The sequence below is a fragment of the Azospira sp. APE16 genome (assembly GCF_047901315.1).
Taxonomy (GTDB): Bacteria; Pseudomonadota; Gammaproteobacteria; order Burkholderiales; family Rhodocyclaceae; genus Azospira; species Azospira oryzae.
On the sequence record NZ_CP179682.1, the window covers coordinates 1,384,078 to 1,439,031 of the forward strand.

The 54,954-nt window shown below is 65.5% G+C and carries 54 protein-coding genes and 1 tRNA gene (2 of these 55 cut by a window edge); 29 read left to right on the plus strand and 26 right to left on the minus strand.

Translation table 11 applies throughout. The annotated features are described in order from the left end of the window. On the minus strand, positions 1 to 478 hold the 5' portion of the coding sequence (locus tag ACLSSQ_RS06750; protein WP_416244123.1) for a LysR substrate-binding domain-containing protein. It extends 422 nt beyond the left edge of the window; only the first 478 of its 900 coding nucleotides appear in the window; its start codon is at positions 476 to 478; the stop codon falls past the left edge of the window. A gap of 108 nt (positions 479 to 586) precedes the next feature. Between ACLSSQ_RS06750 and ACLSSQ_RS06755 the strand changes: the two genes are divergently transcribed. After that, positions 587 to 1,516 (plus strand): AEC family transporter, encoded by a 930-nt coding sequence (locus ACLSSQ_RS06755; protein ID WP_416244124.1) that lies wholly within the window; start codon positions 587 to 589, stop codon positions 1,514 to 1,516. Between the two features lie 7 nt (positions 1,517 to 1,523). On the opposite strand, the gene ACLSSQ_RS06760 is transcribed toward ACLSSQ_RS06755, so the two are convergent. The 3 genes from ACLSSQ_RS06760 to ada are packed head-to-tail and all read right to left on the minus strand — an operon-like array spanning position 1,524 to position 4,395. Beyond that, complete coding sequence (locus tag ACLSSQ_RS06760) at positions 1,524 to 2,504, minus strand: DNA-3-methyladenine glycosylase 2 (RefSeq protein WP_205229881.1); 981 nt, start codon at positions 2,502 to 2,504, stop codon at positions 1,524 to 1,526. After that, positions 2,501 to 3,163, minus strand: a complete 663-nt coding sequence (gene alkB, locus ACLSSQ_RS06765) for a DNA oxidative demethylase AlkB (protein ID WP_416244125.1) — start codon at positions 3,161 to 3,163, stop codon at positions 2,501 to 2,503. The genes ACLSSQ_RS06760 and alkB overlap by 4 nt, the downstream gene beginning before the upstream one ends. Continuing rightward, positions 3,160 to 4,395 carry a bifunctional DNA-binding transcriptional regulator/O6-methylguanine-DNA methyltransferase Ada gene (gene ada, locus ACLSSQ_RS06770; protein WP_416244126.1) on the minus strand — a complete coding sequence of 412 codons (1,236 nt, stop codon included), beginning with the start codon at positions 4,393 to 4,395 and terminating at the stop codon, positions 3,160 to 3,162. The genes alkB and ada overlap by 4 nt, the downstream gene beginning before the upstream one ends. A 196-nt stretch (positions 4,396 to 4,591) precedes the next feature. Between ada and ACLSSQ_RS06775 the strand changes: the two genes are divergently transcribed. The 3 genes from ACLSSQ_RS06775 (at position 4,592) to ACLSSQ_RS06785 (ending at position 7,248) form a co-directional block, all read left to right on the plus strand. Next, entirely contained in the window at positions 4,592 to 5,911 is a 1,320-nt protein-coding gene (locus tag ACLSSQ_RS06775) for an FAD-dependent oxidoreductase (RefSeq protein WP_416244127.1), read from the plus strand. 121 nt (positions 5,912 to 6,032) lie between these two features. Next, positions 6,033 to 6,509: a DUF2726 domain-containing protein gene (locus ACLSSQ_RS06780; RefSeq protein ID WP_416244128.1), complete on the plus strand. Its 477-nt coding sequence runs from the start codon at positions 6,033 to 6,035 to the stop codon at positions 6,507 to 6,509. Positions 6,510 to 6,591: 82 nt separating this feature from the next. After that, a complete protein-coding gene (locus ACLSSQ_RS06785) occupies positions 6,592 to 7,248 on the plus strand; it encodes an HD domain-containing protein (RefSeq protein ID WP_416244129.1) in 657 nt (218 codons plus the stop codon). Between the two features lie 136 nt (positions 7,249 to 7,384). Here the strand turns inward: ACLSSQ_RS06785 and ACLSSQ_RS06790 are convergent, their stop codons facing one another. The 9 genes from ACLSSQ_RS06790 to ACLSSQ_RS06830 form a co-directional block, all read right to left on the minus strand. Beyond that, positions 7,385 to 7,711, minus strand: coding sequence for a hypothetical protein (locus ACLSSQ_RS06790; RefSeq protein ID WP_416244130.1), 327 nt, complete (start codon positions 7,709 to 7,711; stop codon positions 7,385 to 7,387). Between the two features lie 306 nt (positions 7,712 to 8,017). After that, entirely contained in the window at positions 8,018 to 9,856 is a 1,839-nt protein-coding gene (recQ, locus tag ACLSSQ_RS06795) for a DNA helicase RecQ (protein ID WP_416244131.1), read from the minus strand. A 146-nt stretch (positions 9,857 to 10,002) separates the two neighbouring features. Then, positions 10,003 to 10,968 carry a TerC family protein gene (locus ACLSSQ_RS06800; protein WP_014238105.1) on the minus strand — a complete coding sequence of 322 codons (966 nt, stop codon included), beginning with the start codon at positions 10,966 to 10,968 and terminating at the stop codon, positions 10,003 to 10,005. 9 nt (positions 10,969 to 10,977) lie between these two features. Then, the gene (locus tag ACLSSQ_RS06805) at positions 10,978 to 11,256 is read right to left on the minus strand and encodes a hypothetical protein (RefSeq protein WP_416244132.1); all 279 of its coding nucleotides are present in this window, start codon (positions 11,254 to 11,256) and stop codon (positions 10,978 to 10,980) included. 286 nt (positions 11,257 to 11,542) lie between these two features. Continuing rightward, positions 11,543 to 12,301 (minus strand): UDP-2,3-diacylglucosamine diphosphatase, encoded by a 759-nt coding sequence (locus ACLSSQ_RS06810; protein ID WP_152088937.1) that lies wholly within the window; start codon positions 12,299 to 12,301, stop codon positions 11,543 to 11,545. 48 nt (positions 12,302 to 12,349) lie between these two features. Then, complete coding sequence (locus ACLSSQ_RS06815) at positions 12,350 to 12,841, minus strand: peptidylprolyl isomerase (protein WP_416244133.1); 492 nt, start codon at positions 12,839 to 12,841, stop codon at positions 12,350 to 12,352. A 110-nt stretch (positions 12,842 to 12,951) separates the two neighbouring features. Beyond that, entirely contained in the window at positions 12,952 to 13,527 is a 576-nt protein-coding gene (locus ACLSSQ_RS06820; protein ID WP_130458778.1) for a peptidylprolyl isomerase, read from the minus strand. After that, a complete protein-coding gene (locus ACLSSQ_RS06825; protein ID WP_416244134.1) occupies positions 13,527 to 14,822 on the minus strand; it encodes a L,D-transpeptidase family protein in 1,296 nt (431 codons plus the stop codon). Before ACLSSQ_RS06825 ends, ACLSSQ_RS06820 begins: the two co-directional genes overlap by 1 nt. Further along, positions 14,822 to 15,985 (minus strand): tetratricopeptide repeat protein, encoded by a 1,164-nt coding sequence (locus tag ACLSSQ_RS06830; protein WP_416244135.1) that lies wholly within the window; start codon positions 15,983 to 15,985, stop codon positions 14,822 to 14,824. The genes ACLSSQ_RS06825 and ACLSSQ_RS06830 overlap by 1 nt, the downstream gene beginning before the upstream one ends. 274 nt (positions 15,986 to 16,259) lie before the next feature. On the opposite strand from ACLSSQ_RS06830, the gene cysS reads away from it, so the two are divergent. Next, a complete protein-coding gene (cysS, locus tag ACLSSQ_RS06835; RefSeq protein ID WP_416244136.1) occupies positions 16,260 to 17,636 on the plus strand; it encodes a cysteine--tRNA ligase in 1,377 nt (458 codons plus the stop codon). A 98-nt stretch (positions 17,637 to 17,734) separates the two neighbouring features. Here cysS and ACLSSQ_RS06840 read toward each other — a convergent pair whose 3' ends face one another. From ACLSSQ_RS06840 to grpE, 4 genes are all read right to left on the minus strand, one after another. Beyond that, complete coding sequence (locus tag ACLSSQ_RS06840; protein ID WP_014238097.1) at positions 17,735 to 18,880, minus strand: ABC transporter substrate-binding protein; 1,146 nt, start codon at positions 18,878 to 18,880, stop codon at positions 17,735 to 17,737. Positions 18,881 to 19,019: 139 nt separating this feature from the next. Continuing rightward, positions 19,020 to 20,159 (minus strand): molecular chaperone DnaJ, encoded by a 1,140-nt coding sequence (dnaJ, locus tag ACLSSQ_RS06845; protein ID WP_014238096.1) that lies wholly within the window; start codon positions 20,157 to 20,159, stop codon positions 19,020 to 19,022. A 98-nt stretch (positions 20,160 to 20,257) separates the two neighbouring features. Continuing rightward, positions 20,258 to 22,189: a molecular chaperone DnaK gene (gene dnaK / locus ACLSSQ_RS06850; protein WP_416244137.1), complete on the minus strand. Its 1,932-nt coding sequence runs from the start codon at positions 22,187 to 22,189 to the stop codon at positions 20,258 to 20,260. 141 nt (positions 22,190 to 22,330) lie between these two features. Then, positions 22,331 to 22,888, minus strand: a complete 558-nt coding sequence (grpE, locus tag ACLSSQ_RS06855) for a nucleotide exchange factor GrpE (protein ID WP_014238094.1) — start codon at positions 22,886 to 22,888, stop codon at positions 22,331 to 22,333. 145 nt (positions 22,889 to 23,033) lie between these two features. On the opposite strand from grpE, the gene ACLSSQ_RS06860 reads away from it, so the two are divergent. Further along, on the plus strand, positions 23,034 to 24,431 hold the full coding sequence (locus ACLSSQ_RS06860; RefSeq protein ID WP_014238093.1) for a protein kinase domain-containing protein: 1,398 nt from the start codon (positions 23,034 to 23,036) through the stop codon (positions 24,429 to 24,431). A gap of 88 nt (positions 24,432 to 24,519) precedes the next feature. Here ACLSSQ_RS06860 and ACLSSQ_RS06865 read toward each other — a convergent pair whose 3' ends face one another. The 5 genes from ACLSSQ_RS06865 to hrcA form a co-directional block, all read right to left on the minus strand. Continuing rightward, positions 24,520 to 26,139, minus strand: a complete 1,620-nt coding sequence (locus tag ACLSSQ_RS06865) for a methyl-accepting chemotaxis protein (protein ID WP_014238092.1) — start codon at positions 26,137 to 26,139, stop codon at positions 24,520 to 24,522. Positions 26,140 to 26,180: 41 nt separating this feature from the next. Further along, positions 26,181 to 27,248 carry an FG-GAP repeat domain-containing protein gene (locus ACLSSQ_RS06870; protein ID WP_416244138.1) on the minus strand — a complete coding sequence of 356 codons (1,068 nt, stop codon included), beginning with the start codon at positions 27,246 to 27,248 and terminating at the stop codon, positions 26,181 to 26,183. A gap of 65 nt (positions 27,249 to 27,313) precedes the next feature. Further along, on the minus strand, positions 27,314 to 27,757 hold the full coding sequence (trxC, locus tag ACLSSQ_RS06875; RefSeq protein ID WP_416244139.1) for a thioredoxin TrxC: 444 nt from the start codon (positions 27,755 to 27,757) through the stop codon (positions 27,314 to 27,316). Positions 27,758 to 27,818: 61 nt separating this feature from the next. Then, positions 27,819 to 28,922, minus strand: coding sequence for a ferrochelatase (hemH, locus tag ACLSSQ_RS06880; protein WP_416244140.1), 1,104 nt, complete (start codon positions 28,920 to 28,922; stop codon positions 27,819 to 27,821). Next, positions 28,922 to 29,950, minus strand: a complete 1,029-nt coding sequence (gene hrcA, locus ACLSSQ_RS06885) for a heat-inducible transcriptional repressor HrcA (protein ID WP_130458770.1) — start codon at positions 29,948 to 29,950, stop codon at positions 28,922 to 28,924. Before hrcA ends, hemH begins: the two co-directional genes overlap by 1 nt. 128 nt (positions 29,951 to 30,078) lie before the next feature. On the opposite strand from hrcA, the gene ACLSSQ_RS06890 reads away from it, so the two are divergent. The 3 genes from ACLSSQ_RS06890 (at position 30,079) to ACLSSQ_RS06900 (ending at position 33,502) form a co-directional block, all read left to right on the plus strand. After that, positions 30,079 to 30,957: an NAD kinase gene (locus ACLSSQ_RS06890; RefSeq protein ID WP_014238087.1), complete on the plus strand. Its 879-nt coding sequence runs from the start codon at positions 30,079 to 30,081 to the stop codon at positions 30,955 to 30,957. Positions 30,958 to 30,960: 3 nt separating this feature from the next. Beyond that, positions 30,961 to 32,616, plus strand: coding sequence for a DNA repair protein RecN (gene recN / locus ACLSSQ_RS06895; RefSeq protein WP_416244141.1), 1,656 nt, complete (start codon positions 30,961 to 30,963; stop codon positions 32,614 to 32,616). A 97-nt stretch (positions 32,617 to 32,713) separates the two neighbouring features. Further along, entirely contained in the window at positions 32,714 to 33,502 is a 789-nt protein-coding gene (locus ACLSSQ_RS06900) for a putative metalloprotease CJM1_0395 family protein (RefSeq protein WP_416244142.1), read from the plus strand. Here the strand turns inward: ACLSSQ_RS06900 and ACLSSQ_RS06905 are convergent. Genes ACLSSQ_RS06905 through fur form a run of 3 tightly spaced genes read right to left on the minus strand, consistent with a single transcriptional unit; the run spans position 33,433 to position 35,432 of the window. Continuing rightward, entirely contained in the window at positions 33,433 to 34,284 is an 852-nt protein-coding gene (locus ACLSSQ_RS06905; protein ID WP_416244143.1) for a substrate-binding periplasmic protein, read from the minus strand. The genes ACLSSQ_RS06900 and ACLSSQ_RS06905 overlap by 70 nt on opposite strands. Before the next feature lie 58 nt (positions 34,285 to 34,342). Then, positions 34,343 to 34,909: a TMEM165/GDT1 family protein gene (locus ACLSSQ_RS06910; protein ID WP_416244144.1), complete on the minus strand. Its 567-nt coding sequence runs from the start codon at positions 34,907 to 34,909 to the stop codon at positions 34,343 to 34,345. A 52-nt stretch (positions 34,910 to 34,961) separates the two neighbouring features. Next, complete coding sequence (fur, locus tag ACLSSQ_RS06915) at positions 34,962 to 35,432, minus strand: ferric iron uptake transcriptional regulator (protein WP_014238082.1); 471 nt, start codon at positions 35,430 to 35,432, stop codon at positions 34,962 to 34,964. A gap of 94 nt (positions 35,433 to 35,526) precedes the next feature. On the opposite strand from fur, the gene ACLSSQ_RS06920 reads away from it, so the two are divergent. From ACLSSQ_RS06920 to ACLSSQ_RS06945, 6 genes are all read left to right on the plus strand, one after another. Continuing rightward, positions 35,527 to 36,057, plus strand: a complete 531-nt coding sequence (locus ACLSSQ_RS06920; RefSeq protein WP_130459285.1) for an outer membrane protein assembly factor BamE — start codon at positions 35,527 to 35,529, stop codon at positions 36,055 to 36,057. A 3-nt stretch (positions 36,058 to 36,060) separates the two neighbouring features. Further along, positions 36,061 to 36,867, plus strand: coding sequence for a 4-hydroxy-tetrahydrodipicolinate reductase (gene dapB, locus ACLSSQ_RS06925; RefSeq protein ID WP_014238080.1), 807 nt, complete (start codon positions 36,061 to 36,063; stop codon positions 36,865 to 36,867). A gap of 247 nt (positions 36,868 to 37,114) precedes the next feature. Beyond that, complete coding sequence (gene carA / locus ACLSSQ_RS06930; protein ID WP_416244145.1) at positions 37,115 to 38,263, plus strand: glutamine-hydrolyzing carbamoyl-phosphate synthase small subunit; 1,149 nt, start codon at positions 37,115 to 37,117, stop codon at positions 38,261 to 38,263. A gap of 3 nt (positions 38,264 to 38,266) precedes the next feature. Then, positions 38,267 to 41,473: a carbamoyl-phosphate synthase large subunit gene (gene carB / locus ACLSSQ_RS06935; RefSeq protein ID WP_014238078.1), complete on the plus strand. Its 3,207-nt coding sequence runs from the start codon at positions 38,267 to 38,269 to the stop codon at positions 41,471 to 41,473. 69 nt (positions 41,474 to 41,542) lie between these two features. Next, positions 41,543 to 42,019, plus strand: a complete 477-nt coding sequence (gene greA / locus ACLSSQ_RS06940) for a transcription elongation factor GreA (RefSeq protein ID WP_014238077.1) — start codon at positions 41,543 to 41,545, stop codon at positions 42,017 to 42,019. Positions 42,020 to 42,115: 96 nt separating this feature from the next. Continuing rightward, positions 42,116 to 42,607, plus strand: coding sequence for a DUF4149 domain-containing protein (locus ACLSSQ_RS06945; protein ID WP_416244146.1), 492 nt, complete (start codon positions 42,116 to 42,118; stop codon positions 42,605 to 42,607). 16 nt (positions 42,608 to 42,623) lie between these two features. On the opposite strand, the gene yhbY is transcribed toward ACLSSQ_RS06945, so the two are convergent. Continuing rightward, on the minus strand, positions 42,624 to 42,980 hold the full coding sequence (gene yhbY, locus ACLSSQ_RS06950) for a ribosome assembly RNA-binding protein YhbY (RefSeq protein ID WP_014238075.1): 357 nt from the start codon (positions 42,978 to 42,980) through the stop codon (positions 42,624 to 42,626). A gap of 35 nt (positions 42,981 to 43,015) precedes the next feature. Between yhbY and rlmE the strand changes: the two genes are divergently transcribed. The 14 genes from rlmE to ACLSSQ_RS07020 form a co-directional block, all read left to right on the plus strand. Beyond that, the gene (rlmE, locus tag ACLSSQ_RS06955) at positions 43,016 to 43,648 is read left to right on the plus strand and encodes a 23S rRNA (uridine(2552)-2'-O)-methyltransferase RlmE (RefSeq protein WP_014238074.1); all 633 of its coding nucleotides are present in this window, start codon (positions 43,016 to 43,018) and stop codon (positions 43,646 to 43,648) included. A gap of 91 nt (positions 43,649 to 43,739) precedes the next feature. Beyond that, entirely contained in the window at positions 43,740 to 45,623 is a 1,884-nt protein-coding gene (gene ftsH, locus ACLSSQ_RS06960) for an ATP-dependent zinc metalloprotease FtsH (protein ID WP_014238073.1), read from the plus strand. Positions 45,624 to 45,702: 79 nt separating this feature from the next. Further along, on the plus strand, positions 45,703 to 46,527 hold the full coding sequence (gene folP, locus ACLSSQ_RS06965) for a dihydropteroate synthase (protein WP_416244147.1): 825 nt from the start codon (positions 45,703 to 45,705) through the stop codon (positions 46,525 to 46,527). A 24-nt stretch (positions 46,528 to 46,551) separates the two neighbouring features. Continuing rightward, on the plus strand, positions 46,552 to 47,907 hold the full coding sequence (gene glmM / locus ACLSSQ_RS06970) for a phosphoglucosamine mutase (RefSeq protein ID WP_416244148.1): 1,356 nt from the start codon (positions 46,552 to 46,554) through the stop codon (positions 47,905 to 47,907). Positions 47,908 to 48,145: 238 nt separating this feature from the next. Continuing rightward, positions 48,146 to 49,138 carry a PstS family phosphate ABC transporter substrate-binding protein gene (locus ACLSSQ_RS06975; RefSeq protein WP_014238070.1) on the plus strand — a complete coding sequence of 331 codons (993 nt, stop codon included), beginning with the start codon at positions 48,146 to 48,148 and terminating at the stop codon, positions 49,136 to 49,138. Between the two features lie 123 nt (positions 49,139 to 49,261). Beyond that, on the plus strand, positions 49,262 to 50,185 hold the full coding sequence (pstC, locus tag ACLSSQ_RS06980) for a phosphate ABC transporter permease subunit PstC (protein ID WP_050804318.1): 924 nt from the start codon (positions 49,262 to 49,264) through the stop codon (positions 50,183 to 50,185). A 2-nt stretch (positions 50,186 to 50,187) separates the two neighbouring features. Further along, positions 50,188 to 51,126 (plus strand): phosphate ABC transporter permease PstA, encoded by a 939-nt coding sequence (gene pstA / locus ACLSSQ_RS06985; protein ID WP_130458759.1) that lies wholly within the window; start codon positions 50,188 to 50,190, stop codon positions 51,124 to 51,126. Between the two features lie 69 nt (positions 51,127 to 51,195). Further along, positions 51,196 to 51,972: a phosphate ABC transporter ATP-binding protein PstB gene (gene pstB / locus ACLSSQ_RS06990; protein ID WP_014238067.1), complete on the plus strand. Its 777-nt coding sequence runs from the start codon at positions 51,196 to 51,198 to the stop codon at positions 51,970 to 51,972. Positions 51,973 to 52,167: 195 nt separating this feature from the next. Beyond that, positions 52,168 to 52,926, plus strand: a complete 759-nt coding sequence (gene tpiA, locus ACLSSQ_RS06995; protein WP_416244149.1) for a triose-phosphate isomerase — start codon at positions 52,168 to 52,170, stop codon at positions 52,924 to 52,926. Between the two features lie 12 nt (positions 52,927 to 52,938). After that, positions 52,939 to 53,328, plus strand: a complete 390-nt coding sequence (gene secG, locus ACLSSQ_RS07000) for a preprotein translocase subunit SecG (RefSeq protein WP_130458757.1) — start codon at positions 52,939 to 52,941, stop codon at positions 53,326 to 53,328. A gap of 65 nt (positions 53,329 to 53,393) precedes the next feature. After that, positions 53,394 to 53,478: transfer RNA gene (locus tag ACLSSQ_RS07005), tRNA-Leu, on the plus strand. Positions 53,479 to 53,548: 70 nt separating this feature from the next. Then, on the plus strand, positions 53,549 to 53,923 hold the full coding sequence (locus ACLSSQ_RS07010; protein ID WP_014238065.1) for an NADH-quinone oxidoreductase subunit A: 375 nt from the start codon (positions 53,549 to 53,551) through the stop codon (positions 53,921 to 53,923). A 4-nt stretch (positions 53,924 to 53,927) separates the two neighbouring features. Next, complete coding sequence (locus ACLSSQ_RS07015) at positions 53,928 to 54,404, plus strand: NuoB/complex I 20 kDa subunit family protein (RefSeq protein ID WP_014238064.1); 477 nt, start codon at positions 53,928 to 53,930, stop codon at positions 54,402 to 54,404. A 15-nt stretch (positions 54,405 to 54,419) separates the two neighbouring features. Beyond that, on the plus strand, positions 54,420 to 54,954 hold the 5' portion of the coding sequence (locus tag ACLSSQ_RS07020) for an NADH-quinone oxidoreductase subunit C (RefSeq protein WP_130458756.1). The gene runs 59 nt beyond the window's last position; the window shows 535 of its 594 coding nt (coding positions 1–535); it begins with the start codon at positions 54,420 to 54,422; its stop codon lies beyond the right edge, outside the window.

A 54,954-nucleotide genomic window follows, 5' to 3' on the forward strand; every position in this document is an offset into this window, starting at 1 on the left:
GGTATTCCAGGCCCGCCGGACGCTGCCAGGGAAAGGCCAGGCCCACGTCGCAACGGCCGGCCAGGAGGGAATCGTCCAGCTCCCGGGGCAGCAGTTCCCCCAACTGCACCTCCACCTGGGGGAAGTCCCGGCGGTAGGCCTTGATCAGGGGCGGCAGGGCGCTCCAGGCGGCGGCCATGGTGAAGTCCAGGCGCAGGCTGCCCTGTTCGCCCCGGTGCACCGCCCGGGTGCCCTGCACCGCCTGCTCCAGGTCGGCCAGCAGGCGCCGGGCCTGGGCGTGGAAATGCCGCCCGGCCACGGTCAGTTCCACCTGGCGGGAGCTGCGCTGGAACAGCATCACCCCCAGGGATTCCTCCAGGGCGGCGATCTGCCGGCTCAGGGGCGGCTGGGAGATGTGCAGCAGGGCGGCGGCCCGGCCGAAGTGCAGGGTCTCGCCCAGGGTGACGAAGTAACGCAGTTGGCGCAGGTCCGGCAGCATTGTTGCGTCCAGGGTATTGATGTACGACTTATATAGCATTGGACGGTATTGATGGGGAAGTCCTAAGCTGGCGCCTCCGTTCCCGCTCCCCGGTTCCCCGGCCCCGCCATGATCGCCATCCTGCAAGTCGTCCTGCCCATTTTCGGCCTCATCCTGGCCGGCTACGTGGGCCGCCGCAGCCATTGCCTGGGGGAGGCGGCCTCCTTCGAGCTGAACCGCTTCGTCGTCTGGCTGGCCCTGCCCTCCCTGCTCTTCAAGGCCACCGCCACGGCCACCTGGGCCGAGCTGTGGCAGCCGGGCTTCGTCATTTCCGTCTGCGTCGGCTGCGTCGCGGTATTCGCCGTGACGGTGCTGCTGCGCCTGCGCCAGCTGCGCCACCTGGCCGACGCCAGCATCGACGGCCTTTCCGCAGCCTACGCCAACACCGGCTTCCTCGGCATTCCCCTGTGCGCCCTGGTGCTGGGGGACGAGGGCCTGGTGCCGGCCATCATCGCCACCCTGATCGTGGCCTGCGCCCTTTTCGCGGTGGGCATCGTGCTGGTGGAAATCAGCCTGCAGCAGGCTCCCTCGCCCTGGCGCATCGCCGCCCGGGTCGGCCTGGCCCTGGCCCGCAATCCCCTGGTAGTGGCGCCCCTGCTCGGCGCCGCCTGGGCCGGGACCGGCCTGGCATTGCCCCTGGCCCTGGACCGCTTCCTCACCCTGCTCGGCGGCGCCGCCACGCCCTGCGCCCTGGTTTCCCTCGGCGCCTTCCTGGCCCAGCCCCAGGCGGGGCAGCGTTCGGGCACCGCCGGCCTGGTCCTGGCCAAGCTGGTGCTGCAGCCCGCCATCACCGGGCTCCTGGCCTACCGGGTGTTCCAGCTGCCGCCCCTGTGGGCCCACGCCGCCCTGCTCCTCAGCGCCCTGCCCACGGGCACCGGCCCCTTCATGCTGGCCAGCTTCTACGGGCGGGAAGGGGGCATGGTGGCCCGGGTCATCCTGCTCACCACGGTGGGTTCCCTCGCCACCATTTCCCTCTGCCTCTACCTGATCGCCCGTTAGGGCCGTCTCAGGCCTGCAGGCGCAGGCTGGCCCACAGGTGGGCCGCGGCCAGGGCCCGCCAGGGGCGGAAGGATTCGAGCCAGGCTTCCGTTTCCCGGGCCTCCACCGTCCGGCCCAGCAGCAGGCCCAGGGCCCGGCGCACGGCCACGTCGCCGTGGAGGGAGCCGTCGAGCCAGGCGAAGCCCCGCAGCAGGGCGTAATTGACGGTCCACGGACCGATGCCGCGGCGGGTCAGGAGGGCGGCCTGCAGGCCCGGCAGGTCCGCCGCCGGGCAGCTCAGGTCCAGTTCTCCCGCCGCCACGGCCCGGGCCAGGTCCAGCAGGGTCGCCGCCTTGCTGCGGGAGAAGCCGGCCTGGCGCAGGTCCGTTTCGTCGAGCCGGGCCAGGGCTTCCGCATCGGGGTAGCAGTAGAGGCCGGAAGAGTGGCGCAGGTCCGCCGCCAGGATCAGCTGGCGGCGCAGAGAAACGGCGGCGGCGACGCTGATCTGCTGGCCGGTGACGGCCCAGGTGAGAGCCTCGAAAGGAGTCGCCGTCTGGGGCACCCGCAGGCCGGGCAGTTGGGCGATGACCGGCCCCAGCTGGGGATGGCGCCCATGGGCGCTGGCGAACTCGGCCACCGGCTGGGCCAGGCCCAGCAGATGGCTGACCAGGGCCTGCACGGCGGCAGCGGCGGGGCGGGGGCCGCCGTCCACCGCCAGGGTCGCCGTTACCCGGGCGCCGGGGCCCAAGGTTTCCGCTGCGGCTTGGTCTGCCTCTTCGCTTGCGGCGACCGCCTTGCGTCGTCTCTTGCCGACCCTGCCAACGGCCGCCTCCCCGGGGCTTTCCAGCATCAGGCTGAGGCAGGCGGGACGGCCCTGCCACGGCAGGCCCTTGTCGATGCGCTGCGCCGTCACCCGCTCGGCCAGGGCCTGGCCGTCGCGGCGGTGGAAGGCCAACAGGTCGTCGCCGCGGAAATCCGGCGGCAGTGCCAGGGTCAGGCTGGTCTTCATCGGCGCGCCCGGCGCAGGGTCAGGTTGAGGCGGCAGGGGCCGGTGAGGGCGTGGTTCCCGTCTTTCACCGGCTGCACGCCGTGGAAGCGCAGCCGGTCCGGCCCGCCCCACACCAGCACGTCGCCGTGCAGCAGGGGAATCTTCACCGTCTTGTCGTTGCGGCTGGCACCGCCGAGGAGGAATACCGCCGGCAGGCCCAGGGAAAGGGAGACGATGGGCTGGGAGAAGTCCTCCTCGTCCCGGTCCTGGTGCAGGGAGAGGCGGGTGCCGGGGGCGTAGCGGTTGATCAGGCAGGCATCGGGGACGAAACCGGGAAAGCCGGCGGCCGCGGCGGCCTCGTCGGCCAGTTGCAGCAGCAGGGGCGGCAGGGGCGGCCAGGGCTGGCCGCTCAAGGGGTCGAGGGGGACGTAGCGGTAGCCCCTGCGGTCCGAGATCCAGCCCAGGGGGCCACAGTTGCTCATGCTCACGGCCATGGTCTGGCCGCCGGGGGTAATCATCTGGCGCCAGGGGGAGGCGGCAATGATGCCTTCCACCGCCGCGATCAGTGCCGGCGCCTGCTCCAGGGCGTAGCCGTGCAGCAGCACCGTGCCCGGCCCCAGCCGTTCGGCGTGGGGCGGCGGGGGCGGCAGGTCGGCGAAGAGGTCCAAAGTGTTGCTCATGGTGCTGCCTTGGTACCGGGTCTGGGCCGGGGTGGAGCCGCGCTGGCGGCGGGATTTTCCGCCTGCTGCCGCTCCCGCTGCTGCAGGGCGGCCTTGCGTTCCAGGCCCCAGCGGTAGCCGGCCAGGTTGCCGTCGCTGCGCACCACCCGGTGGCAGGGCACGGCCACGGCCAGGGGATTGGCGGCACAGGCGGCGGCCACGGCGCGCACGGCCTTGGGCAGGCCCAGGTCCCGGGCGATTTCGGTGTAGCTGCGGGTCTCCCCAGGCGGGATGGCCTGCAAGGCTTGCCAGACGCGGCGCTGAAAGGCGGTGCCCTGGAGATCGAGGGGCAGGGCCAGTCCCAGCCGGGGGGCTTCCACCAGGCCCACCACCTGGGCGACCCAGGCGGCGAAGTTGCCGTTGTCCGCTTCACCTGCCGTTTGCCCTTCCTCCTCCGGCCCGCTGCCGATCAGCCGGGCCTTGGGAAAACGGGCCCGCAGGTCCGCCACCAGGGCCAGGGGATCGTCCCCCAGCAGGATGGCGCACAGTCCCCGGGCGCTGCGGGCCGCCAGCAGGGCGCCGAGGGAGGTCTGGGCCACGGCGAAGCGGATTTCCTCGGCGGCGCCGCCCTGGCGGAAGCGTCCCGGCGTCATGCCCAGCACCCGTCCGGCCTCGCTGTAGAGGCGGCTGCTGGCGTTGTAGCCGGCGCCGTAGGCGGCCTCGGTCACTCCCTGGCCGGCGGCCAGGTTCTGGCGCAGGCGCTCGGCCCGCCGGGCCTTGGCATAGGCGCCGGGAGTGAGGCCGGTATGGGTCTGGAACAGGCGGTGCAGATGGTGGGGGCTGAGGCCGGCCCGGGCCGCCAGTTGAGCCAGGGTAGGGGGCGTCTCGGCGGCCTCGATGAAGCGGCACAGATCGGCCACCACGGCGGCCTGGCGCTGGGCCAGGGGCGCCTCCTCCGGCCGGCAGCGGCGGCAGGGACGGAAGCCGGCGGCGGCCGCGGCGGTGCCGTCGGCGAAGAACTGCACGTTCTCCGGCTTGGGGCGGCGGGAGGGGCAGCCGGGGCGGCAGTAGATACCGGTGCTGCGCACGGCGTAGACGAATCGGCCTTCCGCCGCCGGGTCCCGGGCGCAGAGGGCCGCCCAGCGCGGGTCGGCGGTTATTGCCGCGGCGCTGGTGACGGCGTCGGTGGCTGCATCGCCGGCCTGGGCGGCGGGCTGGCTGGGGGCGGATTGGGCTTGGGCGGCGTTTTTCATGGGGATACTCCGGCAAGGCGACGGGGCCAGCTTAGGCGGCGGCCGGCCCGGGCGCACTCCGGTGCTTGCTTTCAAATTCCATGGTCCGGTTTTACCGCTGCCGTCGCCCGGGAGCAAGGGCCGTGAATTGATGCGCGTCAGGTCGCCCGGCGGCGTCCTTGGCTAGACTGGCGCTTTCCCGTTGCGATCACGAGCCATGAAGCCGAGCCGCCGTCACTTCCTTACTGCCACCGCCGCCCTGGGCGCCCTCGGCGCCATGCCCCTGGCGCGGGCCGCGGCCCCCACAACCGTCCCGGGCAAGGGCGGCCGGGTGCTCATCGTCGGCGGCGGCTGGGGCGGCCTCGCCGCCGCCCGCCATCTGCGCCAGGAGGCACCCCAGCTGGAAGTGGAACTGCTGGAACGGCTGCCCGCCTTCTGGTCCTGCCCCCGCAGCAACCACTGGCTGGTGGGCCAGGCGGATGGCGCCGCCCTGAGCTTCGACTACCGCCAGGTGGCCAGCCGCCTCGGCTACACCTTCCTCCAGGCCGAAGTCAGCGGCGTGGACCGGGACCGGCGCCAGGTCCTCACCAACCAGGGCCCCCTGGAGTACGACTGGCTGATCCTCTCCCCCGGCATCCGCCACGACTACGGCGCCTGGTTCGGCGACGATGCCGCCGGCCGGGAAGCCGCGGCCCTGGCCCGTTCCCGCCATGCCCCGGCCTACACCGCCGGGCCCGAGTTCGCCGCCCTCAAGACCCGGCTGGCCGCCTTCAAGGGCGGCAACCTGCTCATGACCGTGCCGCCCTATCCCTACCGCTGCCCGCCGGCCCCCTTCGAGCGGGCCGTGCTGCTGGCCCGGCACTTCCAGCTGAACAGGATTCCCGCCCGCATCACCCTGCTCGATGCCAACCCGCCCAACCCGGGCTACGCCAAGGTATTCAACGAATACTTCAAGGACCAGATCCACTACGTGCCCCACGCCCTGGTGCGCCGGGTGGACCTGGGCGCCCGCCGCATCACCACCGCCGCCGGCGAATTCGGCTGGGACGAGGCCATCCTCATGCCGCCCCAGCAGGCCGGCGACATCGCCTGGCAGGCCGGGCTGGTGGGGCCGGACGATGGTGACAAGAGCGGCGGCAAGAACACCGGCTGGGCCCAGGTGGACGGCCCCAGCCTGCAAAGCCGGGCCGACCAACGCATCTTCGTCATCGGCGATGCCGTCGGCGCCGTCTCGCCCCTCTTCGGCCACTACCCCAAGAGCGGTCACGTGGCCAACCGCATGGGCCGCATCGTCGCCAAGGAAATCGCCGCCCGGGCCGCCGGCAAGACGGCAGAACCGGCCCTGCCGGACAACCTCTGCTACGTCACGGTGAACCCGGAGCCCCTGGACGTGCTGCTGATGGACACCCAGTACAAATTCCGCAGCGACGGCGTCATCGTCCAGACCCTGCGCCAGTATCGGGACCCGGACCTGGCAGCAGACGAACTGACCTGGCATGGGGCGTTGATGGGGGAGATGCAGGGATTGGGCGGTTAAGGTCCGGAGTCTGAAGCCGCCTCTGGCTTTTTTGGAAAGTTGTTTGTCATAATCGCGAGCGGGTTTCATCGCTCCCCACCCCGGGGATATGGCAACGCTGGACGCATCCGGAGAGGCTCTCGTGCTGAAGCAACTGGTTCCTGTCGCTGTTGTTGTTTTCCTCGTCATTGCCGGCATTGCTGTTCTGCTGCTGCGGCGGATGCCCGGCAAGGGGGCCGAGGCATGGCCCTTCTATGCCAAGAAGCCCTTGTCCCAACCAGAGCAGGTGCTTTATCACCGGCTGGTTGCCGCCTTGCCCGAGTGTATGGTGCTGGCCCAGGTCCAGCTTTCCCGGGTGCTTGGCGTGAAGAAGGGGTTCAGATTCCATGAATGGAACAACCGCATCAACCGCATGAGCCTCGATTTCCTGGTTTGCCTCAAGGATTCCAGCATCGTGGCGGCCATCGAACTGGACGACAAAAGCCACGAGCGGGCAGCGCGGATGGAGGCGGATGCAAAGAAGGAAAAGGCACTGGCTGCCGCCGGGATCACTTTGGTCCGCTGGCATGTGAGCGCCATGCCCGACGAAGCAACCATCCGCAAGGTATTTGCCGGTTGAAATCAGGCCCGGGCGGGGCATGACTCCGGCCATGCTGCCGGGGCTTTAAAATGGCGCCTTCACTGTCCTGAATGTGCCTTCAATGAGTGAATCATCCGGCGACTGGTCTCGCCACCTTGCCGCTCTCGCCATTGCCGACAGCCATGACGACGGCGCCCACGACCTCAACCACCTGCATCGTGTCTGGCAGACCGCCCAGACGCTGCTGGGGGACCATGCCGAGGCCGATGCCCTGGTGGTGATGGCGGCCTGCTATCTGCACGATCTGGTAAATCTGCCGAAGAACCACCCGGACCGCTCCAGAGCCTCCACCCTGGCGGCGGAGCTGGCGGTGGCAAAACTCAGGGAAGCCGGTTTTCCGGCAGAAAAACTGCCTGGGGTGGCCCACGCCATCGAGGCCCACAGTTTTTCGGCGGGCATCGCGCCCACCACCATCGAGGCCAAGATCGTCCAGGATGCGGACCGGCTGGATGCTTTGGGAGCGGTGGGATTGGCCCGGCTGTTCTACACGGCGGGGCGTCTGGGTTCAGCCCTGGCCCATGCCGGCGACCCGCTGGGGGCCGCGCGGGAGCTGGACGACAAGGCCTACGCTCTGGACCACATCGAGGTGAAGCTGGCAACCCTGCCGGCCACCATGCAGACGGCGGCAGGTCGCCGCCTGGGGGAGGAACGGCTGCAATGGCTGCGGCAGTTCCAGGCGGACTTTGTGGCCGAGTGGGGAACCGGCTTGACGGTTTGAATACCCGGTCAATCGGTGAATGTTGGCGCGGGATAACTCGAGCGGCCTGGCGGTCAATGGCGTTGAAGCCGCTTCATTCAGAGAAATTTCCAGATAGTGCGGGATTCCCTAGTTCCTGCGGACGCAGATAACCTGCTCAGTCATCGTCGAATACTTCCCTCATGGAACGGAGGGGGCCGTTTGAGGCGGGAAGGTCGTTGTTCAGGTCTTTCTCGGCGGGATAAACACCGGGCGCCTTCTCTTCCTTCCGATGGACGGCCAGGGCGACGATTGCTCCGAGCAGGGGCAACAGCCATACCAGCAGAAGCTGGGCGATCTTCTGGGGGCGCTCCGAGAGGGCATCCTGCAAGATCATCCGGGTGGCCCAAACATTCAGCCAGAGCGGAATGGCAACGGCGACGATCGTCAGGGTTATTTCCATGAAGGCTTTGTCCTTTGCCGTGGTCGCCATCGGACCCAGCATGTCTGATGCGGCATTCGGTGATATGCGAATGTCGTCAGCCTAGAGGTGCCCTTTGCCCCTGTCAAACCGATTGGCGGAAGGGACGGAGGGCTTGGCTGGGGGGTTTAGTCAATACCGTGGTATATGGCTGCCGTGAGCGCCCCTTACCTTCCTGGAATGCCTAGGGAGTGTCGATCTCGTTGCTGGATGTGAGATGGCCTGGGAGGCAGGCTGGACGCCGCTCTCGGCCTTGCCATGCCGAAGAGTGGCGTCCCTATTGCCTCAGCGGGTAGTAGCGTTTGAACCCATCGCCGCCACCCGGACGGCTCAGGCTGCCCGGATGATGCCCAGCAGGTCGTCGCCGTAGCGTTCCAGCTTGGCGGTGCCCATGCCGGAGATGTTCATCAGCTGGTCCCGGGTGGTGGGCCGTTCTTCCGCCAGTTCCTTCAAGGTCTTGTCGTGCAGGATGACGTAGGCCGGCACGCCCTGTTCCTTGGCGGTGGCGGCGCGCCACTGGCGCAGGTCTTCGAACAGGGACTGGTCTTCCAGGGTCATGTCGTCCAGCTTGGTCGGCGCCCGCTCGCTGCGGCTCTTGCTGCCGCTGCTGCTGCCACCCTTGCGCGCCACGTGGCGGCGCATCTGCAGGGTCTGTTCGCCTCTCAGCACCGGGCGGGCGGCATCGGTGAGCTTCATGGCGCCGTGTTCGGCCAGGTCGGCGGTGAGCATGCCGCCGGCCACCAGCTGGCGGAAGACGGCGCGCCAGGCCCCGTCGTCCAGGTCGGCGCCGACGCCGAAGGTGGGCAGGGCGTCGTGGCCCCATTGCTTGACCTTGTCGCTGACCTTGCCCCGCAGCACGTCGATGAGGTGCACCACGCCGAAGCGCTGGCCGGTGCGATAGACCACGGAGAGGGCCTTCTGGGCGGCCACGGTGCCATCCCACAGCTCCGGCGGGGTGAGGCAGACATCGCAGTTGTTGCAAGGCTCGCTGGCTTCGCCGAAGTAGTCGAGCAGCACCACCCGGCGGCAGCGAGGGGATTCGGCGTAGGCCAGGAGGGCGTTGAGCTTCTGGGCTTCCAGGCGCTTCTGTTCTTCCGGGGCGACGGAATCTTCGATGCGGGAGCGTTGCAGCACCACGTCCTGCAGGCCGTAGGCCATCCAGGCTTCGGCCGGTTCGCCGTCGCGGCCGGCCCGGCCCGTTTCCTGGTAGTAGGCTTCCAGGCTCTTGGGCAGGTCCAGGTGGGCGACGAAGCGCACGTCGGGCTTGTCGATGCCCATGCCGAAGGCGATGGTGGCCACCATGGTGATGCCTTCTTCCCGCAGGAAGGTGCGCTGGTTGTCGGCCCGCACCTCGGCCGGCAGGCCGGCGTGGTAGGGCAGGGCGGGGATGCCCTGGCTGGTGAGCCAGGCGGCGGTTTCTTCCACCTTCTTGCGCGACAGGCAGTAGACGATGCCGGCCTCGCCTTTATGGTTGGCGAGGAAGCCGAGTAGCTGCTTCCTGGGATTGTCCTTCTCGACGATGAGGTAGCGGATGTTGGGGCGGTCGAAGCTGGCGACAAAGACCCGGGCTTCGGTCAGCCCCAGGCGCACCCGCATTTCCTCCCGGGTGGCCGTGTCGGCGGTGGCGGTGAGGGCGATGCGGGGCACATCCGGGTAGCGGTTGTGCAGGGCCGAGAGCTGCAGGTATTCGGGGCGGAAGTCGTGGCCCCACTGGGAGACGCAGTGGGCTTCGTCGATGGCGAAGAGGGCGAGGCGCTTGTCCTCTTCCAGCTTGTCCAGCAGGGAGAGGCAGCGGTCGGTGAGCAGGCGTTCCGGGGCGACGTAGAGCAGGTCCAGGTCGCCGCAGAGGACGCGCCGTTCCACTTCCTGCACCTGTTGCCAGTCCAGGGTGGAATTGAGGTAGGCCGCCTTGACGCCGAGCTGGGTGAGGGCGTCCACCTGGTCCTGCATCAGGGCGATCAGGGGCGAGACGACGATGCCGCAGCCGTGGCGCAGCAGGGCGGGAATCTGGTAGCAGAGGGATTTGCCGCCGCCGGTGGGCATCAGCACCAGGGCGTCGCCGCCGTCGGCCACGTGGCCGACGATGTCGCCCTGGCTGCCGCGGAAGGCGGTGTAGCCGAAAACCCGGTGCAGGATTTCCAGGGCGGCGGTGTGGGTGTTGGTTTCCATGGGCCGCGATTATCTCACGGCCCATGGGGGGAACCGGCATCAGCAGGTGCCTGGCGTCGTTGTGCCGCCTTGCCGTACTCCGTGTACTGGCCCACGGGGCTTCCCATGGGTCATCTGCGGCGGCACGCCTAGCCAGGCCCCTCCTGCTACCGGTTTCCAGCCGTGGCTTGCTCCGGCCGCAGCAGGGAGGCGACGATGGAGACCGCCAGGATGCCGGCCACGGCGCCCAGGGAGACGAACACCGGGATGTGGAACCACTTGACGATCAGCATCTTCACGCCGATGAAGCAGAGCACCGCCGCCAGACCGTACTTGAGCAGGTGGAAGCGGGAGGCCATGTCCGCCAGCAGGAAGTACAGGGCCCGCAGGCCGAGGATGGCGAAGATGTTGGAGGTCATGACGATGAAGGGGTCCGTGGTCACGGCAAAAATGGCCGGAATGGAATCCACGGCGAAGATCACGTCGGTGACCCCGATCAGCACCACCACCACGAACAGGGGCGTGAACCAGCGTACGCCGTCCTTCCACACCGACAGCCGGTCGCCATCGTACTGGGGCAGGATCTTCAGGTGGCCGCGCATCCACTTGAGCACCGGATTCTGTTCGATGTCCGGCTCATGCTCGCCGGGCAGGGCCATCTTGATGCCGGTGACGAGCAGGAAGGCGCCGAAGACGTAGAGGATCCAGCTGAACTGGGAAATCAGCCAGGCGCCGATGAGGATCATGACGGCCCGCAGCACCACGGCCAGGATGACGCCGACGATGAGGGCCTTCTTCTGCTGCTCCGCCGGTACCACGAAGGCGGTGAAGATCATCAGGAAGACGAAGATGTTGTCCACCGACAGGGATTTCTCGATCAGGTAGCCGGTGAGGAACTCGGTGGCCTTCAGGTTGGCCACTTCCCTGCCCACGCTGTGGTCCAGCCAACCCCACAGGATGGCGCAGAAAATGAGGGCCAGGCTTACCCACAGGGCCGACCAGGCCAGGGCCTGGCGGGCGGTAACGGCCCGGCCTCCCTTCTTTTCCAGGGCCACCAGGTCCACCACGATGGCGACGACGACGAAGACGGCAAAGCCGACCCACCACCACAGGTTGCCGATGCTTTCAGCCATGGCGCCTCCTTACCAGTTCTGCCGGCGGTCGCCGGCCGGGTCGATGCGGCGCCATTCCCCGTTCAGGGTGACGGGCTGGCGGGGAGAGCTGGAGGCCCGGGCGTAGGCCGGCGCGAAGGCCGGTTCCGCTTCTGCCTGGGCGCGGCGCACGGTGTCGGCCTGGCGCGCCAGGCGGCGGACAATGGCTGAGAAGAGGGCCTTGAAAATGGGGAGGATGACGAAGCGGCCGATGCCGGCCAGGAGGGCCAGACGGAGCTTGAAGAAGAGGAGCGAGAGCAGCTTTTTCATGACGGTTCCTTTTGCATAAGATCGAGATTAACCGATCCTCGCCGCCCGTAAACGCAAAAAACCTTTGCCGTTGGCGGCAAAGGTCTCGCTTGGGTTGCGTCGGCGCTCTGGATGTTGCGCCTCTGGAACCACCCACCGGGCCGGGGAACTTTCATTCCCGTACTGACGACTTCCGGCGGTTCAGCTACTCCCCTTCGTGGGATCGCGGAGTTGAATTTACGGGGGATGGGCGCTTTGGTCAACCCCGAGGGGCTTGTGGTTATTACGCAGGCCGCCCCGTGGCGGATCAGGCCAGGGGACGTTGCAGGCTTTCCCGCTGCAGGGTCTCGCCGTCCCACACCAGGCAGTCGCCCCAGGCCCGGCTGGCGTCCTGGCGCCAGTCGGCGAGGACCCAGCGCTCGCAATGGATGCCGTCCACGATGTGGTCGTGGCGGTCCGGGCGGTGGGTGTGGCCGTGAATCAGGGTGGCGTAGCCGTTGTCGCGCAGGAAGTCTTCCACCGTGGCGGCGTTGACGTCCATCAGGTAGTCGGCGCCGTCCCGCTTTTCCGCCTTGATGGCTTCGGAGCGCTGGCGCAGGGCGGCGGCGATGGCCTTGCGTTCCGCCAGGGGCTTGGCCAGGAATTCGCCCTGCCAGGCCGCGCCGCGCACCTGGGCGCGGAAGTCCTGGTAGTCCCTGTCGTCGGTGCACAGGATGTCGCCGTGGCTGAGGACGAACTGCCAGGTGACCACGGACAGCACATAGGGGTCGGGCAGCAGGCGCAGGCCGGCGGCGGTGGCGAAGTCCTGACCCAGGAGGAAGTCCCGGTTGCCGTGCAGCAGATTGAGTTCGATGCCCTGGTCGGCGGCCTGGCGCAGGGCGGCGATGATGCGGGCGTTGTAGGGATCGGTGCAGTCGTCGTCGCCGACCCAGTGGTCGAAGAAGTCGCCGAGGATGTAGAGGCTGCTGGCCTGGCGGCCGGGCAGGGAGGCCAGGAAGTCGAGGAAGAGGGCGGTGATGCCCGGGACTGCCGGCGAGAGGTGGAGGTCGGAGATGAAGTAGAGCATGGGGCGCGAGGGTGTGATGATGGCTCGCGCCCCGGTACGGCGGGCTGCTTAGACGACTTCAGCGCGTTCGATGATCACGTCTTCCACCGGCACGTCCTGGTGGAAGCCGCTGCGGCCGGTCTTGACGCCCTTGATCTGATCCACCACCTCGGCGCCTTCGACCACCTTGCCGAAGACGCAGTAGCCCCAGCCGCTGGCGGAGGGAGAGGTGTGGTTGAGGAAGTCGTTGTTCTTGACGTTGATGAAGAACTGGGCCGTGGCGGAATGGGGATCGTTGGTGCGGGCCATGGCGATGGTGTAGACGTCGTTCTTCAGGCCGTTGTCGGCCTCATTTTTGATCGGGGCCTGGGTGTCCTTCTGCTTCATGCCGGGCTCGAAGCCGCCGCCCTGGATCATGAAGCCGTTGATGACCCGGTGGAAGATGGTGTTGTCGTAGTGGCCGGCTTCCACGTAGGAAATGAAGTTCTTCACGGTTTCCGGGGCCTTTTCGGCATCCAGTTCCAGGCCGATGACGCCGAAGTTGGTGTGCAGTTTGATCATGAGCTTGCCTTTCGATGCTGGGTGGGCGCCGCCGCTGGCGACGCCCGAATTGCCCCTCGCCCTCGCAACGAGGGGCCGGGGGTGAGGGCGGCGGGACGGGCCCGCCGGGTTTATTTCTTTTCCGGGAGCAGCTTGACGGACTGGATCACCACCGGGGAGGCGGGGACGTTCTGGTGCCCGCCCTGGTTGCCGGTGCGCACCTGGCCGATCTTCTTCACCACGTCGATGCCTTCGCGCACCTTGCCGAAGACGGTGTAGCCCCAGCCGTCGAAGGAGGGATAGTCCAGGTTGCGGTTGTCCACCAGGTTGATGAAGAACTGGGCCGTGGCGGAGTGGGGGTTGTTGGTGCGGGCCATGGCGATGGTGCCGATGTCGTTCTTCAGGCCGTTCTTGGCCTCGTTCTCGATGGGCGCCCGGGTGGCCTTTTGGGTCATGTCCGGGGTGAAGCCGCCGCCCTGGATCATGAAGCCGTCGATGACCCGGTGGAAGATGGTGCCGTCGTAGAAGCCGTCCTTGGTGTATTGCAGGAAGTTGTCCACGGTCTTGGGCGCCTTGTCCGCATACAGCTCGAGGACGATGCGCCCCTGGTTGGTCTGGATTTCCACCTGGGGATTGGCGGCCAGGGCCAGGGGGGCGACCAGGGCCAGCAGCAGGCCGGCGGCGGCGCGGTGCAGGGATTTGAACATCAGGCGGCTCCTTCGTAGATGATTTTCCAGGTGCCGTTTTCTCGCACCCAGTATTGGCGTTTCTTCATCTGGTTGTTGAGGTTGTTGCTGCGGTAGTCCTGTTCGAAGGTGACCACCACGTAGTCTTCCTTGTCCGGGGCGCGGAACATGGACATGCCGGTCAGCTTGACCTTGATCCATTCCTTGCTGGCATTGACCTGACGCTTCTGCTGGGCGAAATCCGACAGGTTCTGCTGGCCGTTCTTGAAGCTGGCGGAGTAGTGGGAGAGGAACTTGTCCACATCCTTGCTCTCCCAGTCGGTCCGCCAGGCGTCGATCTTCTTGTTCAGCTCGTTCCGTTCCTTGTTCCAGTCGTCCAGGGACAGCCATTCCACGGAATTGCTGATGATCACCGGGGTCAGGCCCACTTGCAGGTTCTTGGCCAGGGCATCCAGGTCCGGATTGGCCAGCACGACGCAGCCGTCGGAGGCCCGGGGCGGGCGGGAGAAGGTGTCCGAGGGGGTGCCGTGCAGCCAGATGCCGTGGCCGTTGCGGCCCTGCTGCTTGTCCCACTCGTTGGGGTAGTTGATGGGGAAGGCGCCGCTGCCGTAGAGGTCGGCCAGCTTCTCCCGGGGCAGGCTGGAGGTGACGTGGTAGACGCCGATGGGGGTCTTCTTGTCGCCTTCGCGGAATTTCTCGGCGCCCAGCTTGCCCTGGGTGATGTAGTAGTCAGCGACAAAGCGGGGGCGGCCGGCCTTCAGGTCGTTCTCGTAGAGGTAGAGCCGGGACTTCTGGGTGTCCACCACCACCGCGTATTTCTGCTCCGGCACCATCTGCATCAGGTAGCGGGGCACCGCGTCGGCCTGGGGTTTGTCCTTGTAGCCGCGCAGACGCACCATGGCCTCGGCCCGCAGGTCCGCCAGCTTGTCCTGGGGGGCGCCGGGGGCGTTGCCGAAGGTTTCCAGGGGCCGGGTACGGGCCAGCAGCAGGTCGCCCTTGATCAGGTGGCCCAGGCGGAACTTGGGAAAGCGCTCCAGCAGGGTGTCGGTGAGGACCAGGGCCTTGTCCAGGCGGTTGCGTTCGATCTCGTCGAAAATGCGCGCCAGCATGGGCTCCGGGCCTTGCAGGCCGGCGTCGGAATCGGTGGCGCCGTCGGCCGGCAGGGAAAGGTCGGCCTCGCTGCTGCCGTTGCCGTGCTTGTAGCGCCACAGGGCATTGGCCTTCCAGGCGGCGCCGGCGGCAACCAAAACGATCAGGGCAACTACGGTGCGGCGGAAGCGCCGGCCGGAGTTGCCCCGGGTGTACATCAAGGACATCAGTTACCTACTTTTTCCTGCTGGATCAGCCATTTGCCACCGCTACGCTGCAGCACGAGGGTCTTGGCGGCAGAGGATTTGAGCGTGGCGGAGGTGTAATTCTGCTTGAAGCGCACCGTGGCCTTGTCGCCGTTCTGGCTGACCTTGATGTCCTCGACCGATACCTGCAGCTTGCCGGGCTTGTCGATACGGCTGGCCCGTTCCTTCTCCCAGGCCTTGCGGTTGCCGCCGGGGGCCTGGAAATCGGGGGCGTAGAAGGAGAGATAGCCCTTCACGTCCTTGCGCGACCAGGCGGCTGCCCAGTTCTGCACGGCCTTGGTGACGGCGCCTTCGTCGGCGGCTTCAGCCTTGGCGGCTGCAGGAGCGGGCTTTTCGGCCTTGGCCGGTTCGGCGGCGGGCTTTTCCTTCTCCGGCTTGTCCAGCACGGTGACCTTGGCCGGCGTGCCCTTGGCCGCTTCCGGTGCCTTGGCCGCAGCAGCGGCCGGGACAGGGGCGGGAGCCGGGGTCGGCGCCGGGGCGGCAGCAGGAGCCGGGGCAGGGGCTGGCGTCGGAGCGGCAGCAGGCGCGGCGGCAGCGGGTACCTTGCCGCCGGGAGCCCGGGAAGAGCCGATCATTTCGCGGATCAGGGACAGCTTGGACTGGGCGTGGGCATTGGAGGAGTCCAGTTGCAGCGCCTTGTCGTAGGCCTGGCTGGCCAGCTTGGCATAGACGTCGCCCAGGTTCTCGTGGGCCACGGCGTAGGAAGGATGGGTGCGGATGGCCATTTCCAGAGCGGTGCGGGCCTTGTCGTACTGCTTCTGCTGGGCGTAGAGCACGGCCAGGTTGTTGTAGGGCTCCGGCAGTTCCGGGAAATCCTCGGTGAGCTTGGTGAAGACCGCGATGGCCTCATTGTTGCGATTCAGCTCGGTGAGGATGATGCCGCGCAGGAAGCGTCCCTGGGCGTCCTTGGGACGGGTGGCGATGTAGGCATCCACTTTTTCCAGGGCCTGGGCGTTCTGTCCCTGTCTGACCATCTTCTGGATATCGGTGATGGCAACGTCGGCCGCCAGGGAAATGTTGGCGGAACCGAGCCCGATCAGGGCGCCGATCAGCAGGGCCGGAAGCAGCCGGGAACGGCTGGAATGGCGCGGCAGGCGGGCAGCTGGCGAAAAGTGGGAACCCATCGTTGTGTTATACTCTCTCGGACGATTTGACGGTGTTTTGCATATGCCGAAGCGAACGCCAAACGGCTTTTTTCAGGCTTTTCGCAAAACTGCCCGATTCTAACAAAGAAGGGCGCCGGAGCGAAGTTGCCGGGCCATCGACCTGGTGAATTTCGGCGCCGTCCGCCCCCCGGGTTCCATGGCAGTTGCCGCTTGTATCCAGGCCTGCCGTCGGGCGGGTAAGCTCCCGCCCTTTCTTTTGCCCATCCGATAATCCCCATTTTTCTTTCTGCCCATGCTGAAAATCTATAACACCATCGCCCGGGAAAAGCAGGAATTCGTCCCCATTGAAGCCGGCAAGGTGAAAATGTATGTCTGCGGCATGACGGTTTACGATTTCTGCCACCTGGGCCACGCCCGGGTGCTGGTGGTATTCGATGCCGTCTATCGCTGGCTGCGGGCCAGCGGTCTGGACGTGACCTACGTCCGCAACATCACCGACATCGACGACAAGATCATCCGCCGGGCCGTGGAAAACGGCGAGACCATCGGCCAGCTGACCGACCGCTTCATCGCGGCCATGGATGAGGATGCCGCCGCCCTGGGCGTGCAGAAGCCCACCCACGAACCCCGGGCCACCGAGTACGTGCCCCAGATGCTGGGCCTCATCGGCCAGCTGGAAGCCAACGGCCTGGCCTACAAGGCCGCCGACGGCGACGTGAATTTCTCGGTGCGCAAGTTCCCCGGTTACGGCCGCCTCTCCGGCAAGTCCCTGGACGACCTGCGGGCCGGCGAACGGGTCGAGGTGGATTCGGCCAAGCAGGACCCCCTGGACTTCGTGTTGTGGAAGCACGCCAAGGCAGGCGAGCCCGCCTGGGAATCCCCCTGGGGTGCCGGCCGTCCCGGCTGGCACATCGAGTGCTCGGCCATGAGCTCCGATTTGCTGGGCAAGCATTTCGACATCCACGGCGGCGGCCAGGACCTGCAGTTCCCCCATCACGAGAACGAGATTGCCCAGTCCGAAGGGGCCCACGGTTGCACCTTCGTCAATTACTGGATGCACAACGGCTTCGTGCGAGTGGACGACGAGAAGATGTCCAAGTCCCTGGGCAACTTCTTCACCATCCGCGACGTGCTGAAGAAGTACGACGCCGAAGTGGTGCGCTTCTTCATCCTGCGCGCCCACTACCGCAGCCCCCTCAACTATTCCGACGCCCATCTGGACGACGCCCGGCAGGCCCTGACCCGGTTGTACACCGCCCTCAAGGCGGCGCCGGCGGAAGCGGTGGCGGTGGACTGGAACGAGGCCCATGCCCAGCGCTTCCAGGCGGCCATGGACGACGACTTCAACACGCCGGAAGCCCTGGCGGTGCTGTTCGACCTGGCCAACGAGGCCAATCGCAGCAAGGACGGGGCTGTGGCGGCCCAGCTGAAGGCCCTGGCCGGGGTGCTGGGGCTGCTGCAGCGCGATCCCCAGGCCTTCCTGCAGGGCGCCACGCCGGATGCGGCCGATGGCCTCAGCCCGGCGGAGATCGAGGCCCGCATCCAGGCCCGCATCGATGCCAAGAAGGCGAAGAACTTTGCCGAGGCCGACCGTCTGCGGGCCGAACTGCTGGCTGCCGGCATCGTGCTCGAGGACTCCGCCCAGGGCACCACCTGGCGCCGGGCCTGAAGCCGGGCCGTCTTCCGCTCTTTCGTATCCGCCTCCCGTCGGGAACGGGGGAAACAAAAAAGCCCGCCATCGGCGGGCTTTTTCTATGCTTGGTCGGTCTAGCGCAGGACCTTGCCGCCGTTGCCGATCACCGTCAGGTCCACGAAGCGGGAACCGTTGTGGTCGCTGGTGGAGTAGCTGACCCGGTAGCCGCCCAGGTCATAGCTGCCCATGCTTTCCAGGGCCGTGGTCAGCTTGTCCCTGGTGAGGTCCTTGCCGGCCCGCTTGATGCCTTCCACCATGACCTTGGCCATGGCATAGCCCTCGACGCCGTAGTAGGGAGACTGGCTCTGCTTGCCCATGGTGGTCATCAGCTTGCGGTATTCCCGCACCAGGGGGTTGGAGTCGTTCCAGGGATAGGGCATGACCTGGGAGATGCCGATGCCCCGGGCGTCGTTGCCCAGTTCCTTCACCAGCAGGTCGGCGCCCACCGGGGAGAGGGTCATGAACTGGGGGTTCTGGCCGTGCTTGCGCATCTGGCGCACGAACTCGGCGGTGGGCTTGTACAGGGTGACCATGATCACGGCCTGGGGCGTGACCTTGGAAATGGCTTCCACCGCCTTGGCCACGTCCAGGGAATTGCGTTCCACGGTGCCGACGGCGGAGGGGGCCAGGCCGTGCTTCTTCAGGGCGGCGGTGACGCCGTCCAGGCCGGACTTGCCGAAGCCGTCGTTCTGGTAGAAGACGGCGATGTTCTTCAGGCCGAGGGAGGCCAGCTGGCTGACGATGGCATCGGTTTCGTTGGCATAGCTGGCGCGCACGTTGAACATGTAGCGGTTCACCGGGTTGCGCAGGGTTTCGGCGCCGGAGATGGTGCCCACCAGGGGTACCTTGGCACCGGAGAACACTTCCATGGCGGCAGTGGTGGGGGAGGAGCCGTAGAAGGCCAGCAGGGCGAAGGCCTTTTCGTCGTGGATCAGCTTCTTGGTATTGGCCACGGCCCGGTCGGTCTCGTAGCCGTCGTCCAGGGAAACCAGTTCCAGCTTGCGGCCGTTGATGCCGCCGCCCTTGTTGATCTGCTCGAAGTAGGCGGTGATGCTTTCCCGCATTTCCGTGCCGTAGATGCCGTTGGGGCCGGAGAAGGGGGCGGACATGCCGAGGGTGATGGTGCTGTCGGTGACCCCGTTCTCTGCCATGGCGGCGCCGGACAGCAGGGCGCAGGAGGCCATTAACAGGGATGCCAGACGGTGACGAAAGCGCTTCATTTTTCCCTCCTTGAGCGTCATTTTGTGGTGTGTTGTGGGGGAGGACTATGGCATTGGTCGGGCCGGATTGCAAGACGCCGCCTGGCTTTGCGGCCCGAAAAAAAGGCGGCCCGGAGGCCGCCCTGGTTTGTCTCCGGGACTACTGCCCGAAGAAATCCTTCACCTTGTCCATCCAGCTCTGGGCTTTCGGATTGTGGTTGGCGGAATCGCCCTGGCTGATCTCCTCCAGTTCCCGCAGCAGTTCCTTCTGGCGCTCGGTGAGATTGACCGGGGTTTCCACCACCACGTGGCACAGCAGGTCGCCGTGCACATGGCTGCGCACGCCCTTGATGCCCTTGCCGCGCAGGCGGAAGACCTTGCCCGACTGGGTTTCCGCCGGGATCTTGATCTTGGCGGCACCGTCCAGGGTGGGGATTTCGATTTCCCCGCCCAGGGCGGCGGTGGTGAAGCTGATGGGCATCTCGCAATGCAGGTCGTTGTGGTCCCGCTGGAAGACGGAGTGGGCCTTGAGGTGGATCTGCACGTAGAGGTCGCCCGGGGGGCCGCCATTGACGCCGTGTTCCCCTTCGCCGGCAAGCCGGATGCGATCGCCTTCGTCCACCCCGGCCGGAATCTTCACCGACAGGGTCTTGTGCTGCTTGACCCGGCCGGCGCCGTGGCAGGTGCCGCAGGGGTCGGGAATGATGCGGCCGGTGCCGTGGCACTTGGGACAGGTCTGCTGGATGGAGAAGAAGCCCTGCTGCAGCCGTACCTGGCCGCTGCCCTGGCAGGTGGGGCAGGTCTTGGGCTGGGTGCCGCTCTTGGCGCCGGAGCCGCTGCAGGTGTCGCAGACTTCCATGGTGGGGATGCGGATCTTGGTTTCCGTCCCCTTGGCCGCCTGCTCCAGGCTGATTTCCAGGTTGTAGCGCAGATCGGCGCCGCGGTAGATGTTGGAACGGCCGCCGCCGCCACCGCCGGCACGGCCGCCGAAGATGTCGCCGAAGATGTCGGCGAAGGCATCGCCGAAACCGCCGCCGCCAAAGCCACCGCCCCCGCCGAAGCCGCCGGCCTGGGGATCGACCCCGGCGTGGCCGTACTGGTCGTAGGCGGCCCGCTTCTGGCCGTCGGAGAGGATCTCGTAGGCTTCCTTGGCTTCCTTGAACTGCTCTTCGGCCTTGGGGTTATCCGGATTGCGGTCCGGATGGAATTTCATGGCCAGCTTGCGGTAGGCCTTCTTGATCTCGTCGTCGCTGGCATCCCGATTGACGCCGAGGACTTCGTAAAAATCTTTTTTTGCCATTTCAGCTCTCTAAAAGGCATGGCCGCAAAGCGTGCAAAGGGGCCTTCCGGCCTGGCTTTGCACGTCCTTGCGACCCATGGTCGGACCGGAAGAGGAGATTACTTCTTGTCCTTCACCTCGGTGAACTCGGCATCCACCACGTCGCCTTCCACGGTCTTCTCGCCGCCGGAAGCTGCACCGGCTTCGGCACCGGGGGCGCCGCCGGTAGCCTGCTGCTGGGCGTACATCTTCTCGCCCAGCTTCTGGGCGGCGGCGGCCAGGGCCTGGGTCTTGGCTTCGATCTCGGCCTTGTCGGTGCCGCGCACGGCGTCTTCCACTTCCTTGATGGCGGCTTCGATGGCGGCCTTTTCCTCGTCGGACAGCTCCTTGCCGTACTCGGTCAGGGACTTCTTGGTCATGTGCACCATGCCGTCGGCCTGGTTGCGGGCATCGGCCAGCTCATGGACCTTCTTGTCCTCTTCGGCGTGCAGCTCGGCATCGCGCACCATGCGTTGCACTTCTTCCTCGGAGAGGCCGGAGGAGGCCTGGATCTTGATCTTGTTTTCCTTGCCGGTGGCCTTGTCCTTGGCGGAGACGTGCAGGATGCCGTTGGCGTCGATGTCGAAGGTGACTTCGATCTGGGGCATGCCGCGGGGGGCCGGCGGGATGTCGGACAGGTTGAACTGGCCCAGGCTCTTGTTGCCGGAAGCCACTTCCCGCTCACCCTGCAGCACGTGGATGGTCACGGCGTTCTGGTTGTCGTCGGCGGTGGAGAAGACCTGGCTGGCCTTGGTCGGGATGGTGGTGTTCTTCTGGATCAGCTTGGTCATGATGCCGCCCAGGGTTTCGATACCCAGGGACAGGGGAGTCACGTCCAGCAGCAGCACGTCCTTCACTTCACCCTGCAGCACGCCGCCCTGGATGGCAGCGCCGACGGCCACGGCTTCGTCCGGGTTCACGTCCTTGCGGGGATCCTTGCCGAAGAACTCCTTCACCTTGTCCTGCACCTTGGGCATGCGGGACTGGCCGCCCACCAGGATCACGTCGTCGATGTCGCTGACCTTGATGCCGGCATCCTTCAGCGCGGTGGCGCAGGGAGCGATGGTGCGTTCCACCAGGTCGTCCACCAGGGATTCGAACTTGGCCCGGGTGATCTTCTGGGTCAGGTGCTTGGGACCGGAAGCGTCAGCGGTGATGTAGGGCAGGTTGATTTCGGTCTGCTGGGAGGAGGACAGCTCGATCTTGGCCTTTTCGGCGGCTTCCTTCAGGCGCTGCAGGGCCAGCACGTCCTTGGACAGGTCGGCGCCCTGTTCCTTCTTGAATTCGGTGACGATGTAGTCGATCAGGCGCTGGTCGAAGTCTTCGCCGCCGAGGAAGGTGTCGCCGTTGGTGGACAGCACTTCGAACTGGTGCTCGCCGTCGATTTCGGCGATTTCGATGATGGAGATGTCGAAAGTGCCGCCACCCAGGTCATACACGGCGATTTTCTTGTCGCCCTGCTTCTTGTCCATGCCGAAGGCCAGGGCCGCGGCAGTGGGTTCGTTGATGATGCGCTTCACTTCCAGACCGGCGATGCGGCCGGCGTCCTTGGTGGCCTGGCGCTGGCTGTCGTTGAAGTAGGCGGGCACGGTGATGACGGCCTCGGTCACTTCCTCGCCCAGGTAGTCCTCGGCGGTCTTCTTCATCTTGCGCAGCACTTCGGCGGAAACCTGGGGCGGGGCGATCTTCTTGTCGCGCACCTCCACCCAGGCATCACCGTTGTCGGCCTTGACGATCTTGTAGGGCATCAGGGCGATGTCCTTCTGCACTTCCTTCTCTTCGAAGCGGCGACCGATCAGGCGCTTCACCGCGAACAGGGTGTTGCGCGGGTTGGTCACGGCCTGGCGCTTGGCGGGGGCGCCGCACAGCACTTCACCGTCTTCGGCATAGGCGACGATGGAGGGGGTGGTGCGGGTGCCTTCAGAGTTTTCGATGACCTTGGGCTGGCCGCCTTCCATGATGGCGACGCAGGAGTTGGTGGTGCCCAGGTCGATACCGATGATCTTGCCCATGTTTCGTGTCCTTTCAGAGTGGCGGCGGTGGGGGCCTTCGGCCCGGCGCACCCGCCGGAATCAATACGAATTGCTTTCTGCACCCCAAATGGGGGTGGGGTCGGCTATTTCAAGGCTGTTTCCAGCCTTTTTTGCCGAAAATCAGGCGTCCTTGCCCTTGGCCACCATGACCATGGCCGGGCGCAGCACCCGGTCGGCGATGAGGTAGCCCTTTTGCAGCACATTCACCACGGTGTTGGGTTCCTGCTCGGACTCGACCATGCCGATGGCCTGGTGCTTGTTGGGGTCAAACTTCTGGCCAACGGGGTTCTCTTCCTTGACGCCGGACTTCTCGAAGGCGGAGAGGAGGTTCTTCAGGGTCATGTCCACGCCGACCCGCAGGGAGTCGGGGTTGGTGTCGGCCAGGGCCATTTCCAGGGTGTCCTTCACCGGCAGCAGGCTCTCGGCGAATTTCTCGATGGCGAACTTGGAGGCCTTGGCAATGTCTTCCTGGGCCCGGCGACGCATGTTCTCGGTCTCGGCCTTGGCCCGCAGCCAGGCGTCGTGGTGTTCCTGGGCGTTCAGTTCGGCCTGGCGCAGCAGCTCTTCCAGGCTCGGGGTGGTGTCGGTCTGGCCTGCAGCGGGCTGGGCCACGGATTCGGGGGCATTGGCATCGCCGCCCAGTTCCAGGGGTTCCTGAGGCTTGTTTTGATCTTGCATGGGGATTCTCCGGAAAAACTTTTCTCCACGTGGGGGCGCTCTCGGGGATTTCAAGCCCCGGGGCGTGATTAATTTCCGCCGGCCTCCGTCGGGGCTTTGCTAGCATCTGCCGATGCAGACCAAAACGCCTCGCGGGGACTGAACCATGCCGGAACGCATCGGCCGCTACGAAGTCGTCCGGGAACTGGGACGGGGAGCCACCTCCATCGTCTATCTGGCCCGGGACCCGCAGGCTGTGGACGAGTCACGCCGTCAGGTGGCGCTCAAGCTGATGCGCCTGGGGGGGGAGAATGCGGCCCTCTCGCGGCGCCTGCTGAAGCTGTTCCAGACCGAGGGCAGCATTGCCCGGCGCCTGGACCATCCCCACATCACCCGGGTCTTCGACGCGGTGATGGAAGAGGTAAATGGGGAGCAGCGCACCTACATGGTCATGGAGTACGTGAATGGCACGCCCCTGGACCAGTTCTGCGCCATCGACCGCCTGCTGCCCATGCACCGGGTGGTGGGCATCATCTTCAAGTGCTGCCTGGCCCTGGACTACGCCTTCCGCCAGGGGGTGGTGCACCGGGACATCAAGCCGGCCAACATCCTCATCGATGCCGACGACAATCCCAAGATCACCGATTTCGGCCTGGCCCTGAATCTGCAGAAGGACGTGGGCAAGGATTCCACCTTCGTCATGGGAGTGGGTTCGCCGGCCTACATGTCGCCGGAGCAGGTCAAGGGTTATCCCCTCAACCACAAGACCGACCTCTATTCCCTCGGGGTGGTGCTGTTCCAGCTGCTCACCGGCCGCACGCCTTTCCGGGCCCCCACGTCGGCAGCCCTCATGTACAAGATCGTGAACATGGATACGCCCTCGGTCTGCGCCCTCAATCCGGCCATTCCGGAGGCCATGGACGGCATCATCCGCCGGGCCCTGGAGAAGGACCTTTACAGCCGCTACCGCAACGGGGCCGATTTCGCCAAGGACCTGTCCACCGTCCGCTACCAGATTCTGGACGAGGACGACACGGCCCGGGACATGGTCCGCTTCGACCGGCTGCGGCAGCTGCCCTTCTTCGCCAGCTTCGAGGATGTGGAACTGTGGGAGGTGCTGCGCATCAGCATCTGGCGCGAGATTGCGCCCAAGGTGGAGTTGATGCGGGAAGGGGACGAGGACCGGCGCTTCGGCATCATCGTCAGCGGCTATGCCGAAGTCTCCCGGGACGGACGCGCCATCTGCCGCCTGGGGGCCGGCGAGGTGCTGGGGGAAATGGCCTACCTGCATCCGGAAAGCCCGGAGCGCAGTGCCAGCGTGGTCACCCTGGAGCCCACCGTCTTCCTCGAGGTCAGCGGCCCGGCCCTGGAACTGGCCTCGGAAGAGCTGATCGAGCGCATGCGCCGTGCCCTCATGGCCCGGGTGGTGGAGCGGCTGCGGGAGGCGGACAAGATCCTGGCCCGCTTCGGCGACAAGGCGGTGGAGGGGGGCGGTGCCCGCAGCGGCGGCGTTGATTACGCCGAGCTCGACTGCGACCTGGAATTGCTGCCGCCCATCGAATAGCGGACTGACCGCCGCCGGCAGCGCCGCAACAAAAGAAAACACCCGGAGGCTTGGTGCCTGCCGGGCGTTTTTTGTGGGCGGTCCGGGATCAGACCTTGAAGCGCCCCACCGTGTTCTGCAGGGAATCGGCCAGGGCTTCCAGGGATTGGGCAGCGGCAGCCGTCTGCTCCACGGATTCATTGTTTTCCCGGGCCATGGCGGCGATGGCCTCGATGCTGTCCGCCACTTCGCCGCTGACCCGGCGCTGCTCGTCGGTGGCGCCGGCGATGGCATCCAGGCCGTGGCCCACTTCAGTGACGGAGCCGTTGGCGGCCTGCAGGATGTCGGCCACGTTGGTGACCGAAGCCTGGCTGGAGGACAGGTGGCCCAGGCCCTCTTCGATGGCCCGCCGCACATTGACCGACTGGGCCGAGAGGGTTTCGGTGATGGCATCGATCTCGCTGGCGGAGCGGGAGGACTTCTCGGCCAGTTTGCGCACCTCGTCGGCCACCACGGCGAAGCCCCGGCCCTGCTCGCCGGCCCGGGCCGCCTCGATGGCGGCGTTGAGGGCCAGCAGGTTGGTCTGCTCGGCGATGTCCTTCACTTCCTGGGTCATCTTGTTGATGGCGTCGGTGTTGCGCACGAACTCATTCACCGACTCGGCCATTTCCTTGACCGTCTGCTCCACGTTGTTCATTTCCTCGAGCAGGTGGCCCAGGCTCTTGTTGCCTTCCTCGGAGCGCTTCAGGCTTTCCTGGGACTGCTGTTGCACGTGCTCGGCGCTCTGGGAAATGGCGGCGATGGAAGACACCATCTGTTCCACGGCGGAGGCGGCAGTGACGGACTTCTCGTTCTGCTGGTGGGAGCCGTCGGCCACCTGGGAGGCGCTCTGGGCCAGGGCATGGGCCTTGGCGGAAACCTCGGTGGCGGACTGGCTGACCTGGCGCACCAGGGTGGAGAAGTTCTCCATCACCTGATTGAAGACGGTGGCGGCCAGACCCACTTCGTCCCGGCCCTTCACTTCCAGGCGGCGGGTGAGATCCCCTTCGCCGGTGGCGATGTCCTGCAGGCCGTGGGTCAGATGCTCGATGGGAATGGTGACGAAGTGGCGGATGAAGAGGTAGATCACCGCCAGCAGCAGCAGGCTGGCACCGAAGGCGGCGGCAGCGATCTTCAGGCGGAAGGCGTTGACCTCGGCGTCCACCTTGTCGAGGGAAACCTTCATGCTGACCAGGCCGAGGACGGACCCTTCCGGCACCTGGTGGCACATGATGCAGTTCTTGCCCAGGTAGTTGGTGGAAGCCAGGGTGGGGGTGACCACCCGCAGATAGGTGGCGCCGTTTTCTTCATGCACGGCCGTATAGGCCTTGCCGCTCTGCATCGCCTGTTGCTCGATGCTGTCCATGGGACGTTTGTCCTTGGTGTCGGGGCCGAAAATCTTGCTCACGGCTTCGCCGCGGACCACGTGCAGGTCCTTGATGACGGAGAGCTGCTTGATCTGGTCGAGGAAGACTTCGCGCTGGCCGACGGTGCCGGTGATCATCATGCCGGTGAGGCCGGCCATGGTCATTTCGTGGATGCTGCCGGCAAAATCCTTGGCTTGGCCGATGGCTGTTTCCCGATTGACTTCGGATTCCCAGACGATCATGCCTGTCCATACGGCAATGAGCATGAACCAGATGGCTGCGGTGAGGCGCACCCAGATTTTCAAATCGGCGATACGAGCCATAATCTCCCTTGGTCCTCGGCTTTAATTTGTCGGTCCTGCCGCTATACAGTCAAGTCCAGTTGTTGGATCGAGCCAACGCCTCCATTCTGCTGTAAAAACACGCCGGAAGCCAGCACTGAAGCCTGTAGCCGGTTCTGCGCCGTCTTCACCTCGAAGGGGGTGGCCAGATGTTGCAGGCCGATGGCGCCCACGCCCTTGTCTGCCAGGGAAAGTAGCTGGTCCCGGCCAGCCCCGTCTTTGATCCAGATTCTTAACTGTTCGAAAATGGGGTCGTTCTCGTCGATCCAGCCGTTGCGGTCGGCGTCGTAGGCGGCCAGTTCGGCAAAGCCGTCGCCGCTGCGGGTGCCGAACAGCTCGCCGCCGTCCGTGGCGCTGCCGTTGCCGTCCTTGTCGAAAACCAGGAAACCGCTGCCGCCGCTGGTGAAGTTGATCATGTCGTCCTTGCCGTCGCTGTCGATGTCGAAGGCGAAGCGCTGGTCGGTCAGCTGGGCGGCGGTGCCGGCGAAATTGAGCACCAGGGGGTCCTTCTTCACCGCATCGCCGGCGCGGAGGCTGACGCTGCTTTCCTCGTGGTAGAGCCGGCTCATGGCCAGGTTGAGGTCGAAGCTGATTTCCTTGCCGTCGCTGGTGCGCACCACCCCCTGGGCGGAGAAGGTGGTCTGTTCCATTTCCGTGTAGGACTCGTGGTGGTCGTATTCCACCCCGTAGCCGGCCTTGGCCGGTGCTGCGTCGGCCGGTACGCCGCCCGCTGCCTGGCCGGCCGCAAGCGTGCCCGTTTCGGCGCTGAGATCGGTCTGGCTGAGGAGCTCGATCTTGCGGCCGGTGAAGTACTCGATCAGGGTCTTGAGCAGGGCCAGCTTGGGGTCCAGCGTCTCTTCGGCCTTGGCGCCGGCAGCCTCCACCCCGTCCTGGGCCTGGGCCGCCAGGGCTTCCGGGGACAGGCTGACGCTGGTGGCCGGCGATGTCGGGGATGTTGTCGCCAAGTCGCCGTTGCCTTCGAAGTCGGGTCGCCGGTCGCCGACCCAGACGCGCAGGCTTTCGCTGACTTCATGGTGTTGCAGGCTGGCATGGCTGGCGGCCATCTGGACGTCGGCAGAGGCGATTTTCATGGGAGGCTCCGGGTGGCGGGTGGCTACCTCGTCTACGGCCTCCCGGAGCAAAGGTTGAGGCGTTTCTACACGTCCACGCTGCGCAGCCAGCGGATCAGGTTGGCTGCATCCATGGCGCCGGCCTGGCGGGCCACTTCCCGGCCGCTGCGGAAGAGGGCCAGGGTGGGAATGCTGCGGATGCCGAAGCGGGCGGCCATGGCCGGTTCGGCTTCCGTATCCAGCTTGAGCAGGCGGTAATGGGGTTCCAGTTGCCGGGCCGCCTGGGCGAAGGCGGGAGCCATCATGCGGCAGGGGCCGCACCAGGGGGCCCAGAAATCCACCAGCAGGGGCAGGTCGGAGCGGCCCAGGTGGGCCTCCAGGGCGGCGCTATTGACTGCCAGGGGCTCGCCGGTGAACAGCGCTGCCTTGCAGCGGCCGCAGGTGGGCTGTTCGGTCAGGCGCTGGGTGGGCAGGCGATTGACGGCCTGACAGTGGGGGCAGACCAGGTGCAGGGATTCGGGGGCGGCCATGGCGGGCTCCTTGATTAGACTTGTCTAATATGGAGACGCCGCCCCGGTCTTCAAGAGGGGGTCAGCGGGAGGCGCCCCGGGCCTGGGCCCGCAGGGCGCTTTGCTCCAGGGCCGCCTGGTCCGGGGCTTCCCGGGTGGGCCAGCCTGAAAGGTGCGTCGTGACGATGTCGGCGAGGGCCTCGATCCAGTCCGGCCGCTCGTTGAGGCAGGGGATGTAGCCGTAGGTCTTGCCGCCGGCAGCGAGGAAATCGGCCTTGCCCTCCATGGCGATCTCCTCCAGGGTTTCCAGGCAGTCGGAGGTGAAGCCGGGGCAGATGACGTCTACCCGTTCCACCCCTTCCTTGGCCAGCCGGTGCAGGGTGGGGGCGGTGTAGGGCTGCAGCCATTCGGCCTTGCCGAAGCGGGACTGGAAGCAGATTTCCACCCGCTCCTTGGGCAGGCCCAGGGCTTCGCTGAGCAGGCGGCCGGTCTTCAGGCATTCGCAGTGATAGGGGTCCCCCAGTTCCAGGGTGCGTTTGGGGACACCGTGGAAGCTCAGCATGAGACGGTAGGAAGGGCCGGGCTGGCCGTTCTCCGCCCAGTACTGGCGCACGCTGGCGGCCAGGGCGGCGATGTAGCCGGGATGGTCGTGGAAATTGCGCACGGCGCGGATTTCCGGCTGGTTGCGGCTCTGCTGCAGCCAGGCGTAGGCCGCATCCAGGGCGGTGGCCGAGGTGCTGCCGGCGTACTGGGGATAGAGGGGCAGCAGCAGGATGCGGGTGCAGTTCTGCTGCTTCAGCCGCTCCAGGGCATCGGCCACGGAGGGCTGGCCGTAGCGCATGGCGTAATCCACCACCAGGCGGTGGCCGGCCTGGCCCAGGGCGCCCTTGAGCAGCTTGGCCTGGCGTTCCGTGTGTACCCGCAGGGGCGAGCCTTCGGGCAGCCAGACGGAGGCGTACTTGGCCGCCGACTTGGCGGGGCGGGTGTTGAGGATGATGCCGTTGAGGATGGGCCACCAGATGAGGCGGGGAATCTCCACCACCCGGGGGTCGGAGAGGAATTCCTTGAGATAGCGGCGCAGGGCCGGCGCCGTGGGGGCGTCGGGGGTGCCCAAGTTGATCAGCAGAACCCCGGTCTGGGGGGCGGTGCCATGCTTGAATTCGGGTTCCGGACGGAAAAAGGGCATCAGGTATTGGCCTGGTAGGTAAGGGCGGAGGAGAGCAGCTTGGCGGTGATGTCCACGATGGGGATGACCCGCTCGTAGGCCATGCGGGTGGGGCCGATGACGCCGACGGAGCCCACCACCTGGCCATTCACCTCGTAGGGGGCGGTGACGACGCTGCATTCGTCCAGGGGCGCCAGGCCCGATTCGCCGCCGATGTAGATCTGCACGCCGTCGGCGTTGTTGGAGATGTCGAGCAGACGCACCAGGCCGGTCTTCTGTTCGAAGAGGTCGAACAGCTCCCGCAGCCGCTTCATGTTGGAGGACAGTTCCTCCACTTCCAGCAGGTTCTTCTCGCCGGAGATGACGTACTGGCTGGCGCTGTCGTTCAAGGCCTGGTTGCCGGCCTCCAGGGCCGAGGCCATGAGGATCTTCAGGTCGTCCTGCAACTGCTGGATTTCGCCGGTGAGGCGCTGGCGGATCTGGTCGAAGTCCAGGCCGGCGTAGTTGTGGTTCAGGTAATTGGCTGCCGTCGTCAGCTCCGACGGCGAGTAGGGCCGTTCGGTGAGCAGGATGCGGTTCTGCACGTCGCCGTCGGTGGTGACGATGATGAGCAGGATGCGCTTTTCCGAGAGGCCGAGGAATTCGATCTGGCGGATGGTCGGCGTCTTACGCCGCGGCGTCACGACGATGCCGGCAAACTGGGTCAGTTCCGAGAGCAGGTGGGAGGCGTTGCCGATCAGCTGCTGGGGCTGGGTCTGGATCAGCTGCCCTTCCATCTCGTGGATCTGGTTTTCCTGCAGGGGCTGCACCGCCAGCAGGCTGTCCACGAACAGGCGGTAGCCCCGGGGCGTGGGAATGCGGCCGGCGGAGGTGTGGGGGCTGGCGATGAAACCCTGTTCCTCCAGGTCCGCCATGACGTTGCGGATGGTGGCCGGCGACAGGTCCAGCCCGGAGAAGCGGGAGAGGGCGCGGGAGCCCACCGGTTGGCCTTCGGCGATGTACCGTTCGACCAGGGTCTTGAGCAGGATGCGGGCGCGGTTGTCGAGCATGAATCGATTTTACCGAAAATCGCCGGGGCCGCCAGGAGTTGCATCCGCGCCGTGCCGCCGGGGGCGGGGGGTTTTGTGGTTTAATGCGGGCCATGAAAGGCTCCGGTCACCATTCCCCTTCGCGTCCCATGGCACTTCCCCGCACCATTGCCCTGATTGGCAAATACCACAGCCCGGAAATTGCCGAATCCCTGCGTTCCCTCGGCCAGTATCTGAGCGAGCGGGGCGTCTCGGTGCTGGTGGAGGCCGATACGGCCGCCAATGTGGGGGAAAGCCGCTGGATGACCGGCGATTTCCAGTTCATCGGCGCCCATGCCGACCTGGCCATCGTCCTCGGCGGCGACGGCACCATGCTCAACGCCGCCCGCCACCTGGCCCGCTACAAGGTGCCCCTGGTGGGCGTGAACCAGGGCCGCCTGGGCTTCATGACCGACATTGCCCGCTGCGACATGCTGTCCTGCATGGAAGATCTGCTGGACGGCCGCTTCGTGCCGGAGGAGCGCCTGATCCTGGACGCCGAGGTGATCCGGGACGGCAAGGAAGTCTGCGCCAACCAGGCCCTCAACGACGTGGTGATGGACAAGGGCGCCATCGGCCGCATGATCGAATTCGAGCTGTTCATCGACGGCGAGTTCATCTACAACCTGCGGGCCGACGGCCTCATCATCTCCACTCCCACCGGCTCCACCGCCTACGCCCTCTCGGCCAACGGCCCCATCCTGCACCCGACCCTGGGCGGCATCGCCCTGGTGCCCCTCTGTCCCCATTCCCTGACCAACCGGCCGATCACGGTGTCGGACCGCTGCGAGATCGAGTTGCGGGTGATCCAGTCCGCCGACGCCCGGGTGCACTTCGACGGCCAGGTGGCCTTCGACATCCGTCCCGACGACTGCGTGCGCATGCGCCGCTCCGCCTACAACGTCTGTTTCCTGCACCCGCCCGGCTACAGCTACTTCGCCATGCTGCGTCAGAAGCTCCACTGGAGCAAACGTCCCAAGGGGCCCTGAACCATGCTGCAACGTCTGAACATTCGCGATTTCGTCCTGGTGGACCGGCTGGAGCTGGATTTCCAGGGAGGCTTCGGCGCCCTCACCGGCGAGACCGGCGCCGGCAAGTCCATCCTGGTGGACGCCCTGGCCTTCGTCCTCGGCGAGCGGGCCGACAGCGGCCTGCTGCGGGCCGGGGCCGAGAAGACCGAAGTGGGGGCCGAGTTCGATATCCGTGCCCTGCCCGAACTGAAGTCCTGGCTGGCGGAGAACGACTTCGCCGCTGACGATGACCTGCTGCTGCGTCGCATCCTGGATGCGGGCGGCCGTTCCCGGGCCTACATCAACGGCTCTGCCGCCACCCTGCAGCAACTGCGGCAGGCCGCCGAATGGCTGGTGGACATCCACGGCCAGCACGCCCACCAGTCCCTGTTGCGGGGCGAGGCCCAGCGCCAGCTGCTAGACGCCCATGCCGGCCATGCCGACCTGGCCCGCAGCGTCGGCGAAGCCTGGCGCATCTGGCGCGACGCCCGGGATTCCCTGGACGCGGCGGCCGAAGGCGGCGAAGCCCTGGCCCGGGAGCGGGAACAGCTGGAATGGCAGGTGCGGGAACTGGAGACCCTGGCCTTCTCCGCCGACGAGTGGGAAAACCTCAACCAGGAACACAAGCGCCTGGCCCATGCCGCCTCCCTGCTGGAAGGGGCCCAGTTTTCCCTGGGCCTGCTGGCCGAAGGGGAAGGGGCTTGCGAAGCCCAGGTGCGTGCCGTGGCCTCCCGTCTCGACGGCCTGGCCGAATACGATCCGGTCCTGAGCGAAGTGGCCCAGCTGGTGCAGTCGGCCGAAGCCGAGCTGGCCGAAGCCGTCAGCGCCCTGCGCCGCTACGCCGACCGGGTGGATCTGGACCCGGCCCGCCTGGCCGAGGTGGAACGCCGCCTGGAGGCCGTCATGGGCTGCGCGCGCAAGTTCCGCGCCCTGCCGGAGGAACTGCCGGAACTGTTGTCCCGCTGGCAGCAGCGTCTCGCCGAACTGGGCGAGGCGGGCGACCTAGCGGCCCTGCAGGCCAGGGTGGATGCGGCTCGCCAGCAATACGACAAGGATGCGGCCAAGCTCTCCAAGGCCCGGGCCAAGGCGGCCAAGGCCCTGGGCGACGAGGTCAGCCAGGGCATGCAGGAACTGGCCCTGGGCGGCGGCCGTTTCGAAATCGCCCTGGTGCCCGTGGCCGGCGGCAATGCCCACGGCCTGGAAAACATCGAATTCCGCATCGGCGGCCTGGCGGGCAGCGAAGCCCGTTCCCTGGCCAAGGTGGCTTCCGGCGGCGAACTGTCCCGCATCAGCCTGGCCATCCAGGTGGTCACCAGCCGCCAGGCCAGCGTCCCCACCCTGATTTTCGACGAGGTGGACGTGGGCATCGGCGGCGGCGTCGCCGAGGTGGTGGGGCGCCTGCTGCACCGCCTGGGCCGGGAGCGTCAGGTGCTGTGCGTCACCCACCTGCCCCAGGTGGCGGCCCGGGCCGACTGGCAGTGGCAGGTGGCCAAGTCCAAGGAAGGCGCCGCCATCAAGAGCCGGGTCACGCCCCTGGATGCGTCGGGCCGGGTGGAGGAAATCGCCCGCATGCTGGGCGGCGTGGAAATTACCGCCACCACCCGGCAGCACGCCAAGGAACTGCTCGGTCAGGGCTGAGCCCGACTTGGCCCCGGCCCGGGGCCTGGGCTATGGTGAGGTAATCTACTTTCCCGCAAACGGGGCTGTCGTCCCGCTGCGGCCTTGAGTGTCTGCCATGATCGGCTCCCTCTCAGCTTCCGGCATTGCCAGTGTCTATCCCGTCGCCACGGGAGGCGTTGCCGCGCCCGTGCAGCGACCGGCGGCCGGCGGCGCCCAGGCGGCCGAGAGCGGCAGCGGGGGATCCTCGTCGGGCAGTGGTAGCGCGGCGGTCTCAGGTGCCGAGTGGAACGGGGGCTACGGCCAGTCCCTGGGCAAGAACCCCTTCGCCGCCGCTGCAGGGAAGAGCGAGCTGTCGGAGGACGAACAGCGGCAGGTGGAAAAGCTGAAGGAGACGGACCGCAAGGTACGCGCCCACGAGCAGGCCCACATCGCTGCCGGCGGCGCCCTGGTCCAGGGCGGTGCCAGCTATACCTACGACAAGGGGCCGGACGGCCGCATGTATGCGGTGGCGGGAGAGGTTTCCATCGATGTCTCGCCGGGCCGCACGCCGGAGGAAAGTCTGGCCAAGGCCCAGCAGATCCGAGCCGCCGCCATGGCGCCGGCCGATCCTTCGCCCCAGGACCGGCGCGTGGCGGCAGGCGCCGCCAGGCTGGAGAGCAGCGCCCGGGCCGAGCAGGCGAAGCAAGAGGCAAGCGAGGCGGCTGAGGCCCAGGAGGGAAGCGGTTCCACCGGAGGTGTGTCTGGAGAGCAAGCATCGGCGCCGGTTGCGGCCGAGGCTGCCGTGGCAGGTCCGTCCGGTGCGGCTTCTGGCGGTGGGGCCAGGGGAGAGATGGCCTATCGGCTGGAGAGCGTGGGCGTCAGGGAAACGGCCGTTTCCCGCTCCCGCGTTGATCTCTTCGCCTGAGGCGCGGATTCCGCCGCGGGGCGGTAGCGCTGCACGGCATTCTCGAAGAAGCCTTCGCCGCGCAGTTTTTCCACCGCGCTGCGGATGCGGGGCAGGTGGCCGAGCTGGGGGGATTTCTTCGACATCTGGGCCCACACCTCGGTCTTCTGCAGCATCAGGCGCGGCCAGGGCTGGCTCGGGTAGCCCCGCTTCTGCAGCAGGTGGTGCAGGGAGATGCTGTTGCCGGCGATGGCGTCCAGGCGGCCGCTGAGGAACATGTCCACCAGGGTTTCGTAGTCCCGCACTTCCACCTTGTTCAAACCGGCGTCGCCGTCGAAACGGGGGTTGAGGCGGATGTCCTTGACCAGGCCGATGCGCAGGCCCTGCAGGTCGTCATAGCTGCGCAGGGTGCTGCCGGGGCGGGCCAGCACCAGGGTGTGGAAGCTGAAGAGGTAGCCCGCGTATTCGACGTAGGCATCCCGGTCGTCGGAGCGGATCAGATAGGTCAGGTCGCAGTCGCCGCTTTGCAGCTCCTTGCCGACCCGGCCATAGGGCAGGGTGTTCAGTTCCAGGCTGAGGCCGGTTTCCCTGGCCAGTTCCCGGCTGATGTCCACGAACACGCCGCTGAGCTGGCTCTTGCGTTCGCCGCCGCCGTCCCGGCTGTAGTAGGCCCAGGGTTCGCTGTGCATGAGGCCCACCCGCAGGCCGGCCGTGGCCGTATCGCCGCTATGGGCGAGAGCCGACAGGCCCAGGCAGAACAGGGCCAGCGCATGGCGGGACAGGGATCGACGGGAAAACCCCATGGAGGCGCATAGGCGTAACGATGTAGAACAAAAGTTATACCCCGCCCCTCCTGGGGGGTCAAGCGCCGGTGGTCAGCAGGGTGGCGCCGCCGGTCAGGACGAAGACCAAGGCGGCGAGACGGCGGATCCAGTCCAGAGGCAGGCGATGGGCCAGCTTTTCGCCGATCAGCACGGCCGGCACGTTGGCGATCATCATGCCCAGGGTGGTGCCCAGGACCACGGCGGCCAGGGAATCGAAGCGGGCGGCCAGGGCCACCGTGGCGAACTGGGTCTTGTCCCCCATCTCCGCCAGGAAGAAGGCGATCAGGGCCGTGACGAAGGCGCCGCGGGCCAGGGTATTGGGGGTCTCGTCGTCGTCCAGGGTGTCCGGCTTCAGGGTCCACAGGCCGAAGGCGATGAACAGGATGCCCACCGACCAGCGCAGGATTTCCGGGCTCAGCAGGGAGGCGACCCAGGCGCCGACGGAGCCGGCCAGGGCGTGGTTGGCCACGGTGGCGACGAAGATGCCGGCGATGATGGCCCAGGGCCGGCGCAGGCGTGCCGCCAGGACGAAGGAGAGAAGTTGGGTCTTGTCGCCGATTTCAGCCAGGGCGACCAGCAGGGTGGAGGTGAGGAGGGCGTCCATACAAAATAAAAGCCGGGGCAAGCCCCGGCGTCATGGCAAAGGAATGGGAGGGTCAGGCGTCGTGGGGCAGGTGGTGCTTGTCCACGTGGGCTTCCGGGGAATTGCGGTGGGGACAGTTTTCCTTGAGGCACTCGGCGTAGAGGTAGAGGGCGTGCTCCTGGATGGCGAAGCCCCGTTCCTTGGCGATCTTGTTCTGGCGCCGCTCGATCTCGGGGTCGTAGAACTCTTCCACCCGGCCGCAATTGACGCAGACCAGGTGGTCGTGATGCTTGCCCTCGTTCATTTCGAAGACGGCACGGCCGGATTCGAAAAAGTGGCGTTCCAGGATGCCGGCCTGCTCGAACTGGGTCAGGACCCGGTAAACCGTGGCCAGGCCGATGTCCATGCCTTCGGCGATGAGGAGCTTATAGACGTCTTCGGCGGAGAGGTGGCGGACGTTGCTCTTTTCGAACAGGTCCAGAATCTTGAGTCGGGGAAAGGTGGCCTTGAGACCGATGCTCTTCAGGCTCTGGGAATTGCTCATGTCGCACCCTATTTGATAGGTTGGTCTGATTTTTTGGGCTATGATATACCGATTCACTTTGCTTGGACACCGCTGGAATCCAGCGTTTTGCCGCATGAGTCGCTTCCATATCCCTGCCTTTGATGGCCATTTCCGCCATAGTTCCCGGATTTTCCTTTCGGCCCTGGTCGTTTCCTCGACCTTGCTCGCCGGATGCTCCGTTCCCCGTATCGTCACCGAATACAAAATCGATGTGCAGCAGGGCAATGTCCTGACCCAGGACATGGTGGCCCAACTGCGCCCCGGGCTGAGCAAGGACCAGGTGCGCTACATCCTGGGGACGCCCATGTTGATGGACATTTTCCACGGTGAACGCTGGGATTACGTCTATCGGCTGGAAAAGGGCAAGACAGGGGAAACCGAGACCCGCAAGTTCTCCGTTTTCTTTGCTGACGGCAAGTTGGCCCGCGTCGGCGGCGACGTGGTGGCGGCCCAGGCCGGCGAGGCCGGCGGTGACGTGGTGCCGCCGACCCGGCAGCAGGTGATCGACCTTGGGTCCATTCCCGAGGACGGAAGTGTGCAGGCGCCGCCGCCCGACAGCGAGCGGGGCTTCTTTGGACGAATGCTGGATAAGGTTGGACTGTAATTCATGAGCAAGTTGCGTATTGCCGTGGCCGGGGCTTCCGGCCGTATGGGCCGGATGTTGATCGAAGCCACCCTGAAGGATGGCGAAGTGGTGCTGGGCGCCGCCTTTGACCGCCCGGGTAGCCCTGCTGTGGGCAAGGATGCGGGCGACCTGGTGGGCCAGCCCTGTGGCATCCAGGTGCTGGATAGCGCCGAGGCCGCCCTGAAGCAGGCTGATTGCCTGATCGACTTCACCCGCCCCGAAGGCACCCTGGAGCACCTGGCCCTGTGCCGCAAGCTGGGCGTGGCCATGATCATCGGCACCACCGGCTTCGACGAGGCCGGCAAGGCCGCCATCCGCGACGCCGCCCAGGATATCCCGGTCGTCTTCGCCCCCAACATGGCGGTGGGCGTGAATCTGGTGTTCAAGCTGCTGGATGTGGCGGCCCGTATCCTCAATCAGGGCTACGACATCGAGATCGTCGAGGCCCACCACAAGCACAAGATCGACGCCCCTTCCGGCACCGCCCTGCGCATGGGCGAAGTGGTGGCCCATGCCCTGGGCCGGGACCTGAAGGAATGCGCCATCTACGGCCGCGAAGGCGTCACCGGCGAACGGGATCCTTCCACCATCGGCTTTGCCACCGTGCGCGGCGGCGACATCGTCGGCGACCACAACGTGATGTTCTGCGGCACCGGCGAACGGGTGGAGATCGCCCACAAGGCCGGCAGCCGCATGCCTTACGCCCTGGGCAGCCTGCGGGCGGCCCGCTTCCTGGCGGGCAAGAAGAACGGCCTGTTCGACATGCAGGACGTGCTGGGCCTGCGCTGAGTCTCCTCCGGAGTCGGCCGCGAAGCCGCTCTAGGCCGTGAAGTGCTGCGCCGCGATTGCCCCAAAAGGGGGCAGTCGGCTATAATAGTGCGGTTAAAAAATCAATTCGTGAAAGCGGGAGGGCGCTGAGCCCATCCCGCTTTGCGTATGTACCCCGGTGAAACCGGTCCTGCCTGTGTGGCGGCAGGGCTGTCCGGGGTCCGACAGCGCGTCACGAGTACCACGAATTCGCCGCCCGGAGTCTTTTGTGTCCCTGCTTCCTGCCTTTTCGCCCGCCCTGCTTGCCCTGGCCGACGGCACCGTGTTCCGCGGTTACGCCATCGGTGCCGAGGGCACCACCAGCGGTGAAGTGGTGTTCAACACGGCCATGACCGGTTACCAGGAAATCCTGACCGACCCGTCCTACTGCCGTCAGATTGTCACCCTCACCTATCCCCATATCGGCAACACCGGCTGCAATGCGGAGGACTTCGAGTCCCGCGCCAACTTCGCCGCCGGCCTGGTTATCCGCGACCTGCCGATCCGCGCTTCCAACTGGCGTATCGAGCAGACCCTGCCCGACTATCTGAAGCAGCATGGCGTCGTTGCCATCGCCGGCATCGACACCCGCAAGCTGACCCGCATCCTGCGCGAAAAGGGCGCCCAGGCCGGCTGCATCATCGCCGGCGTGGCCGACGAAGCCAAGGCCCTGGCCGAAGCCCGCGCTTTCCCGGGTCTGGCCGGCATGGACCTGGCCAAGGTGGTCAGCGTCGATTCCCCCTACCAGTTCAGCGAAGGCGAGTGGACCCTGAAGGGTTACGCCGCCGCCCCCGCCGCCAAGTTCAAGGTGGTGGCATACGATTACGGCGTCAAGACCAACATCCTGCGCATGCTGGCTGCCCGCGGCTGCGACGTCACCGTGGTGCCGGCCCAGACTCCTGCGGCCGAGGTGCTGAGGTACAAGCCGGATGGCGTCTTCCTCTCCAATGGCCCCGGCGACCCCGAGCCCTGTGACTACGCCATCACCGCCATCCGTGAAATCCTGGCGGCCGGCGTGCCCACCTATGGCATCTGCCTGGGCCACCAGCTGCTGGCCCTGGCTTCCGGCGCCAAGACCCTGAAGATGAAGTTCGGCCACCACGGTGCCAACCATCCGGTCAAGGATCTGGACACCAACCAGGTGCTGATCACCAGCCAGAACCACGGCTTCGCCGTGGATGCGGACACCCTGCCGGCCAATGTGCGGGCGACCCATGTGTCCCTGTTCGACGGCTCCCTGCAAGGCATCGCCCGCACCGACGTGCCGGCCTTCTCCTTCCAGGGCCACCCCGAGGCGAGCCCGGGCCCCCACGATGTGGCCTATCTGTTCGACCGTTTCATCAAGCTGATGCAAGACAAAAAGGCCGAGGGAAAGTAACTCATGCCCAAGCGCACAGACATTAAGAGCATTCTCATCATCGGCGCCGGCCCGATCATCATCGGTCAGGCCTGCGAGTTCGACTATTCCGGCGCCCAGGCCTGCAAGGCCCTGAAGGCCGAGGGTTACCGGGTCATCCTGGTGAACTCCAACCCCGCCACCATCATGACCGACCCGGAAACGGCCGATGTGACCTACATCGAGCCCATCTCCTGGAAGGTGGTGGAAAAGATCATCGAAAAGGAGCGTCCCGACGCCCTGCTGCCCACCATGGGCGGCCAGACCGCGCTGAACTGCGCCCTCGACCTGGCCAAGCACGGCGTGCTGGAGAAGTTCGGCGTCGAGCTGATCGGCGCTTCCGAGGAAGCCATCGACAAGGCCGAGGACCGGGAGAAGTTCAAGGCCGCCATGACCAAGATCGGTCTGGGCTCCGCCCGTTCCGCCGTGGCCCACTCCATGGAAGAGGCCCTGCAGGTGCAGGCCATGATCGGCTTCCCGGCCATCATCCGTCCCTCCTTCACCCTGGGCGGCTCCGGCGGCGGCATCGCCTACAACAAGGAAGAGTTCGTCACCATCTGCGAACGGGGCCTGGAAGCCTCGCCGACCAAGGAACTGCTCATCGAAGAGTCCCTCATCGGCTGGAAAGAGTATGAGATGGAAGTGGTCCGCGACAGCAAGGACAACTGCATCATCATCTGTTCCATCGAGAACCTGGACCCCATGGGCGTGCATACCGGTGACTCCATCACCGTGGCCCCGGCCCAGACCCTGACGGACAAGGAATACCAGATCATGCGCAACGCCTCCATCGCGGTGCTGCGCGAGATCGGCGTTGATACGGGCGGCTCCAACGTGCAGTTCGCCATCAGCCCGAAGGACGGTCGCATGATCGTCATCGAGATGAACCCCCGGGTGTCCCGTTCCTCCGCCCTGGCCTCCAAGGCCACCGGCTTCCCCATCGCCAAGGTGGCGGCCAAGCTGGCTGTCGGCTACACCCTGGACGAGCTGGCCAACGAGATCACCGGCGGCAAGACCCCGGCCTCCTTCGAGCCCTCCATCGACTACGTGGTCACCAAGGTGCCCCGTTTCGCCTTCGAGAAGTTCCCCACCGCCGATTTCCACCTGACCACCCAGATGAAGTCCGTGGGCGAGGTCATGGCCATCGGCCGCACCCTGCAGGAATCCCTGCAGAAGGCCCTGCGCGGCCTGGAAGTGGGTGTGGACGGCTTCGACGAGAAGACCACCGACCGGGAAGTGATCGAGACCGAACTGGCCGAACCCGGCCCCGAGCGCATCTGGTACGTGGGCGATGCCTTCCGCATCGGCATGACCCTGGACGAGATCCACCGCCTGACCCACATTGACCCCTGGTTCCTGGCCCAGATCGAGGATCTGCACCTGAAGGCCAAGTCCCTGGCCGGCCGCAGCGTCGATTCGCTGTCCCGGGAAGAGCTGCTGGTGCTGAAGAAGTGCGGCTTCTCCGACAAGCGCCTGGCCAAGCTGCTGGCCACCACCCAGACCGCCGTGCGGGAGCGTCGCCACGCCCTCAACGTGCGCCCGGTGTTCAAGCGCGTCGATACCTGCGCCGCCGAATTCGCCACCAACACGGCCTACATGTACTCCACCTACGAGGACGAGTGCGAGGCCCAGCCCAGCGACAAGAAGAAGATCATGGTCCTGGGCGGCGGCCCGAACCGCATCGGCCAGGGCATCGAGTTCGACTACTGCTGCGTGCATGCCGCCATGGCCATGCGCGAAGATGGCTACGAGACCATCATGGTCAACTGCAACCCGGAGACCGTGTCCACCGACTACGACACCTCCGACCGTCTGTACTTCGAGCCCCTGACCCTGGAAGACGTGCTGGAAGTGGTCAATGTGGAGAAGCCCGTCGGCGTCATCGTCCAGTACGGCGGCCAGACCCCGCTGAAGCTGGCGCGGGACCTGGAGGCCAACGGCGTACCCATCATCGGCACCAGCCCCGACATGATCGACGCGGCCGAAGACCGGGAGCGCTTCCAGAAGCTGCTGCACGAGCTGGGCCTGAAGCAGCCGCCCAACCGTACCGCCCGCAACGAAGCCGACGCCCTGGCCCTGGCCCAGGAAATCGGCTATCCCCTGGTGGTCCGCCCCTCCTACGTGCTGGGCGGCCGGGCCATGGAAATCGTGCATCAGCAGTCCGACCTGGAGCGCTACATGCGCGAGGCGGTGAAGGTCTCCAACGACTCTCCTGTGCTGCTGGACCGCTTCCTGAACGACGCCTGCGAAGTGGACGTGGATGCCCTGTCCGACGGTGACGAAGTCATCATCGGCGGCGTCATGGAACACATCGAACAGGCCGGCGTGCACTCCGGCGACTCCGCCTGTTCCCTGCCGCCTTACTCTCTGACCAAGGAAGTGACCGACGAGCTGCGCCGCCAGACCAAGCTGATGGCCAAGGCCCTCAACGTCTGCGGCCTGATGAACGTGCAGTTCGCCATTCAGAACGACACCGTGTATGTGCTGGAAGTGAATCCCCGCGCCTCCCGCACCGTGCCCTTCGTTTCCAAGGCCACGGGCCTGCAGCTGGCCAAGATCGCCGCCCGCTGCATGGCCGGCCAGAGCCTGAAGAGCCAGGGCATCACCAAGGAAGTGATTCCGCCTTACTTCTCCGTCAAGGAAGCGGTGTTCCCCTTCGTCAAGTTCCCCGGCGTCGATACCATCCTGGGACCGGAAATGAAGTCCACCGGCGAAGTCATGGGCGTGGGCACCACCTTCGCCGAAGCCTTCGTCAAGAGCCAGCTGGCGGCCGGCGTCAAGCTGCCCACCGGCGGCAAGGTGTTCCTCTCCGTCAAGGATTCGGACAAGACCAAGGCCGTGGATGTGGCCCGTGACCTGCACGCTGCCGGCTTCACCATCCTGGCGACCCGGGGTACCGGTGCCGCCATGGAAGCGGCCGGCATTCCGGTGACCGTGGTGAACAAGGTGACCGAAGGCCGTCCCCACATCGTGGACATGATCAAGAACAACGAGATTGCCCTGATCATCAACACGGTGGACGAGAAGCGCCAGGCCATCAACGATTCCCGCTCCATCCGGACTTCCGGACTGGCCGCCCGGGTCACCATGTACACCACCATCTGGGGTGCCGAGGCTGCTGCCGCCGGTATCCGCCAGGGTGGCGAACTGGTGGTTTATCCCATCCAGGCGCTGCACGCCCAGATTTCCTGATCAATCCTAACCCTCGCCGCCGGGAACGCCCCATCGGGGCGCCGGCGGTTTTGCTTTGATAGACGCGCTATGAGCAAGATTCCTCTGACCGTTAAGGGCGCCGAGAAACTTCGCGCCGAACTGCACCGCTTGAAGACGGTGGATCGGCCCAATGTCATTGCCGCCATTGCCGAAGCCCGTTCCCACGGCGACCTCTCGGAAAATGCCGAGTACGATGCCGCCAAGGAGCGCCAGGGCTTCATCGAGGGCCGGATCCAGGAAGTGGAAGGCAAGCTTTCCCATTCCCAGATCATCGATCCCCAGGCCCTGGATGCGGACGGACGCTGCGTTTTCGGCGCCACCGTCGATCTGGAGGACCAGGATTCCGGTGCCCAGGTGACCTACCAGATCGTGGGCGAGGATGAGGCGGACATCAAGGAAAGCAAAATTTCCTTCAACTCCCCCCTGGCCCGCGCCCTGATCGGCAAGTATGCCGGCGATATCGCCCAGGTGCAGGCCCCGGGCGGCCTGCGGGAGTATGAAATCCTCGACGTGCGTTACGAATAAGTCCGGCGTAACCCATCATGTTCCGGGCCCTGTTCAACCGATCTGCCGCTGTCCTGGCAGGGGTGGCAGGGCCTTGGTTTTTGTCTTGAACCAAAGATGACCAAGCCTGCCGTCCTGTCCCGCCTGGCCACCGCGCTCTGCCGCGGACTGCTGGTCCTCTGGGTCGGTGCCCTGTGGGCGGTGGGTTACCTGGCCGCGCCGGTGCTGTTCGCCAGCCTGCCCAGGCTGGTGGCCGGGGAAGTGGCGGGCAAGCTGTTCTTCATCGTCGGCTGGATCGGCATGGTGGCCGGCATCCTGCTCCTGGCTTATGTGCGTCGCACCCAGGCGGCCGGTCGCGAGCGGCGGCTGCGTCTGCTGTTGCTGTCGGTGTTGTGGCTGCTGGCGGCGGCCCAGCTGTTCTGGCTGCAGCCGGTGATTGCCGGCATCAAGGCCCTATTGCCTCCCTTGCCGCCGGACGTGGCGTCCCTGGGGCCGGAGTTCGCCTTCTGGCATGCCTTGTCCAGCGCCCTCTACCTGCTGCAGAGTATGGCGGGGCTGATTCTGGTGATGCTGGGGGGAGTGGAGAGCCGGCGGCCTGCTGTGGCCTGACCACCGGCGTGCCTGTTCAGGCCTGGAAGCTGCGCTTGGTGCGGCGGGGGGCGGAGCGGGGACGGCGCTGGGGGGCGGCCTTGACCGGCTTGCCGGCGGCGTCCAGAGTGGGGCGCCACAGTACCAGCAGTTTGCCGATGTGCTGCACCGGGGCAGCGTCGAGTTGCTGGCAGATTTCCTGGAGGAACTGTTCCCGTTCTTCCCGGTTGTCGTTGTACACCCGGACCTTGATGAGCTCATGGCTCTTCAGGGAGGCGTCGATCTCCTTCATCACCCCTTCAGAGAGGCCGTTCTGGCTGATGCTGACGACGGGGTCGAGGGAATGGGCACGGGCTCGCAGAGCGCGGCGCTGGTCGGCATTGAGGGAAAGCATAGGAAGCACCTGATTCAAAACGCGGATTCTACTGGATGGCACGTTCCAAGACCAGCAAGGCGTGGCTGCAAGAACACGTCAATGATCATTTTGTCCATCGGGCCAAGGCCGAGGGCTGGCGTTCCCGCGCCTCCTTCAAGCTGCTCGAGATCGACGACAAGGACAAACTCCTCAAGCCCGGCGAGGTGGTGGTGGACCTGGGGGCGGCCCCCGGCGGCTGGTGCCAGGTGGCCGTGCAGCGGGTGGGGGAGGGCGGCAAGGTGTTCGCCATCGACCTTCTGGAAATGCAGGGTATCGCCGGGGTGGACTTCATGCAGGGGGATTTCCGCGAGGAATCGGTGCTGCGGGAGTTCGAGTCGCGCCTGGCGGGGCGCCAGGTGGGGCTTGTACTTTCGGACATGGCCCCCAATATATCGGGTGTAAACGTTTCCGATCAGGCCCGCTCCATCTATCTGTGCGAACTGGCCCTGGAATTCGCCCGGGAGCACCTCAAGCCGGATGGTGCATTCCTCGTCAAGGTCTTCCAGGGCAGCGGTTTCAACGAGTTCCTGGCGGCCATGCGGGAGACCTTCGAGGTGGTGGCGACACGCAAGCCCAAGTCGTCCCGGGATCGCAGTCCGGAACTCTATCTGCTCGGCCGGCGTCTCAAGCATGGTGGGTCCGTATAGCCCCGCCTGCTGTCAGACCGGCTTTCGGTTTAGAATGGACCATTCGTGGCATTCGAGGTTTAGCCGCCGTTGAGCGGCGAGAGGAGCACACTTGAACAACATGTTTAAAAACCTGGCCATCTGGCTGGTGATTGGCCTGGTCCTGATGACGGTGTTCAATCAGTTCAACAACCGTCAGGTTGCCCAGAACTCCATGGAATACTCCCAGTTCATCGACGAGGTGAAGGCTGGTCGTATCAACAAGGTGGTGATGGAAGGCCGCACCCTCAAGGCCACCACGACGGAAGGCAAGCGCGTCACTTCCTATTCGCCGGGCGACATCTGGCTGGTTTCCGACCTGCTCAAGTACGGCGTCAAGATCGAGGCCAAGCCGGATGAAGAACCTTCCATGCTGATGAGCATCTTCGTCAGCTGGTTCCCCATGCTGCTCCTCATCGGCGTCTGGGTCTTCTTCATGCGCCAGATGCAGGGCGGCGGCAAGGGCGGCGCCTTTTCCTTCGGCAAGTCCAAGGCCCGCATGCTGGACGAATCCAACAACACCGTCACCTTCGCCGACGTGGCCGGCTGCGACGAGGCCAAGGAAGAAGTGTCCGAGCTTGTGGATTTCCTGCGGGACCCCTCCAAGTTCCAGAAGCTGGGCGGCCGCATTCCCAAGGGCGTGCTGATGGTGGGCAACCCGGGTACGGGTAAGACCCTGCTGGCCAAAGCCATTGCCGGCGAGGCCAAGGTGCCGTTCTTCTCCATCTCCGGTTCCGACTTCGTTGAAATGTTCGTCGGCGTGGGCGCGGCCCGGGTCCGCGACATGTTCGAAAACGCCAAGAAGCACGCCCCCTGCATCATCTTCATCGACGAAATCGACGCCGTCGGTCGCCAGCGTGGCGCCGGCCTGGGCGGTGGCAACGATGAGCGGGAACAGACCCTGAACCAGCTGCTGGTGGAAATGGACGGTTTCGAGGGCCATACCGGCATCATCGTCATCGCCGCCACCAACCGTCCCGATGTGCTCGACCCCGCCCTGCTGCGCCCGGGCCGTTTCGACCGCCAGGTGGTGGTACCCCTGCCCGACATCCGCGGCCGGGAGGAAATCCTCAAGGTGCACATGCGCAAGGTGCCGGTGGCCGGTGACGTGCGTGCCGACATCGTGGCCCGCGGCACCCCCGGTTTCTCCGGTGCCGACCTGGCCAACCTGGTGAACGAAGCCGCCCTCTTTGCCGCCCGCAGCAACAAGCGCCTGGTGGACATGGAGGACTTCGAGAAGGCCAAGGACAAGATCATGATGGGCGCCGAGCGCCGCAGCATGGTTATGAGCGAGGAAGAAAAGCGCAACACGGCCTACCACGAGTCCGGCCATGCCGTTGTCGCCAAGCTGCTGCCCAAGGCCGACCCGGTGCACAAGGTCACCATCATTCCCCGGGGCCGGGCCCTCGGCGTCACCATGCAGCTGCCGGTGGAAGACCGTTACGCCTACGACCGGGAATATCTGATGAACCGCATCGCCATTCTCTTCGGCGGCCGCATCGCCGAAGAGGTGTTCATGAACCAGATGACCACCGGCGCTTCCAATGACTTCGAGCGGGCCACCCAGATGGCCCGGGACATGGTCACTCGCTATGGTATGACCGACGCCCTGGGCCCCATGGTCTATGGCGAGAACGAAGGTGAAGTGTTCCTCGGCCGTTCCGTCACCACCCACAAGAACGTTTCCGAAGCCACCATGCAGCTGGTGGACAAGGAAATCCGCCGCATCATCGACCAGCAGTACGGCCTTGCCCGCAAGCTGCTGGAAGACAACCGGGACAAGGTGGAGGCCATGACCGCCGCCCTGCTGGAGTGGGAAACCATCGACGCAGACCAGATCAACGACATCATGGAAGGCAAGGAACCGCGCCCGCCCAAGGCGCCCCAGACGCCGCCCAAGTCGTCCGCCGACAGCAATTCCCCGGGCGCTGCGCCCAGCGCTGCCGCCACGGCCTGATCACGGCCTGGTTGCCAGGCGTTACAATACGGGGCCGGGAGGATCATCCTTCCGGCCTTTTCTTTTGTCTGCTGTCCACATGTCCCTTTTGCGCTGCGGGAAATTCACCCTTTCCCTGGAACGGCCCCTGATCATGGGGATCGTCAATCTCACCCCCGACTCCTTTTCCGGCGACGGCCTGGCCACCGATGCAGAACGGGCCGTGGCCCACGCCCGGGCCCAGATTGCGGCCGGTGCCGACATGCTGGACCTGGGGGCCGAATCGACCCGTCCCGGTGCCATCCCGGCCACCGCGGAAGAGGAACTGGAGCGGCTGCTGCCGGTGCTGGCGGCCCTCAAGGATTGTGGCGTGCCCCTCTCGGTGGATACCTACAAGCCGGAAGTGATGCGGGCCGTGCTGGCGGCCGGCGCCGACATGATCAACGACATCGCTGCCCTGAGCTATCCCGGCGCCCTGGAGGCCGTGGCCGACAGCGATTGCGGCCTCTGCCTCATGCACATGCAGGGCGAACCCCGCACCATGCAGCAGCAGCCCAGCTACGGCGATGTGGTGGCGGAGGTGCGGGATTTCCTGGCCCGGCGGGTTGCCGCTGTCCGGGCCGCCGGCATCGCCGACGAGCGCCTGGTGCTGGACCCGGGCTTCGGCTTTGGCAAGACCCTGGAACACAACCTGGCCCTGTTGCGCCACCTGCCGGAAACCACGGTGGACGGCCTGCCCGTTCTCGCCGGCATGTCGCGCAAGACCATGCTGGGCGCCCTCACCGGCAAGCCCGTGGCAGAGCGGCTGGCGGCCAGCGTGACGGCCCATCTCCTGGCTGCCCAGCGCGGTGCCCGCATCCTGCGGGTGCATGACGTGGCCGCCACCCGGGACGCCCTGACCGTCTGGCAGGCCGTGGCCGCCTGAACACTGAAAGTTACGAGGACAACCATGAGCAGAAAATATTTCGGTACCGATGGTGTGCGGGGCCGCGTCGGCGAAGCGCCGATCACGCCGGATTTCGCCATGCGCCTGGGTTACAGCGCCGGCCAGGTGCTGGTGGCCCAGGACGGGCTGCCCGCCGGCGAGCGTCCGGCGGTGCTGATCGGCAAGGACACCCGGATTTCCGGCTACATGCTGGAAGCAGCCCTGGAGGCCGGTTTTTCCGCCGCCGGCGTCGATGTCTGCCTGGTGGGGCCCATGCCGACCCCGGCGGTGGCCTACCTGACCCGGGCCCTGCGGCTGCAGGCCGGCATCGTCATCTCCGCCTCCCACAACCCCTTCTACGATAACGGCATCAAGTTCTTCTCGGCCCAGGGCACCAAGCTGCCGGATGCGGTGGAACATGCCATCGAGGCCGACGTGGAAGCGCCCATGGGCTGCGTGCCCTCGGACCGCCTGGGCAAGGCCCGGCGCATCGACGACGCCCGGGGTCGCTACATCGAATTCTGCAAGAGCACCTTCCCCAACGACCTGGACCTGCGCGGCCTGAAGATCGTGGTGGACTGCGCCCATGGTGCCGCCTACCACATTGCGCCGGACGTCTTCCACGAGCTGGGGGCGGACGTGGTGGCCATCGGCAACCGTCCGGACGGCCTCAACATCAACGCCGCCGTCGGCGCCACGGCGCCCAAGGCCCTCAAGGAAGCGGTGCTGGGCCAGCGGGCCGACCTGGGCATCGCCCTGGACGGCGACGGCGACCGGCTGGTGATGGTGGACGGGGAGGGCAACGTCTACGACGGCGACCAGCTGCTCTACGCCATCGTCCGCGGTCGCCAGGCTTTGGGCCCGGTGGCCGGCGTGGCCGGCACCCTGATGACCAACCTGGCCCTGGAAGATGCCCTCAAGGCCCTGGACATTCCCTTCGCCCGGGCTGCCGTGGGCGACCGCTACGTGCTGGAAAAGCTGGTGCAGAACGGCTGGCTCTACGGCGGCGAGAATTCCGGCCACATCCTCTGCCTCGACCGGCACACCACCGGCGACGGCATCATCGCGGCGCTGCAGGTGCTGGCGGCCCTGCGCCAGCAGGGCGGCAGCCTCAAGGCCCTGCTCGGCGACCTGGTGCTGTATCCGCAGAAACTGATCAACGTGCCCATGCCCAAGGGCTTCCCCTGGCAGGACAGTCCGGCCATTGCCGCGGCCCAGCGGGCGGTGGAGGCGGAGCTGGACGGGCGGGGCAGGGTGCTGCTGCGCGCTTCCGGTACCGAACCCCTGTTGCGGGTGATGGTGGAGGGCCGGGACGGCGAGCTGATCGCCCGTCTGGCGGAGAACCTGGCCGGTGCCGTGCGCCAGGCCGTCGGCGAATAAGGCAGGGCGGTATTCTTCCCGGGGCTATCCCGGGGAGGCAGGAAGGGCGGGCATCCTGGCCATGGCATGGCGAAGATGCCCGTCTTTGCTTGATCTTGGCTGGCCTTTCCGGTGGAAGAGGGGGGCGGTCCGGATTTATTACAGCGATGTAACGGAAGTGTAATAGTGGCTAGGTAGACTCCGCAGAGTAGTGAAATGCACCGTCTTATGCGTGTAACCCCTCCAAGGAGAAAACCTGATGAAATTTGCCAAAATCGCCGCTGCCCTGGGTCTTGCCGGCCTGGCCGTTTCCGGTATCGCCCACGCCCAGTCCGCACTGGTGAAGGTGGATGGTTCTTCCACCGTGTATCCCATTACCGAGGCGGTGGCCGAGGATTTCCAGAAGGAAAAGAAGAACGCCATCAAGGTGACCGTGGGTATTTCCGGCACCGGCGGCGGTTTCAAGAAGTTCTGCCGCGGCGAGACCGACGTTTCCAATGCCTCCCGTCCCATCCTGAAGAAGGAAATGGACGCCTGCAAGGAACTGGGCATTGCCTACTACGAACTGCCCATTGCCTATGACGCCCTGACCGTCATCGTCAATCCCCAGAACAACTTCATCAAGAACATGACCGTGGCCGAACTGAAGGCCATCTGGGAACCCGCCGCCCAGGGCAAGATCACCAACTGGAACCAGGTGAACCCGGCCTATCCGGACGTGCCCCTGAAGCTCTACGGTCCCGGCGCCGATTCCGGCACCTTCGACTACTTCACCGAAGCCGTGGTCGGCAAGGCCAAGTCCTCTCGCGGCGACTACACCGCCTCTGAAGACGACAACGTGCTGGTGCAGGGCGTTTCCCGCGACAAGGGCGGCCTGGGCTACTTCGGCTACGCCTACTACATCGAAAACCAGAAGAAGCTGAAGGCCGTGTCCATCGACAACGGCAAGGGCGGCGTCCTGCCTTCCCCCGAGACCGTGGAGAACGGTTCCTACGCTCCCCTGTCCCGTCCCATCTTCATCTACGTGAACGCCAAGTCCCTGGAAAAGCCCGAGGTCAAGGAGTTCGTCGAGTTCTACCTGAAGAACGCCCCCAAGCTGGTCAAGGAAGTGAAGTACGTGGCCCTGCCCGGCAAGGTGTATGAAGCCAACCGGGAACGCCTGGCCAAGAAGAAGGCCGGCACCGTCTTCGGTGGCACTGAAGCTGTCGGCATGAAGATCGAAGAACTGATCAAGCGCGAAGCTCAACTCTAAGCTGTTGCAGCAGGGCGGCCCGTTGCGGCGGGCCGCCTTTTTTGAGCCCCGGCCCTGCCGGACTCCATTAGAATGAGCCCCGAAAATCCCGTTATGTCTTCCACCCTTGTATCGGATGCGCCTGTGGCCGTACCCCTTGACCATGTGAGCGAGCGTTTCGTGCGGCGGCGTACCCGCCACCTGCGCGAAACCATCATTGAATTCATCCTGCTGGCGGCAGCCCTGGTTTCCGTGGCGACCACGGCCGGGATCGTCTTTATCCTGGTGAAGGAGTCCCTGGTCTTCTTCGACCACGTGCCCCTCATCGACTTCCTCACCGATACCCAGTGGACGCCTCTGTTTGACGATGCCCATTTCGGCATCCTGCCCCTGGTTTCCGGCACCCTGGTGAGCTCCGGTGTGGCCCTGTTGGTGGCCATTCCCCTGGGGACCATCATCGCCATCTACCTTTCCGAATTCGCCCCCTTCAAGGTGCGCGAAATCGCCAAGCCCTTCCTTGAATTGCTGGGCGGCGTGCCGACCATCGTCTACGGCTACTTCGCCCTGATGTTCATCACCCCGCTGCTGCAGCAGATTTACCCGGATCTGCCCGGCTTCAACCTGCTGTCCGCCGGCATCGTCATGGGCATCATGATCGTGCCCTACGTCAGCTCGGTGGCCGAGGACGCCATGCGCGCCGTGCCCATGAGCCTGCGTGAGGGCTCCTACGCCATGGGCGCCACCCGCTTCCAGACGGCGGTCAAGGTGGTAGCGCCCGCCGCCACTTCCGGCTTGGCCGCCGCTTACATCCTGGGCATCTCCCGGGCGGTGGGCGAGACCATGATCCTGGCCGTGTCCGCCGGCATGCAGCCCAACCTGACCTGGAATCCCCTGGAGCCGGCGGCCACCATCACCGCCTACATCGTCCAGGTGGCCCTGGGCGACCTGCCCCACGGTTCCGTGGGCTACCAGACCATTTTCGCCGCGGGTCTGACCCTGATGCTGATTACCCTGTTCTTCAACGTCATCGGTCACATCATGCGCAAGAAGTTCCGCGAGGCTTACTGATCATGAGCGATACCGCTGTCGTTGCTGCCCGTCTGCAGGAAATCCGCCGCATCATCGCGCGCCACAAGCGCTGGGATCTCCTGTTCGCCCTGCTCGGCCTGTGCGCCCTGATGCTGGGCGTGCTGACCTTCGTTTCCCTCTTTGCCCAGATGGTGGTGGAAGGCGGTCCCCGCCTGTCGGTGGATTTCTTCACCAACTTCCCCTCCCGTCGTCCGGAGCAGGCGGGCATCCTCTCCGCCTGGGTGGGCTCCACCTTGGTGATGATCGTCACCGCCCTGGCCGCCGTGCCCCTGGGCGTGGCCGCCGGGGTCTACCTGGAGGAATACGCGCCGAAGAACCTGATGACCGACATCATCGAGATCAACGTCACCAACCTGGCCGGCGTGCCCTCCATCGTCTATGGCCTGCTGGCCCTGGGCATCTTCGTCTATCAGTTCGGCTTCGGCCAGAGCATCCTCTCCGCCGGTCTGACCCTGGCCCTCTTGATCCTGCCGGTGGTCATCGTCGCCACCCGGGAGGCCATCCGCGCCATTCCCATCTATGTGCGGGAAGGTGCCTACGGTTGCGGTGCCACCCAGTGGCAGGTGGTGCGGGATCACATCCTGCCCTATTCCTCCGCCGGCATCCTCACCGGGGTCATCATCGGCATGGCCCGGGCCATCGGCGAGACGGCGCCCATCATCACCATCGGCGCCCTGACCTTCATTGCCTTCCTGCCGCCGGCACCCTTCACCGGCGAGCCCATGGCCGGTCCCTTCGACTGGGTCTTCGCCCCCTTTACGGTGATGCCGATCCAGATGTTCAACTGGACCTCCCGTCCCGAAGAGGCCTTCCACCAGAATGCGGCCGCTGCCGGCTTCGTCCTGGTGCTGATGACCCTGACCATGAATGCCCTGGCGATCTGGATCCGCTATCGCCTGCGCAAGAACATCAAGTGGTAAGGCCGGACCTCGCCCTCTATCGAATTGACCGTGCCTGCCTTTAACAGGCGCTCCAACAGGAATTAATCCATGACCACTGCAACCCCGATCGTCAAGGCCGAAGCGAAGGACCTGAATTTCTTCTACGGCGGCTTCCATGCCCTCAAGGGTCTCAACATGCCGGTCTACGAGAAGAAGGTGACGGCCCTGATCGGCCCTTCCGGCTGCGGCAAATCCACCTTCCTGCGCTGCTTCAACCGCATGCACGACCTCTACCCGGGTAACCGCTATCAGGGCGCCATCAACTTCTTCCCCGACCAGACCAACCTGCTGGCCGAGAAGGTGGATCCCATCGAAGTGCGCATGCGGATCAGCATGGTGTTCCAGAAACCCAATCCTTTCCCCAAGTCCATCTACGAGAACGTTGCCTATGGCCTGCGCGTGCGCGGCGAGAAGAAGCGCACCGTGCTCGACGAGAAGGTGGAGGAGGCCCTGCGCGGCGCGGCCCTGTGGGACGAGGTGAAGGACCGCCTGGACGATCTGGCCTTCAATCTTTCCGGCGGCCAGCAGCAGCGCCTGTGCATCGCCCGGGCCCTGGCTACCGATCCCGAACTGCTGCTCTTCGACGAGCCCACTTCCGCCCTGGACCCCATTGCCACCGCCAGCATCGAAGAGCTGGTGTCCGAGCTGAAGGAAAAGGTCACCATCCTCATCGTTACCCACAACATGCAGCAGGCGGCACGGGTTTCCGACTTCACGGCCTACATGTACCTGGGGGAACTGATCGAGTTCGGCATCACCGACCAGATTTTCATCAAGCCCCAGAAGAAGCAGACCGAGGACTACATCACCGGCCGCTTCGGTTGATTGTCCTTTTTTGCGAGTGGCGGAATTTGCCATAAATCATAGAAACGGCCGGCCTTCCCGGCCGTTTTTCTTGGTTTGCGGCGCATCCGGTATCTCCGGTTTTGCATTGACCCGGGAGTCTTCTAAAAGATATAATTAAAAAGTTTTATGCACTCCCGTTTTGGGGGCGCTTCACCTGATCCGAGTCTTTGAGTCATGCGCCAAAAACTGGTTGTTGGAAACTGGAAGATGCATGGCGGCTTGGCAGCCAACCGTTCCCTGCTCCAGGGTGTGGTTGCCGGGGTGAAGGGGCTTGCCGCTGCGGTCGAGTGTGCCGTTTGTGTTCCCTATCCGTACCTGGCTCAGGCCCAGCAGGAGCTGGCTAAGACTGAAGTGAGTTGGGGGGCGCAAAACCTGAGTGAGCAAGTCTCGGGGGCATTTACCGGTGAGGTAAGTGCGGCAATGCTCAAGGATTTTGGCTGTCGCTATGTCATCGTCGGCCACTCGGAGCGCCGGGCGCTCTATGGCGAGGATGACGGGCTGGTGGCAAAGAAGTTCAAGCAGGCTCTGGCGGGTGGGTTGGTGCCGATTCTGTGTGTCGGTGAAACCCTGGCTCAGCGGGAGTCCGGCCAGACGGCTGAGGTAGTTGCTGCCCAGCTGGATGCAGTCCTGGATGCGGCGGGTGTTGAGGTTTTCGCCGGAGCAGTGGTTGCCTATGAGCCCGTGTGGGCTATCGGTACCGGCCTCACGGCTTCTCCCGCCCAGGCCCAGGCGGTGCATGAAGGGATTCGTGCCCGACTGGCGGCAAGAAATGCAGAAGTGGCTGCCGGAGTGCGTGTGCTCTACGGTGGCAGCGTCAAGGCGGGGAATGCGGCGGAGTTGTTTGCCATGCCCGGTATCGACGGGGCTTTGGTCGGCGGCGCATCCCTGGTGGCGGAAGAATTCGTGGCCATTTGTCGTGCGGCTGCCTTTTGAGAAAAGAGTGACATGAATTACCTGTTTTCTGTGGTGTTGGTGGTGCATATCCTGGCGGCCCTGGGGATCATTGGTTTGGTCCTGATCCAGCATGGCAAGGGTGCCGATATGGGGGCTGCGTTTGGTAGCGGTGCGTCCGGCAGTTTGTTCGGCGCTACTGGTTCTGCCAACTTCCTGTCCCGTACCACCGCCATCCTCGCGATCGTTTTCTTTTCGACCAGCCTGGCGCTTGCCTATCTTGCTTCGGCCAAGCCGAAAAATAGTGGCAGTGTGATGCAGGAAGCTGTACAATCCGCGCCTGCTTCTGCGCCGAATGGCGCGCCGGCTGTGGTTGGCGGCGATGCCGCCGCTGCAGCGGCAGATGCTGGAGTTGGTTCGAAAGCGAAAGACATTCCCAAGTAATTTTTGGGTTTGGTTCTCTGGTACGGAAAGCAGAAGTCCTCGAATTGCCGTGCCAGAGTGGCAGTGCCGACGTGGTGAAATTGGTAGACACGCTATCTTGAGGGGGTAGTGACGTAAGTCGTGCGAGTTCGAGTCTCGCCGTCGGCACCAATTGCAACGAAGTCCAGTGGTTCCGCCAGGGGTCGTTGGGCTTCAGAACGAAGCGATAGCGCGGCGGATCATGCTGGAAAACTACTTCCCGATCTTATTATTCATTCTGGTCGGCATCGCCATCGGTGTTCTGCCGATTGTCCTTGGTTGGCTGATTGCTCCCAACCGTCCCGACGCTGAAAAGCTCTCCCCCTACGAATGCGGCTTCGAAGCCTTCGAAGACGCCCGTATGAAGTTCGATGTGCGGTATTACCTGATCGCCATCCTCTTCATCCTGTTCGACCTGGAAATTGCCTTCCTCTTCCCCTGGGCTACGATTTTCAAGGAAATCGTCAATACCGAGGCCGTGAAGTGGTTTGGTTTCGCCGAAATGATGGTTTTTATCGCCATTCTGGTGGTCGGATACATCTACGCCTGGGTCAAGGGCGCGCTGGAGTGGGAGTAAGCGTATGGCTATCGAAGGTATTCTGCAGGAAGGCTTTGTCACGACTACCGCTGACAAGCTGATCAACTACATGCGTACGGGCTCCCTGTGGCCCATGACGTTCGGTCTGGCCTGCTGCGCCGTGGAAATGATCCACGCCGGCTGTTCCCGCTACGACCTGGACCGCTTCGGTATCGTTTTCCGTCCCAGCCCCCGTCAGTCCGACGTGATGATCGTGGCCGGCACCCTGACCAACAAGATGGCTCCCGCCCTGCGCAAGGTCTACGACCAGATGCCGGAGCCCCGCTGGGTCATCTCCATGGGTTCCTGTGCCAACGGCGGTGGCTACTACCATTATTCCTATTCCGTGGTGCGCGGTTGTGACCGCATTGTGCCGGTGGATATCTACGTTCCGGGCTGCCCCCCGACCGCTGAAGCCCTGCTTTACGGTCTGGTGCAGCTGCAGAACAAGATCCGCCGTACCAATACCATCGCCCGCTGATCCTGGAGAGTTCCCATGTCCAAACTGGAAACCCTTGGCCAGAGCCTGCAGGCGCAGTTCGGTGAGCGCCTCAAGAGTCTCAAGCTGGCCCTCGGTGAAGCGACCATCGAAGTCGATGCCGCCGATTATCTGCAGGTGATGCAGGAACTGCGCGATTCCGAAGCCCTGTGTTTCGACGAGTTGATCGACCTGTGCGGCGTCGATTACTCCACCTACGGCAACGACGGCTGGAGCGGCAAGCGCTACGCGGTGGTGGTCCACCTGTTGTCGGTGGCCAAGAACTGGCGTCTGCGGGTGCGTGTCTTCGCGCCGGATGATGCCTTCCCCGCGGTGGATTCCGTCGTCAATGTCTGGAGTTCCGCCAACTGGTTCGAGCGCGAAGCCTTCGACCTGTTCGGCATCGTTTTCCCGGGTCACGAAGATCTGCGCCGCATCCTGACGGATTACGGCTTCATCGGCCATCCTTTCCGCAAGGACTTCCCCATTTCCGGTTATGTCGAAATGCGCTACGACCCGGACCAGGGTCGGGTGATCTACCAGCCGGTGACCA

Coding starts and splice junctions, on each gene's coding strand:
- alkB (WP_416244125.1), bottom strand. CDS start 3,163: ATGAGCAACACTTTGGACCTCTTCGCCGACCTGCCGCCCCCGCCGCCC.
- ACLSSQ_RS06840 (WP_014238097.1), bottom strand. CDS start 18,880: ATGAAGCGCTTTCGTCACCGTCTGGCATCCCTGTTAATGGCCTCCTGC.
- hrcA (WP_130458770.1), bottom strand. CDS start 29,950: ATGCTCGACAACCGCGCCCGCATCCTGCTCAAGACCCTGGTCGAACGG.
- pstB (WP_014238067.1), top strand. CDS start 51,196: ATGACCACTGCAACCCCGATCGTCAAGGCCGAAGCGAAGGACCTGAAT.
- yhbY (WP_014238075.1), bottom strand. CDS start 42,980: ATGCTTTCCCTCAATGCCGACCAGCGCCGCGCTCTGCGAGCCCGTGCC.
- dnaK (WP_416244137.1), bottom strand. CDS start 22,189: ATGGGCAAGATCATCGGTATCGACCTGGGCACCACCAACTCCTGCGTC.
- ACLSSQ_RS06825 (WP_416244134.1), bottom strand. CDS start 14,822: ATGTCCTTGATGTACACCCGGGGCAACTCCGGCCGGCGCTTCCGCCGC.
- ACLSSQ_RS06775 (WP_416244127.1), top strand. CDS start 4,592: ATGAAGCCGAGCCGCCGTCACTTCCTTACTGCCACCGCCGCCCTGGGC.
- dapB (WP_014238080.1), top strand. CDS start 36,061: ATGAGCAAGTTGCGTATTGCCGTGGCCGGGGCTTCCGGCCGTATGGGC.
- ACLSSQ_RS06900 (WP_416244142.1), top strand. CDS start 32,714: ATGATCGGCTCCCTCTCAGCTTCCGGCATTGCCAGTGTCTATCCCGTC.
- ACLSSQ_RS06905 (WP_416244143.1), bottom strand. CDS start 34,284: ATGGGGTTTTCCCGTCGATCCCTGTCCCGCCATGCGCTGGCCCTGTTC.
- ACLSSQ_RS06910 (WP_416244144.1), bottom strand. CDS start 34,909: ATGGACGCCCTCCTCACCTCCACCCTGCTGGTCGCCCTGGCTGAAATC.
- recN (WP_416244141.1), top strand. CDS start 30,961: ATGCTGCAACGTCTGAACATTCGCGATTTCGTCCTGGTGGACCGGCTG.
- ACLSSQ_RS06800 (WP_014238105.1), bottom strand. CDS start 10,968: ATGGCTGAAAGCATCGGCAACCTGTGGTGGTGGGTCGGCTTTGCCGTC.
- ACLSSQ_RS06945 (WP_416244146.1), top strand. CDS start 42,116: ATGACCAAGCCTGCCGTCCTGTCCCGCCTGGCCACCGCGCTCTGCCGC.
- ACLSSQ_RS06815 (WP_416244133.1), bottom strand. CDS start 12,841: ATGATCAAACTGCACACCAACTTCGGCGTCATCGGCCTGGAACTGGAT.
- ACLSSQ_RS06810 (WP_152088937.1), bottom strand. CDS start 12,301: ATGCTCTACTTCATCTCCGACCTCCACCTCTCGCCGGCAGTCCCGGGC.
- ACLSSQ_RS06890 (WP_014238087.1), top strand. CDS start 30,079: ATGGCACTTCCCCGCACCATTGCCCTGATTGGCAAATACCACAGCCCG.
- trxC (WP_416244139.1), bottom strand. CDS start 27,757: ATGGCCGCCCCCGAATCCCTGCACCTGGTCTGCCCCCACTGTCAGGCC.
- cysS (WP_416244136.1), top strand. CDS start 16,260: ATGCTGAAAATCTATAACACCATCGCCCGGGAAAAGCAGGAATTCGTC.
- ACLSSQ_RS06755 (WP_416244124.1), top strand. CDS start 587: ATGATCGCCATCCTGCAAGTCGTCCTGCCCATTTTCGGCCTCATCCTG.
- ACLSSQ_RS06820 (WP_130458778.1), bottom strand. CDS start 13,527: ATGTTCAAATCCCTGCACCGCGCCGCCGCCGGCCTGCTGCTGGCCCTG.
- ACLSSQ_RS06860 (WP_014238093.1), top strand. CDS start 23,034: ATGCCGGAACGCATCGGCCGCTACGAAGTCGTCCGGGAACTGGGACGG.
- rlmE (WP_014238074.1), top strand. CDS start 43,016: ATGGCACGTTCCAAGACCAGCAAGGCGTGGCTGCAAGAACACGTCAAT.
- ACLSSQ_RS06975 (WP_014238070.1), top strand. CDS start 48,146: ATGAAATTTGCCAAAATCGCCGCTGCCCTGGGTCTTGCCGGCCTGGCC.
- ACLSSQ_RS07010 (WP_014238065.1), top strand. CDS start 53,549: ATGCTGGAAAACTACTTCCCGATCTTATTATTCATTCTGGTCGGCATC.
- fur (WP_014238082.1), bottom strand. CDS start 35,432: ATGAGCAATTCCCAGAGCCTGAAGAGCATCGGTCTCAAGGCCACCTTT.
- recQ (WP_416244131.1), bottom strand. CDS start 9,856: ATGGAAACCAACACCCACACCGCCGCCCTGGAAATCCTGCACCGGGTT.
- ACLSSQ_RS06805 (WP_416244132.1), bottom strand. CDS start 11,256: ATGAAAAAGCTGCTCTCGCTCCTCTTCTTCAAGCTCCGTCTGGCCCTC.
- ACLSSQ_RS06790 (WP_416244130.1), bottom strand. CDS start 7,711: ATGCTGGGTCCGATGGCGACCACGGCAAAGGACAAAGCCTTCATGGAA.
- secG (WP_130458757.1), top strand. CDS start 52,939: ATGAATTACCTGTTTTCTGTGGTGTTGGTGGTGCATATCCTGGCGGCC.
- ACLSSQ_RS06920 (WP_130459285.1), top strand. CDS start 35,527: ATGAGTCGCTTCCATATCCCTGCCTTTGATGGCCATTTCCGCCATAGT.
- ACLSSQ_RS07015 (WP_014238064.1), top strand. CDS start 53,928: ATGGCTATCGAAGGTATTCTGCAGGAAGGCTTTGTCACGACTACCGCT.
- tpiA (WP_416244149.1), top strand. CDS start 52,168: ATGCGCCAAAAACTGGTTGTTGGAAACTGGAAGATGCATGGCGGCTTG.
- ACLSSQ_RS06830 (WP_416244135.1), bottom strand. CDS start 15,985: ATGGGTTCCCACTTTTCGCCAGCTGCCCGCCTGCCGCGCCATTCCAGC.
- pstA (WP_130458759.1), top strand. CDS start 50,188: ATGAGCGATACCGCTGTCGTTGCTGCCCGTCTGCAGGAAATCCGCCGC.
- ACLSSQ_RS06865 (WP_014238092.1), bottom strand. CDS start 26,139: ATGGCTCGTATCGCCGATTTGAAAATCTGGGTGCGCCTCACCGCAGCC.
- ACLSSQ_RS06785 (WP_416244129.1), top strand. CDS start 6,592: ATGAGTGAATCATCCGGCGACTGGTCTCGCCACCTTGCCGCTCTCGCC.
- glmM (WP_416244148.1), top strand. CDS start 46,552: ATGAGCAGAAAATATTTCGGTACCGATGGTGTGCGGGGCCGCGTCGGC.
- carB (WP_014238078.1), top strand. CDS start 38,267: ATGCCCAAGCGCACAGACATTAAGAGCATTCTCATCATCGGCGCCGGC.
- folP (WP_416244147.1), top strand. CDS start 45,703: ATGTCCCTTTTGCGCTGCGGGAAATTCACCCTTTCCCTGGAACGGCCC.
- ACLSSQ_RS06870 (WP_416244138.1), bottom strand. CDS start 27,248: ATGAAAATCGCCTCTGCCGACGTCCAGATGGCCGCCAGCCATGCCAGC.
- dnaJ (WP_014238096.1), bottom strand. CDS start 20,159: ATGGCAAAAAAAGATTTTTACGAAGTCCTCGGCGTCAATCGGGATGCC.
- grpE (WP_014238094.1), bottom strand. CDS start 22,888: ATGCAAGATCAAAACAAGCCTCAGGAACCCCTGGAACTGGGCGGCGAT.
- ada (WP_416244126.1), bottom strand. CDS start 4,395: ATGAAAAACGCCGCCCAAGCCCAATCCGCCCCCAGCCAGCCCGCCGCC.
- ACLSSQ_RS06760 (WP_205229881.1), bottom strand. CDS start 2,504: ATGAAGACCAGCCTGACCCTGGCACTGCCGCCGGATTTCCGCGGCGAC.
- hemH (WP_416244140.1), bottom strand. CDS start 28,922: ATGCCCTTTTTCCGTCCGGAACCCGAATTCAAGCATGGCACCGCCCCC.
- greA (WP_014238077.1), top strand. CDS start 41,543: ATGAGCAAGATTCCTCTGACCGTTAAGGGCGCCGAGAAACTTCGCGCC.